The organism is Pseudomonas sp. dw_358 (assembly GCF_018449655.1).
Taxonomy (GTDB): domain Bacteria; phylum Pseudomonadota; class Gammaproteobacteria; order Pseudomonadales; family Pseudomonadaceae; genus Aquipseudomonas.
Window position 1 is genome coordinate 51,160 of the sequence record NZ_JAAVUX010000019.1, and the last position, 54,146, is coordinate 105,305.

Genomic DNA, 54,146 nt, shown 5'->3' on the forward strand with positions numbered 1-54,146 from the left:
CAGGAGGCGGCATGAAGATCATCTATCGTATCAATCGAATGCTGCGCATCCCAGGCCTCCCGATCGCGCGCATCAGGACGGGCAACGAGACCTGCACCCTGCGCAACGATGGCTGGGTCATTGTCTCCGACGGCAGAAGTACCGACGCTTTGCCGATCACCTTCTGCTCTCAAAGCCTAATCGACAAATTCGAAGCCGAACTGGCTTAACCCCCTTCCACTTTCAGCCTGCCGGCGACCGGCGGGCGAGGATTACGCATGCCTGAAATTAAGCACACGCCCGGTCCTTGGGTCGTAGAGGTAGATACGTGGGGCACAACCTCGGTGAAGTCTGCCAATGAAGAGGACCTTCAAGAATGGCCTATCGAGTACTTTCTGGCGGAGAAGATTGGCGGCCATATCTACGGCGAGGATTTCGGGGACTTCAGTGAAGTTCAGGCCAACGCCAAGCTTATCGCCGCTGCGCCAGACCTGCTGGCTGCTTTGAAGCAAGCTCACATGGCCCTGATTGGCTACCTCCCCCAACACCGCAACGAGATTACCAGCGCTGCGATCCGATCTGCCGTTACTGCGATCGATAAAGCCACCGAATAACCCCATCTGCCGCCACAGGGCGGCACGCGAGCATGCCAATGGCAAACGCAACAGCAGCCAAGGCTTCCCCGATCCAGCCTCGATTCATCCGCGCTTGCCATGCGCCCCAGTACCTGGGCATGGACCGGTCCGAATTCACGAAGACGGTTCGGCCGTTCGTGCGGGAATTTCCCATCGGTGAGCGCGGTATCGCGTTTGACCGACTCGAGCTGGATGAATGGGCCACGGCCTACGTGGAAGCCAAAGCGATTGATAAAACTGGCGCTACAGGGCAACAATCGCCCCGCAGCGAGCGCCATGAGGGAGAAACACAATGGCGCGGAAAACGATCACGGGGCTCTCCCAAAGGAACGGCCTCTGGCATATCGACAAGAAGGTCAACGGAGAACGACTTTACGAAAGCACTGGAACTGGTGACCGGGCGGAAGCGGAGCGATACCTGATCCACCGGCTCGAAATGCTTCGGCAACAAAAGGTGTATGGGGTCCGCCACGTGCGGACCTTTCAAGAGGCGGCTACACGATTCATCCTCGAGCACAAGGACCAGCCTTCGATCAAGCTGACGGCGCTCTGCCTTCAGCAGCTTGACCCATACCTGGGGCACCTGCCACTGACACATATCGATGATGCGGCCCTGGCCGACTTCATCAGGGACCGCCAGACGGCACAGAAGCTGCCCAGCGGCAAGACAAAGAAAGGCGTGAGCAACCGGACGATCAACATCGCGATTGAACGGGTAATTCGGGTTTTGTCGTTGTGTGCCAGGAAGTGGCGAGATGATGAGCGTAGGCCGTGGCTGGACAGCGTGCCGATGCTCAAGAAGCTGGAAGAGAAGAAGTCGAGCAGGAAGCCCTACCCCATGTCGTGGCAGGAGCAGACGATACTCTTCAAGGAATTGCCGGAACACCTGGTCAAGATGGCCCTGTTCAAGGTGAATACGGGCTGTCGAGAGCAGGAGGTCTGCAAGTTGAGGTGGGATTGGGAGATTACGGTGCCGGAGATCGCCGCGAGCGTGTTCCTGATCCCCGCGGACTTCGGTGGCCGGCACAAGAACTCGGGCGTGAAGAACGGGGATGAAAGGCTGGTGGTGCTGAACAGCGTGGCCAAGCAGATCATCGACAAGCAGCGCGGCATCAGCAAGGAATGGGTCTTCCCCTACGCTGATTCACCGCTGCACAGGATGAACGACACGGCCTGGAAGAAAGCGCGGGTGAGAGCGGCGAAACTCTGGCAGGAGGAAAACCTTCGCCCAGCTCACCCAGGGTACGCATCGATCAGGGTGCATGACCTCAAGCATACCTTCGGTCGTCGCCTTCGAGCCGCAGGGGTCACGGAGGAAGATCGGAAGGCATTGCTTGGTCACAAGAACGGCAGCGTCACCAGTCATTACTCGGGCGCAGAGCTCGGGCATCTGATTGAGGCTGCAAATATGGTATCAGCAACTGACTCGCGCGGGCCGGTGCTGACTATTTTGAAGAGGAGGCAGGCATGAAAAAGCGAGAAGTCACGCAAATGTCACGCACATGAAAAAGGCCACCCCTCGCGGAAATGGCCTAAGTCATTGAAAATAATGGTCGGGACGGAGTGATTCGAACACTCGACCCCTTGCACCCCATGCAAGTGCGCTACCGGGCTGCGCTACGCCCCGACTAAGGCGAATCTACCACTTCACAAGCCTCCGGACTTCCAGACTTGTCGTTTCCAAGCCTCTGAAAACGTTGAAAAATATACCCTAGCTTGACGCGTTAAGGAAGTATTTTTTTCAGCTTTATTTCTTTAGCACGCCCAGCACATCTTCCAGCTCGGAGATCATCTGCCGAATCAGCTGTTTGTACTGGGTAGTGTCGTCTTTCGCCTCGTCACCGGACAGCCGCAAGCGTGCGCCGCCGATGGTGAAGCCCTGCTCATAGAGCAGTGCGCGGATCTGGCGGATCATCAGCACGTCCTGGCGCTGATAATACCGACGGTTACCACGGCGCTTGACCGGATTGAGCTGGGTGAACTCCTGCTCCCAGTAGCGCAGCACATGGGGCTTGACCGCGCACAGGTCGCTGACTTCACCGATGGTGAAGTAGCGTTTGCCTGGGATGGGCGGGAGTTCGTCGTTATGACTTGGTTCCAGCATAGGCCTCAACTCGGGCCTTCAACTTCTGCCCTGGACGAAAGGTGACCACACGGCGAGCCGTGATCGGGATTTCTTCACCCGTTTTCGGGTTGCGGCCAGGCCGCTGGCGTTTGTCCCGAAGGTCGAAATTGCCGAACCCGGACAATTTGACCTGCTCGTTGTCTTCAAGAGCGTGCCTGATCTCTTCGAAAAACAGTTCGACCAATTCCTTGGCCTCCCGTTTATTCAGGCCCAGCTCTTCATAAAGACGTTCCGCCATTTCAGCTTTCGTCAGAGCCCCCATGCGCTACTTCCTTAACGTGGCGTTCAACCTTTGTTCGAGCGAGGTGAGGATGGCTTGTGTCGTTGAGTTCACCTCATCGTCGTTAAGAGTGCGCGATGGATGCTGCCAGGTCAAGCCGACTGCAAGGCTTTTTCTATGCGGATCAATGCCTTTACCCTGGTAGACGTCAAATAGCCTGAGGTCGGTGAGCCATTCGCCAGCATTCTCGCGGATTACATCGAGCACGGCGGCGGATGCGACCTCGCGATCCGCGATCAGGGCGAGGTCGCGACGCACTTCGGGGAAGCGCGACAGTTCACTGAATTTTGGCAGCTTGCCACTGGCCACTTCTGCCAGGACCAGTTCGAAAACGAATACCGGGCGATCCAGACCCAGGGTTTTAACCAGCTCCGGGTGCAGGGCGCCGAGGTAGCCGACTTCGCGGCCATCGCGTTCGATTTTCGCGGTCTGGCCAGGGTGCAGCGCCGGGTGCTTGCCAGGAACGAAAGTGAACTCGCCCTGAGCGCCAGCGAAACCGAGCACCGCTTCGACGTCAGCTTTGACGTCGAAAAAGTCGACAGCGTCCTTACCCTGAGCCCAGCCTTCCGGCAGGCGGCTGCCGCAGACCACGCCGGAGAGCATGGCCTCCTGCTTCAGCCCGTCGAGCTGACCGATGAAACGCAGACCGCTTTCGAACAGGCGCACGCGGTCTTGCTGGCGGTTGAGGTTGTGCTGCAAGGCTTTGACCAGGCCTGGCCACAGCGACGAGCGCATGGCGGCCATGTCGGCAGAGATCGGATTCGCCAGCAGCAGCGGTGCGACGCCGGGGTTGAACAGCTCGAACCATTTCGGATCGATGAAGCTGTAGGTCACGGCTTCCTGATAACCACGAGCAACCAGCAGACGGCGCAGGGCCGGAAGTTCGCTGCGAGCTTCACCGCGAGCCTGCGGAGCCAGGCGCGCTTGCGGGTAACGGACCGGAAGGCGGTTGTAGCCATACAGGCGCGCAAGCTCTTCGATCAAGTCGACTTCCAGACTGATATCGAAACGGTGGCTTGGTACTTCAATCAACCACTGACCTGCAGCTTGCGGTTTTACGCCGAGACCGAGGCCAACCAGCAAGCCTTCGATTTCAGCCGGGTCCATCTGCAGGCCTAGCATATGGGTCACACGCTCGGCACGCAGGGTGATCGGCGCGATGTTCGGCAGATACTGCTCGCTGACGCTTTCGATGATCGGGCCGGGCTCGCCGCCAGTGATATCCAGCAGCAGGCCGGTGGCACGCTCCATGGCTTCACGGGCCAGGCGCCAGTCGACGCCGCGTTCGTAGCGATGCGAGGCATCGGTGTGCAGGCCGTAGGAACGGGCTTTGCCGGCGACTGCGATCTGATCGAAGAAGGCGCTTTCGAGGAAGACGTCACGGGTCTTGCCGGTCACGCCGCTGTGCTCGCCACCCATCACGCCGGCGATGGCCAGAGCACGGGAGTGGTCGGCGATGACCAGGGTGTCGCTGCGCAGGGTAATTTCCTGGCCATCGAGCAGGACCAGTTTCTCGCCGTCCTCGGCCATGCGCACGCGAATGCCGCCGTTGATTTGGGCGAGGTCGAAGGCGTGCAACGGTTGCCCCAGTTCGAGCATCACATAGTTGGTGATGTCGACTGCGGCATCGATGCTGCGCACGTCGGCGCGACGCAGGCGCTCGACCATCCACAGCGGGGTCGGGCGCGAGAGGTCGACATTGCGGATCACCCGGCCCAGGTAACGCGGGCAGGCCTGCGGGGCGACGACGTCAACCGGGCGCACTTCGTCGTTGACCGGCGCAATGCTGGCCACTACCGGGCGGGTGACCGGGACGGCGTAGAGCGCGCCTACTTCACGGGCCAGACCCGCCAACGACAGGCAGTCACCGCGGTTGGGGGTGAGGTCGACCTCGATGCTGGCATCATCCAGTTGCAGGTAAATACGAATGTCTTCGCCCACCGGCGCATCAGCCGGCAGCTCCATCAAGCCGTCGTTGCCCTCGCCCACTTGCAACTCGGACTGCGAGCACAACATGCCGTTGGACTCGACACCGCGCAGCTTGGCCTTCTTGATCTTGAAGTCGCCCGGCAGTTCGGCGCCGATCTTGGCGAACGGGATCTTCAGGCCGGGGCGCACGTTGGGCGCGCCGCACACCACCTGAAAGGTGTCCTTGCCGTCGCTGACCTGGCAAACGCGCAGTTTGTCGGCATCCGGGTGCTGTTCGGTGGACAGTACTTCGCCGACCACGACGCCGGTGAATTCACCGGCCGCCAGGGTCACGCTGTCGACTTCCAGGCCGGCCATGGACAGCCGGGCCACCAGTTCGTCGCGGGAGACTTGCGGGCTGACCCAGCCGCGCAGCCATTGTTCACTGAATTTCATGCTGTTCTCCTGGAGTAATTAGCGAAATTGCGCAAGAAACCGCAAGTCGTTTTCGAAGAACAGCCGTAAGTCGTTGACGCCGTAACGCAGCATGGCAAAACGCTCTACGCCCATACCGAAGGCGAAGCCTTGAAACTCTTCCGGGTCGATACCCGACATGCGCAGCACGTTGGGGTGAACCATGCCGCAGCCCATCACTTCAAGCCAGCCGGTCTGTTTGCAGACGCGGCAGCCGTTGCCGTTGCAGATCACACACTGCATGTCGACTTCAGCGGATGGTTCGGTGAACGGGAAGTAAGACGGACGGAAGCGCACCGCCAATTCCTTCTCGAAGAACACCCGCAGGAATTCCTCGATGGTGCCTTTGAGGTCGGCGAAATTGATGTCGCGATCCACCAGCAGGCCTTCGACCTGATGGAACATCGGCGAGTGGGTGATATCCGAGTCGCTGCGGTACACGCGGCCCGGGCAGACCACACGGATCGGCGGCTGCTGCGATTCCATGGTCCGTACCTGCACCGGCGAGGTGTGGGTACGCAGTAGCATGTTTGCGTTGAAATAGAAGGTGTCGTGCATCGACCGGGCCGGGTGATGGCCTGGGATGTTGAGTGCTTCGAAGTTGTGGTAGTCGTCTTCGACCTCTGGGCCTTCGGCAATGCCGTAGCCGATGTGGGTGAAGAACTGCTCGATGCGTTCCAGGGTACGTGTGACGGGGTGCAGACCGCCCGTGGTCTGGCCACGGCCCGGCAGGGTCACGTCGATCTGTTCGGCAGCGAGTTTTGCGCTCAGCTCGGCTTCTTCGAAGCTGCTTTTGCGCGAATTCAGGACCTCTGTAACACGCTCCTTGGCTTCGTTGATCAGCGCTCCCACTTTGGGACGCTCATCGGCCGGCAGGTTGCCCAGGGTCTTCATCACCTGAGTCAGTTCGCCTTTCTTGCCAAGGTACTGAACCCGGATCTGCTCCAGGGCATTGATGTCTTCAGCTTGTTGCACGGCCTCCAGAGCTTGAGAGACCAGCGCATCCAGGTTTTCCATGTACAGACTCCAGATACGAAATAGGGGAAGAGCTTTAGAAGGCTCTTCCCCTATTTACTGACGTTTAACACCGTGGGAGACCAGCGGCCACCCAAGGTGATTGTCGTGGGTACTTAAGCCAGCGAGGCTTTAGCTTTCTCGACAATCGCAGCAAACGCCGCTTTTTCGTTCACAGCCAGATCAGCCAGAACCTTGCGGTCGATCTCGATCGACGCTTTTTTCAGGCCAGAGATCAGACGGCTGTAAGACAGACCGTTGACACGAGCACCAGCGTTGATACGAGCGATCCACAGAGCGCGGAACTGACGTTTTTTCTGACGACGGTCGCGGTAGGCGTATTGACCTGCCTTGATGACCGCTTGCTTGGCAACACGGAACACACGCGAACGCGCGCCGTAGTAGCCTTTTGCAAGTTTCAGAATTTTCTTGTGACGCTTACGGGCAATGACGCCACGCTTAACACGAGCCATGAGTTAGTCCTCTATCTTTGACCGAAATTAACGAAGGCGCAGCATGCGCTCGACTTTTGCCACGTCAGACGGATGCAGCAAGCTGCTACCGCGCAGTTGACGCTTACGCTTGGTCGACATTTTGGTCAGGATGTGGCTCTTGAAAGCGTGCTTGTGCTTGATGCCATTAGCCGTTTTGAGGAACCGCTTGGCTGCACCGCTTTTGGTTTTCATCTTTGGCATGTTCGGGTACTCCGCATTCAGTTGATAAACATAACCGCAAGGCCTGCCGTGCCCTGGTGGTTATTTCTTTTTCTTGGGGGCGATGACCATAATCAGCTGGCGTCCTTCCATCTTAGGATGCTGTTCGACCGAGCCATACTCGAGCAGGTCTTGTTCGACCCGCTTGAGAAGCTCCATCCCCAGCTCCTGATGCGCCATCTCACGGCCGCGAAATCTCAACGAGATCTTGGCCCTGTCCCCATCACTAAGGAAACGTACCAGGTTGCGAAGTTTTACCTGGTAATCCCCTTCCTCCGTCCCTGGACGAAACTTGATTTCTTTGACCTGAATCTGCTTCTGGTTCTTCTTCGCGGCAGCGACCTGCTTCTTCTTTTCGAAGATCGACTTGCCATAATCCATCACCCGGCAAACAGGTGGGATGGCGTCGGCAGAAATCTCTACCAGATCCAGCTTGGCTTCTTCAGCAATACGAAGCGCTTCATCAATCGAGACGATGCCAATCTGCTCGCCGTCAGCGCCAATTAACCGAACCTCGCGTGCCGAGATATTCTCGTTGATCGGGGCCTTCGGTGCAGCTCGTTTATCTTGTCTCATTTCACGCTTAATAGTAATTACTCCGAATCATGGCGACCACGCCGGGAAACCGCTTGTGCGAGGAACTCGGTGAACTGAGCGACGGGCATGGAGCCCAGGTCTGCACCTTCACGGGTACGCACAGCGACAGTTTGCGTTTCAACCTCCCGATCTCCGATCACGAGGAGATAAGGAACCTTGAGCAAAGTATGCTCGCGGATTTTAAAGCCGATTTTCTCATTTCTCAAGTCGGACTTGGCACGAAACCCGCTTTGGAGCAGATTTTTTTCCACATCGAGGGCAAAATCAGCTTGTTTATCAGTGATATTCATGATCACTGCCTGGGTTGGCGCCAGCCAGGCCGGGAATGCACCTTCATAGTGCTCGATCAAAATCCCGATGAAGCGCTCGAAGGAACCGAGAATGGCCCGGTGCAGCATCACTGGGTGCTGGCGGTCATTATTCTCGGAAACGTACTCGGCGTCGAGACGGATCGGCAGGTTGAAGTCCAGCTGTAGCGTACCGCACTGCCAGACGCGACCCAGGCAGTCCTTGAGCGAAAACTCGATCTTCGGCCCGTAGAAGGCACCCTCGCCTGGCTGCAGGTCATACGGCAGACCGGCATTGTCCAGCGCGGTGGCCAAAGCGCTTTCGGCACGGTCCCACAGCTCGTCGGAACCCACGCGCTTCTCGGGGCGAGTCGAGAGCTTGAGCTGGATGTCCTTGAAGCCGAAGTCGGCGTAGACGTTCATGGTCAGCTTGATGAACGCGGCCGATTCGGACTGCATCTGCTCTTCGGTGCAGAAAATGTGCGCATCGTCCTGCACGAAGCCACGCACGCGCATGATGCCATGCAGCGCACCCGACGGCTCGTTGCGGTGGCAGGCGCCGAACTCGGCCAGGCGCAGTGGCAGCTCGCGGTAGCTTTTCAGGCCTTGGTTGAAGATCTGCACGTGGCACGGGCAGTTCATCGGCTTGATGGCGTAGTCGCGGTTTTCAGACTGAGTGGTGAACATGTTCTCGGCATAGTTGGCCCAGTGCCCGGACTTTTCCCACAGGCCGCGATCCACGACCTGAGGCGTCTTGACCTCGAGGTAGCCGTTCTCGCGCTGAACCTTGCGCATGTATTGCTCGAGCACCTGATAGATGGTCCAGCCAGCCGGGTGCCAGAACACCATGCCCGGCGCTTCTTCCTGGAGGTGGAAGAGGTTCAGGCGCTTGCCGATCTTGCGGTGATCGCGCTTCTCGGCTTCCTCGATACGCTGGATATAGGCGGCCAGCTGCTTCTTGTCAGCCCAGGCAGTGCCGTACACGCGTTGCAGTTGTTCGTTCTTGGCGTCGCCACGCCAGTAGGCACCCGACAGCTTGGTCAATTTGAACGACTTGAGGAAGCGCGTGTTCGGCACGTGGGGGCCGCGGCACATGTCGACGTATTCTTCGTGGTAGTACAGGCCCATGGACTGCTCGTCCGGCATGTCCTCGACCAGGCGCAACTTGTACTCTTCACCGCGCGCCTTGAAGACTTCGATGACTTCGGCTCGAGGGGTGACCTTTTTGATCACGTCGTAGTCGGTGTCGATCAGCTGCTGCATGCGCTGTTCGATGGCCGCCAAGTCTTCGGGCGTGAAAGGACGTTCGTAGGCAATGTCATAATAGAAGCCGTCCTCGATGACCGGGCCGATGACCATGCGCGCGGTCGGGTACAGCTGCTTGACCGCGTGCCCAACAAGGTGGGCGCAGGAGTGGCGGATGATCTCGACGCCTTCCTGGTCCTTGGGGGTGATGATCTGCAGGGTTGCATCGCGTTCGATCAGATCGCTGGCATCGACCAGCTGACCGTCGACCTTGCCGGCTACGGTTGCCTTGGCCAGGCCCGCGCCAATGGATGCGGCCACTTCGGCTACGGATACTGCATGATCGAACGAACGCTGACTGCCGTCGGGAAGAGTAATAGTTGGCATGGCGCCTCCTCTCCTAGTGGTGACCCCTACCAAAGGTCACGTGGGTTGGGATGAGCCAGTACGCGATTCGATCCAGGCCGTGTAACTTGCCTGCCTTACATTGGCAGGAGCCCTGAGGCCAGCCGCAGATCGAACCAGAGTGACTGGTTTTGAATGTACTCGGTAATCCGCACCTTGCACGGTTGCGGCGCAGCATCCTATCACAGATATCGGGCGGCATTGGCCTGGCCATGGATTTTGTCCAATGGGCTGAACTCAAACCGGTCAGGCCGGCTCAAATGGCCGAGACGATGCCGCACCCGCTGTCCTGTAAAGTGCCGCGTCAACCATCCCGCTAACAGGAGTACCCACCATGCGCTTTTATCAAGTGGCAACACTGACCCTGGCCCTGGCCGCCTCTGTACCTGCTTTTGCCGGGAAATGGCCGGACGGCGCCAAGGAACGCTTCACCCAGGACTGTGTCAACAGTGCCAGCCAACATGTCGACCCGGCCATGGCCAAGCAGCTGTGCGATTGCAGCACCGCACAGGCCACCAAGGATTTCAGCGACAAGGAACTGGCCATGCTCAATACGCCTCCGAGCAACGCCAATGAAGAGGTGCGCGCGCGACTGATGAAAGACACGCAAGTGTGCCGAACCAAGAGCTGATTTTCGCAGCGACAGACCCCTCCCAAGCGCTTCACGGGGCAATTTGCCGCACGAAAACGCGATGCAGCGCTCTTTTTGAGGATATTTCGCATTCGCGCGATGGGCATTTAGCCCAATGAAATCAGGGGTTTGGCAAATGTCACGAAAAAAAAACACGATAATCACAGGAAACGGCACATCTAAAAGGCTTACAGCCCGCGCATTTAGACTATGATAGCTCCCGTGTGCCCAGTTGGCCTGAGCAGCACAGCACTACTGAATATTATGTTTCTTGGAGATACACCATGTCTAATCGCCAAACCGGCACCGTAAAATGGTTCAACGATGAGAAAGGCTTCGGCTTCATCACTCCTCAAGGTGGCGGTGACGACCTGTTCGTACACTTCAAAGCTATCGAATCCGACGGTTTCAAAAGCTTGAAAGAAGGCCAAACGGTTTCTTTCGTAGCTGAGAAAGGCCAAAAGGGCATGCAAGCTGCTCAAGTTCGCCCAGAATAATATTCTGACTGAACAAAAAAAACCCGCCGTCTAGGCGGGTTTTTTTTGCCTGCGATTCAGCCAGTCAGCCGCAGTTGGCTCGTACTATCACCCCATTGGCATCCGTGTTCAGGTTAAGGCGCTCGGAACGATAGTCCAGCGTCACCATGTCATCGGGCTTGAGCGCGCGGACAACCTGAGCGCCAGATTGGGCCTTGGCCTGTTCCATCAAGGCAGGCGTGACTGTTTTGCCAAGGGTGTATTGGGCTTGCTCGGCATGGCAGCGACCGTCCTGGACTGTAACGCTGGCCGCGGCGGGCGCTTCGCTTCTGGCTGACTCATGGTTGACGCACCCACCCAGAACCAGCATGGCCAATATCGTCAGCGGAATGACACGCTTGCAAGGCATGGAGCCTCCTTGAAAAAAAACAGGAACACCTCCGACCTTTTAAGGGTCGATTGGTTGCAGCCGGGCCAGTATGCCCCAGCCGGAAAGCGCCGGCATCCGCGAAACGCGGCGGTTATCTTTCAAGGTATTTCGCGGCGGCCTGCCCAGCCGACAGGGATGCCAAAAGGTCACACGGCATGCTTTACTAGCGCAATCAGGGGCGAAGTTGCCCGCGTTATTGCGAGATCATCATGGCCAACGTTTCCGTAGATGCCGACATCAAGGTCAAATGGCCCCAAGGCCAATCCTCCTACAGCCCCGGCAATCCAGAAGAGCTGGCCATCATTGCCGTGGACCTGCTGGTCAAGGAACTCGGCACTCAGGCCGCGCGCCTGTTCATCGGCCAGGTGTTCGAACGCTATGGCGACGAGCACCTGACCGGGGTTGCGCACCCCGCCATCGGGCCGCTGCTCGCCGCACGCCCCATCGGCTAGGCCAATCGCGCGAGGCGCTCGCTCAACAGATCGAAGAACCCTTGAGCATCGCCGTCCTGCAGCCACAGGACCCGGCTCGGCAACCCGGTCTTGCCATACCAGTCGGCGATGGTCTGGCCAAAGGTCGGCCCTTCGCGGGTGTCAATGGACAGGTGCACTTCACGCCCGCTGAACAATCGAGGCCGCAACAGCCAGGCGATGACGCTGGCATCATGCACCGGACCACCCGGCAACCCGTAGTGCAGCATGTCCGCCTTGACGTACTCATCGAGAATTCCGTGCACCAACTGCCCGGCGCGGTTGCCGAGCGCCGCGATCTGCGCCAACCGCGCTTCACTGGTGAGGACCTTGTGTGTCACGTCCAACGGCACGTAGACCAGCCGCACGCCGCTGTCGAGCACTACCTGCGCCGCATGGGGGTCGGCAAACAGGTTGAATTCCGCCACAGGGGTAATGTTGCCACCGTTGAAGTGAGCCCCCCCCATGACCACCACCTGGTTGATGCCGTGCACAATCTCGGGCGCCTTGATCAACGCCAGGGCCAGGTTGGTCTGCGGCCCGAGCATGGCGATGGTGATGCTCTGCGGTTCGGCGCTGCCAAGGGTTTCGACCAGGTAGTCGACGGCATTGCCGGCAGCAAGCGGCGCTGCCGGCTCATACACCGGCACGCCGGGCAAACCCTCGGCACCATGGACATTCTCGGCGTAGATCGGCGTGCGCACCAACGGACGCGGCGCACCTGCGTACACCGGCACCTCTTGGCGGCCGCCCCACTCCCGAGCCAGGCGTGCATTGCGCGAGGTCTTGTCCAGCCGCACGTTGCCGGCCACGGTGGTGATGGCCCGCAGCTTGAGTTCATCGCGGGAGGCCATGGCCATCAGCAGCGCAACCACGTCATCTGCCCCAGGGTCAGTGTCGATGATCAGGTCAACGGGTTGGAAATCAGCAGCATTTGCCAAGGAGCGGTCCTCGCCATCAAAAATCAGAAGAATACCCCTGAAACCAGGGCAATGTTGCAGTACGGCTGGCATTCACCAGTGCGCACGATGGCACGCGCCTGGCGGCTCAGTTGCTTGAAGTCGGCATGACTGAGCAGACGCCGAGTGCCCAGAGCCCCCTCGCCCTCCAGTTGGTCCAACCAGGCCAGCGGCCCAGGTCGGGCTTCGAGGATTTCCTGCGCCAGCACATGGCTTTCGACCTGCATCTCGCTGAGCACCACCCGCAGGGTGCTGCTGAAGTCGGGAATGCCGGGAGTCAGCGCCAGGTCGATCAACTCGACACCGGACGGCACGGGCAACCCGGCATCGGCCAGCAAGAGGATATCGCCATGTCCAAGCGATGCGATCACGCGGGACAGGGCAATGTTCAGCACCGGCGTCTTCTTCATGAACCCGTAAACTCCCGAACGTCGGACACGTGTGGAATGGAAGGTTGCGCGCCGGCACGGGTCACCGAGAGCGCCGCCGCCGCCTGACCGAAGCCGATCGCCTCGCGCAGCGGCTTGCCATTGGCGAGGCTGGCGGCAAAGGCGCCGACGAAGGTGTCACCTGCCGCGGTGGTGTCCACTGCCTTTACCTTGGGCGCGGTGAAGTGCTCGCTGCCTTGAGCATCCATGTACAGCACCCCCTCCCCGCCCAGGGTGATCATGATCCGGGGCGCGCCCAGCTTCAGCAACTGCGCTGCCGCCAGGCGAGCAGTGTCGAGGGAGAAGACCGCAATGCCGGTCAAAGCCTGGGCCTCGCTCTCGTTGGGAATCAGATAATCGATATGGGCATACCAGTCCAGTGGCAGCGGGCCAGTGGCGGGCGCTGGATTGAGAATAACGGTCTTGCCCAGTTCACGGGCGCGCTTGAGGGTGAAACCAACGGTGTCGGCGGGCACCTCCAACTGGGCAATCACCACCGCGGCCGCCTGGAGCAGCGGCTCCACGGCCTGCACGCTGGCCGGAACGAGCAGCCCGTTGCCGCCCGCGATAATGATGATCGCGTTCTGGCTGTTGGCATCGACCACGATCATTGCCAGTCCACTGCTGGCCCCGGGGGCCGTGGTGACGCCCTGACAATCGATGCCCTCGGTGAGCAGCGCCTCGCGCAGTTGCACGCCATAGGCATCGCTGCCGACGCAACCGACCATGGCCACCGCAGCGCCCAGCCGTGCAGCGGCCACGGCCTGATTGGCGCCCTTGCCGCCCGGCACCGTGGCAAAGGACTCCCCCGCCAGGGTTTCACCCGGACGTGGCAAACGCTCGGCACGTGCCACCAGGTCCATGTTCAAACTGCCTACTACCACCACATTTGCTTGCATGTCGCGAGACTCTTTCAGTAATTCAGCGATATTCGTTGAAAAGCGCGTGAGGCGCAGCCGTGGACTCGCGTCGAACGATCGCCGGCGCTATCAGACGCTGCTCGGCAGGGCCGACCAGGGTCTTGCGCACCCGCTGCAGCAAGCGCTCGGCTGCCGTTTCACCCAGCAACCGAATCGACTGGCCGACCGTGGTCAGCGCCGGATAGACGAAGCGGCAAATCTGGATGTCATCGAAACCGATCACTGAGAGCTGCTCCGGCACCCGCACATTGCGCTCGGCCGCCGCCCGCAACACGCCCATCCCCATCAAGTCGTTGCAGGCAAAAATCGCCGTCGGCGCGGTGTCCGCGAGCAACCCGGCGGCCACCTCATAGCCACCGGAGCTGCTGAAGTCACCCTCGATGACCCGCGCCGGATTCTCGGCCAGCCCGGCTTCAGCCAGCGCCCGCTGAAAACCGGCCAGACGCTGCTGGCCGGCGCTGGTGTGCAGCGGGCCGGTGATACAGGCGATGTCGCGATGGCCCAGCTCCAGCAAGTGCCGGGTCGCCAGGTAGCCGCCGTGTGCGTTGTCGATACAGACCAGATCGGCTTCCACGCCTGGCAATACGCGATCGAGGATCACCAAGGGCGTGCGGGTGGTGGCCAAGGACTGCGCCAAGGTGTTTTCCCCGCCCACCGAGGACACGATCAGCCCATCCACACGCTTTTCCAGGAGCACTCGGATGTAGCTGCGCTGCTTGTGCGAGTCGTCATCGGAGTTGCACAGGATCACGCAATACCCCTTGCGCTCGCAGTAATCCTCGATGCCCCGGGCCAGCTCGGCAAAGTACGGGTTGACGCTGTTGGGCACCAGCAAGCCAATGGTGGCCGTGCTGCGCGCCTTGAGCGAGCGTGCCACGGCACTGGGCACGTAGTCGAGCTGGGCGATGGCCGCCTCGACCTTGAGCCTGACCGGGTCACTGACCGGCCGTGACTTGTTCACCACGTGGGAAACCGTGGTGTAGGAAATACCCGCCAGGGCCGCTACGTCCTTGATCGTTGCCATGCTTAGCCTCGTCGGGCGGCGCGGTGGCTGCGGTAGGTATCCAGCACCACCGCCACCACAATCACCGCGCCGGTGATGATACGTTTGGTCGGTTCACTCGCACCGATCTGGGCCAGCCCGGCTGCCAGCACCGAAATGATCAAGACCCCGAAGAAGGTGCTGATCACCGAGCCCCTGCCCCCCATCAGGCTCGTCCCGCCGATCACCACGGCTGCGATCACCTGCAACTCCAGGCCGGAACCGGCATTGGGATCGGCCGCCTCCAGGCGCGAGACCTGGAACAGCGCCGCCAGCCCCGCCAGCAGGCCCATCAGGGTAAAGACCAGAATCTTGTAGGGCTTGGGATTGATGCCCGCCAGCCGCACGGCTTCTTCGTTGGTGCCAATGCCGATCAAATAGCGGCCGAACACCGTGCGCGTCAACACAAACTGTGCAACGACAATGACCAACAGGGCGATCACGAACGAAGGCGAAATCCCCAATGCGAAAGGATCGGATAACCAGGAGAACGCATCACCGATGTAGGCCGTGCGCGAGTTGGTCATCTGATACGCCACGCCCCGGGCCATTTCCAACACCCCCAGCGAGACAATAAAGGAAGGAATGCGCCAGGCCACCGTGATGGAACCGGTGATGGTCCCGGCCAGGGCTGCGCACGCCATGCCCAGCAGCGACGCCGGAAGCACACCCCACCCCCAGCCCAGAATCGCCACGCTGACCGCCGACCCGGCCAAGGCCAGCACCGAACCCACCGACAGGTCGATGCCGCCGATGATGAGCACGAAGGTCATGCCTACCGCCAGCACCATCAGGTCGGGAATCTGATTGGCCAGGGTGCTGAATGTCGCGTAGGAGAGAAAGTGATCGCTAAGCAACGAGAACAGCACCACCATTGCCAGCAGGGCACCGGCCAGGCCCAGATAAGTGCCCAGCCCTATCCACAGGCCATTGCGCCGGGCCGCCAGCGGCGTTTGCGGTATAACCGAGGTTTGCGTCTTCATGCTTGATTCCTGGGCGCCGGTGCATCCACCAGCGCGTCGCGTCGCGTATAGCCGGCGAAGGCCGCCGCCAACAATTCATCCTGAGTCCAGCTGTCACGCTGAAAGGTTTCGACCAGGCGCCCGGCCGACAACACGCCGATTCGGTCGCAGATCAGCATCAATTCACGCAGGTCACTGGACACCACCACCAAGGCCTTGCCTTGACGGGTCAACTCGCCGAGCAAGGCATAGATGTCGAATTTGGCGCCGACATCGATACCCCGAGTCGGCTCATCGAAGAGCATCACCTGACAATCGCGCTCCAGCCAGCGACCAATCACCACTTTCTGCTGGTTGCCGCCCGACAACTCACCCACCCGCTGCTCGGTACTGGAACTACGAATGCGCATGGCCGCGACCTGACGCCTGGCCAGCGCATGCTCGGCCTTGCCGTCCACCAGACCACCTCGGGAAATGGCCGGCATGTTGCCCAGCGCCAGGTTGCCGGCAATCGACTGCGACAACAGTAGGCCTTCGCCCTTGCGATCTTCGGTGATCAGCGCAATGCCGTGGCGCACCGCGTCGGCCGGTGACTGGATACGCACAGGCTGCGGCGGCAATCCCACCGCGACCGTGCCGCTGTCGGCGCGGTCGGCACCGTAGATCAACCGCAACAGCTCAGTGCGCCCGGCCCCGATCAGGCCGGAGATGCCGTAGATTTCCCCGGCGCGCACTTCGAAGGATACATCCTCGACCTTGCCGGCCCGGCACAGCCGATCAACCTTGAGCAACGGCGCACCCATGCGCCGCTCGCCCAGATCGATCTGCTCGCCCAGCTCCCGGCCGACCATCAGCGTAACCAGTTGCGCACTGTCGTAGCGCGCCATCGGCTCCACGGCCACCAGTTGTCCGTCCCGCAGTACCGCGATACGCTGGGCGACGCGGGCCAGTTCTTCCAGGCGATGGGAGATATAGACGATTGCCACGCCCCGAGCCCGCAAGCGGGTGATCTGCTCGAAGAGCATTTCCACTTCTCGCGAGGTCAGCATGGCAGTGGGTTCATCGAGGATCAGCACGTGGCAGTCGCCGATCAGGTTGCGGGCGATTTCCACCATTTGCTGATGGCCGATGCCCAGCTCGCTCACCAGGGTGTCCGGGTCGATGGCCTGCAGGCCGACCTGCTCCATGGCCTGGATGGCAGCCTCCCGCAGCTTGCGGCGATCGATCCAGCCACCGCGACTGGGCAGGTTATGCAGAAACAGGTTCTCCGCCACCGAAAGGGTCGGCAACAGATTGAGTTCCTGCATCACCATGCGCACGCCCAAGGCCTCGGCGGCCTTGCGGCTGACGGGCGCATAGGGTTGCCCTTGGTAGTGCATCTGCCCGGTGGTGGGCACTTCCAGGCCACCGATGATCTTCGACAGCGTACTCTTGCCAGCGCCGTTTTCACCCGTCAGGGCCAGTACTTCCCCGCGCACCAGATGCAGGTCGACACCCGCCAGCACGGGCTGAGCGTAAGTCTTGCCGACCCCGCTGACCGACAGCACGATATTTTCAGCATTGCCTGACATCACAGTTCTCCCGAGCGCCCGCTGAACCTCGCGGGCGCGCGCAACAGGTTACGGCTGGGTGACCAGTTCCACCGGAGTCTGGATGACATTGTTGGCGTCCACATCGACCTTCTCATGCTTGATCAGTTTGAGCGCAGCCTGGATACCGAACACTGCCTGCTTGGCGGCGAACTGATCGGCCGTGGCCAGCACGCGGCCGTCCTTGAGCATCGGCTTGATTGCGTTGATGTTGTCGTAGCCGACCACCTGGACCTTGCCCGCCTTGCCTGCGGCACGCACCGCCGACACCGCGCCCAGCGCCATGCTGTCGTTGCCGGCCAGCAGCGCCTTGAGGTTGGGGTATTCGTTGAGCATGGCCGAAGCAACCGCATTGCCCTTGTCGATCTCCCAGTTGCCGGATTGCACCGAAACGATCTTCATGTGCGCAGCGTCCATCGCATCCTTGAAGCCAGCCGTGCGCATCTGCGCGTTGGTGGTGGTAGACACCCCTTCGATGATGCCCACTTCATCACCCGACTGCAGCTTGCCGGCCAGGTAGTCGCCTACCAGGCGCGCGCCCTTGCGGTTATCCGGGCCCACGAAAGGCACGTTGAGGTTCTTGCTCTTGAGCACGTCGGGGTCGAGCTGATTGTCGATGTTGATCACGGTGATCCCGGCGTCCATGGCTTTCTTGATCACTGGCACCAAGGCCTTGGAGTCGGCCGGCGCAATCACCAGCGCATTGACCTTGGAGACGATCATCTGCTCGACGATACGGATCTGGTTGGCGGTATCGGACTCGTCCTTGATGCCGTTGGAGATCAGTTCGAAGTCGGCACTGTGGTCTTTCTGATAGGCCTTGGCGCCATCTTCCATGGTCAGGAAGAATTCGTTGGCGAGGGATTTCATCACCAGCGCAACCTTGGGCTTGTCGGCGCCATCGGCCATGGCCGAGGTCAGAGGGGCAAGAGCAAAGGAGGCAACGAGCAGGGATGCGGCAAGCAGACGGCCAGTCAATGGCAGTTTCATGGGGACACTCCGATCTTATGATTGTTGTTGTTTTTCAGGCAGAACATTCAGCGCGTTGACTATAGACCAGGCTGATGCGCAAACGTTTGCATGAACAGGACTATGAGAACACTCGCACTTTTTGTCAATTGCCGATGGGCGGGAATCTTTACGGTGCTTGCCAAGACCCGCAGACTTAAATACTGTATACTCGTACAGCACAAATAAGGACTTTCGTCGTGGCAACCTCCTCCGCAGCCGTCAAACCGCCCAGCAGCTATGAACTGATGGGCATACGTATCCAGAAGATCATCAACTCGCCCACCGCGCAAAAAGCCCGCTCGGCGCTGATCTACCAACTGCCCGGCGAATCAGCGGATGACTGGGCGCAGTTGCTGGAGGAAATCGCCGAGAACGACAACGTGACCCTCGCCTGGCGGGACGATGGCGGTATCCAGATCTTCTGGGTTGTGCCTGTGGAAGATTGAGCATGCATACAGCCTTTCTCGTTTTCGGTTTGCTGCTGGTCAGCGTACCGATCTGGGCCCAGGCGCCGAAAACTTTCAACGAGGCCAAACGTATTGCCCGGCAGCTCTATGCGCCCCAGTCCATCGAGTTCTATTGTGGCTGTCGCTATCAGGGCAATCGCGTGAATCTGGCGGCCTGCAGCTATGTCCCGCGCAAGAATCCAGCGCGCGCGGCGCGCATTGAATGGGAGCACATCGTGCCCGCCTGGCAGATCGGCCATCAACGCCAGTGCTGGCAGAGTGGCGGGCGCAAGAACTGCGCGCGCATCGATCGGGCCTATCAGCGCGCCGAAGCCAACCTGCACAATCTGGTGCCGAGCATCGGCGAGATCAATGCCGATCGCGGCCACCTGAGCTTCGGCTGGCTACCGCCGCAGCCGCCACAATACGGGTCATGCCCGATCCAGATCGATTTTGCGGCGAAGAAAGTCATGCCGCGCCCGGCCATCCGAGGGATGATCGCACGCACCTACCTGTACATGAGCAAGCGCTATCGCCTGCGGCTGTCACGCCAGGACCGCCAGCTGTATGAGGCCTGGCACCGCGCCTATCCCGCTCAAGACTGGGAACGCCAACGCAACCAGCGGGTAGCGTGCGTGATGGGTCACGGCAACGATTACGTCGCCCCGGTCGATCTCAAGGCGTGCAATTGATCACGGTGCGGTGTCGAACGGCAGCACCAGTGAATCGATGCCCTTGGAGGCCATCAAGGCGGTGCGCTTCTGCTCGGCTTCTTCCTTGCTGCTGAAAGGTCCGAGGTAGACCTGGGTGACGCCGTCCTTCTTGGCGAAGTTGGCCATGAAGCCACCTTCCACCAGACGCGAGGCCATGTCGGTGATGTTGCCCATGTTGTCGCCGCCGGCAATGCGCACTTCCCATTGGCCGCTGCTCGAATGGGCAGCCGCGCCGCTCGCCTGGGCCAACGCCTGATCTTGAGCACTGGTGCAGGCCGCACGAACGGTGGCGTTGTTGCCGTCCTGATCGATCACCGCTTCATAGTCACCGCCGTGGCGCAGGGCGACATAGGCCATGTAGCCGCCGTAGTTGCCGTTGGCGTCCTTGACCTTGACCTGACCGCAGACATTGCCTTCAGGGGTCGAGCGCACATTGTTGAAGCGCGCCGTCTTGGGGTTGTCCACTTTCGCCAGTACCGCTTTGCCGGCATTTTCCACCGCACTGCCGCAGCCGGCCAATGCCAGGAACAGGGCCGTGATCATCAAGTTGCGCACCGCATTTCCTCCACAGGGTCAGCCGGCGATTTTATCACCTCCGACGCCACCGCGCAGAGCCTCGCTTGCCTGGCTGTGGCATCATGGGCGACCGAACCTCAGGCCGCGATGGCCTTGCCAGACGAGACACCTCATGATCGCCAAAGAGCTTCGCCAACAAACCGCCTTTGACCAATTTTTGGCCACCAACCCGGACCTGCAGGCGCAAATCAGCGGCTTGAGCGCCAAGGAACAGGCTCAACAGGTCGAATGGGAGTTTGAGGCCCATGCCGAAGAGCAGGGCCTGGAGGTATGGGAACTGGTGCTGGAGACCATCGCCACCAGCCCCGAAGAGCTCAAGACCATGCGCCTTGAAGTGCATCAGGAAGTTGCAGAAGCCCTGGGGATGGACTGGGAGGACTACCGTCAGCTCAATGAGCTCGACGACCACGAGTTCGATCATGGCCCGGGCGTCGACGAAGCCCCCCTCAACGATCTGGACGATGGCGAGTCCGGGCTTGACCCGCAGATTCTCGACGATGATCAGATCGAAGACGGTTCGCTGGGCCTGGGCTGAACCGACAGCGCTTTTACAGCGAGTCCACGGCCACCAGCACAATTCCCAACTCTGCGGCCTGCTGGGCGATCTCGTCAGGCCCGGCATCGGCCGTTGGCATGATCAGGCTGTTCTCGCCATCGCCGAAATGCAACTGCAGCAGGTGCATCAGCGCCTGCTCGGCCGACAGGTCCGGCACGGGCAGCTCGAACACATGGTGGCGCGGCGCGGCATTGAATGCATAGTGGACTTCGAAACGGTTCATTACGGCCATCGTGCAGTTTCCTCGACTGAATAAAGGGTCAACCCAAAAAGGTTGACCCACTAGTCAAGAAAAACGTTCAGTCGTCGCGATCAGAGAGTGACCGTCGATTGCTTGAGTGCCGCCAGCGAATGGGGCAACTGCGCCGCCGGCACCGGACGACCGAGCAGATAGCCTTGCAGGCTGTTGCAGCCCAGACGCGTCAGCAACGCTTGCTGTTCCGGGGTCTCCACGCCTTCGGCGACGATCTTCAGGCCCAGCGTCTGCCCCAGCGCGACAATGGCCGAGACGATGGCCGCATCGTCATTGCCCTGAGCCAGTTCGGCGACGAAGCCGCGGTCGATCTTCAACTCGTTAGCCGGTAGCCGCTTGAGGTAAAGCAAGCTGGAATAGCCGGTCCCGAAGTCATCAATTGAGATGCCCACTCCCAGCTTGGACAACTGTTCGAGGATGATCAGGCTGGCTTCGGCATCGCGCATGGCCGTGGACTCGGTCACTTCCAGGACCAGATGACGGGCTTCAAGCCGATGACGCTGCAAAGCGCCACTGACCACTTCGACCAGGCCGGTGTGCCCCAACTGCACCGTTGAAATGTTGACCGCAATGGTCCAGTCCAGGTGGCCCTGGTCTTGCCAGGCACGCATCTGCCGGCAGGCTTCGTCAATGACCCAGTTACCGATCGGCACGATCAACCCCGTGCGCTCGGCCATGGGCAGAAAGCGGTCAGGCGGTACCAGACCATGCTCGGGGCTCTGCCAGCGCAGCAGCGCCTCGACACCGATCATCGGGCCGTCGGGGGCCACGACCTTGGGTTGGTAGTGCAACAGAAATTCGTGGTTTTCGAGGGCCTTGCGCACATCCTGCTGCAGCTTGGCCTGCTGGTGGGCGTTGGTGTTCATCGCCTTTTCAAAGAAGCAGTAGCTGTTGCGACCCGATTCCTTGGCATGATACATCGCCGCGTCGGCGTTGATCATCAGCTCATGGGCAGTCGCCCCGTCCAGCGGGTACACGGCGATGCCGACACTGGCCGTGACATGCATGACGTTGCGGGAAATGTTGTAAGGCTGGCCAATGATCTCCACCAGACGCTGGGCCAGGGCGGAGGCATCTTCCGGCTCGCCTGGATCGATCAGCAGCACGAACTCGTCGCCACCCAGCCGCGCCACGGTGTCTTCGCCACGCTTGGTTTCCGAGATGCGCCGGGCCACTTCCACCAGGAGCAGGTCGCCCGCATGATGGCCATAGATGTCATTGACGGCCTTGAAGCCGTCCAGATCCATGAACAGCACGGCAAAGTGTTTCTTGCCACGATTGGTTTTCTGAATGGCCTGTTCGAGACGATCACCCAGCAACACACGGTTCGGCAGCCGCGTCAGGGTGTCATGCAGGGCCAGCTTGACCAGCTCGCTGTTGGCCTCGTCCAGCGACGACGCCAGGAGATTGGTCCGTGCATCGAGCATGGAAACGATCAGGGCGATGGCGAACACGGCCAGACTGACCACGATCACCAGCACGGCCAGCCACTGGTTGGCGATGCCATTGCTGGCGGCACCGCAGTAGCTGCCCAACGGGAACTCGGCCGCCGCCATGCCGGTAAAGTGCATCCCGACAATGGCACAGCCCATCAGCAACGAGGCGCCGATCCGCGCGTAGACCACACGGCCCCCTTCGCGGCGCAGGCGAAAGGCAATCCACAACGCCGCCCCTGAGGCCACAATAGCGATCAGCACCGACACGGCGAACAACACCGGATTGTAGACGATGCCTGGCTCCATCAACATGGCGTGCATGCCGGTGTAGTGCATGGCGGCGATGCCCATGCCCATCAGCACGGCGCCGAGCATCAAGCGCATGACCGGCAGCTCTTTCTGGCACACCAGCCACAGCGCAAAGGCCGAAGAGGCAATGGCAATGAGCAGAGACAACGCGGTCAGGTCGAGGTCATAGCTGATGGAAATGGGCAGGCTGAACGCCAGCATCCCGACAAAGTGCATCGACCAGATGCCAAAACCCATGGCAAAGGAGCCGCCCAACAGCCAGAGCGCCGAAGCCTTGCCTCGAGCACTGGACACCCGCCCGGCCATATTCAGCGCCGTGTAGGACGCCAGAATGGCCACGATCAAAGAGAAAGCGACCAGTGTGCTGCTATAGCTGGTAGGAAGCATCAGTACTCCGTTTATCAAGCGCGACAGTATCTTGCGTCAGTCAAAGACTGAGCGGACAACTATATCGTGCGGCAGCCCGTAGCAGTATGTCGGCAAGGACACATCGGGACTTGAAGAAGTTATTTGTTAATGGAGGCTAGCAAATTTCGAACAAAAAAAGGGTGACCCCTTGGGGTCACCCTTTTATTCACCGCCCAGCAGAGCGGATTTTGTTTGGTAGGCGCGATTGGACTCGAACCAACGACCCCCACCATGTCAAGGTGGTGCTCTAACCAACTGAGCTACGTGCCTGCTGTGAGGCGGCATTTTACGTAATCCTGAGCCTCTGTCAACCGCTTTTTTATCGCTAAGCCCCTGAATAGCTGAATTTTTTTATCTGGCTTGCGACGCACGCCCTGCCGCAAAGCTGGCAGCCATTTTTTTTCTCAGGTAGGATCTGCCCACTCGTAAAGAATATTAAACAGAGACAGCCGCCATGGCGAACACAGCCTACCCCCAGTCGTACTACGCCGCCTCAGCCAATGCCGCCCCCTCACGCCCTGCCCTGCAGGAAGAGCTGCAGACAGATGTGTGCGTCATCGGCGCCGGTTATACCGGGCTGTCCAGTGCGCTGTTTCTGCTGGAACACGGCTTTTCGGTCACGGTGCTGGAAGCCGCCCGCGTCGGCTTTGGGGCTTCCGGGCGCAATGGCGGTCAGATCGTCAACAGCTACAGCCGCGACATCGACGTCATAGAGCGTACCGTCGGCCCGGAGCCTGCGCGGCTGATGGGCGCCATGGCCTTCGAAGGCGCGCGGATCATCCGTGAACGGGTGGCAAAATATCAGATCCAGTGCGACCTGAAGGACGGCGGCGTATTCGCCGCCCTCACCCCCAAACAGATGGGTCATCTTGAAGGGCAGCAGCGCCTGTGGGAACGCTACGGTCACAGCCAGCTGGAATTGCTCGACCAGCGCCGCATCCGCGAAGTGGTGGAGTGCGACAGCTACATCGGCGGCCTGCTCGACATGAGCGGCGGCCACATTCACCCCCTCAATCTTGCCCTGGGCGAAGCCGCCGCCGTGGAATCCCAGGGTGGCAAGATCTTCGAACAGTCTGCCGCGCTGCGCATCGAGCGCGGTCCCAACCCTGTGGTGCACACCGCCCAGGGCAAGGTGCGGGCAAAGTTCGTGATCGTCGCCGGCAACGCTTACCTCGGCAACCTGGTGCCGGAACTGGCGGCCAAATCGATGCCCTGCGGCACCCAGGTGATCGCCACCGAACCGCTGGACGAGGCGCTGGCACGCCAGCTGTTGCCCCAGGACTACTGCGTCGAAGACTGCAACTACCTGCTCGACTACTATCGCTTCAGCGCGGACAAGCGCCTGATCTTCGGCGGCGGAGTGGTGTATGGGGCTCGCGACCCGCGTAACATCGAAGCGATCATTCGTCCGAAGATGCTCAAGGCGTTCCCGCAATTGAAGAACGTCAAGATCGACTACGCCTGGACCGGCAACTTTTTGCTGACCTTGTCACGGCTGCCTCAAGTCGGCCGTCTGGGCGACAACATCTATTACTCCCAAGGCTGCAGCGGCCATGGCGTGACCTACACCCATCTGGCGGGCAAGGTGCTGGCCGAGGCCCTGCGCGGCCAGGCCGAACGCTTTGATGCCTTCGCCGGCCTGCCCCACTACCCGTTCCCGGGAGGCCAGCTGCTGCGTACGCCACTGACTGCACTCGGCGCCTGGTACTACAGCCTGCGCGATCGCTACGGCTTTTGAGCCAAGGTCTTGACCGCCACGGCAGCGGCGTCTTCTTGCCCAGCCTGGGCCAGCGCGTTGGCCGATTGCAGCCAGCGCTGGTGATCGACCTGGGCCGGCAGCTGGTTGGGCTGTTGCACCAGCACTGCCCAGCTGCCAGCGCTCTTCCAGGCTGACGCAAACGTGCTGAAGCCCAACATCTGGCGCCGTTCCTCACCCGAACGCAGCAGCACCTGCTGCTTGTAGCGGTCGTAGCCGACCAGCAGCGCGTAACGTGGCGAACCCCAGAAATGACCCGCCTCATAGCGCAACAATACCGGGTTGCCGGCGGCCACTTGGGTCAACAGCGAATTGAGGGTCGGCTCCAGCGGGTACACCACCAGGCCGAATTCCCGCGCGGCATTCGGCACGTTGATCGGCAAGCCGTCGATGTCTTTGGGCAAGTGCATCGTCGGTTCCAGCAACCCCGGACTGATGCGTACCCCTTGCGCCCTCAGCAAGCTGGCCAGGGCCATGGAGCTGCCTTGAAACTCGGTCCCGCGAAAGAACGGTACGCTGGTCAGCTCGACCCGATCCGGCAGGCCCGGCAGCGGCGGTCCACTGCTATGGCTGGCGCAACCGGCCAACAGACTGAAACCCAGACAGGCGACGATCAAATTCTTTAACAGCGCTGATGACAGTGGCGACATTTCACTCTCAAGCTACGACGACCGGAAGCTCGATCATAACGCAAAGGCGCAGCGGCGCTACCTTTGGTCAATAGCCTGAAACATGCCAAGGGCTAAACTGTCATTGACACAGAAGAATCCATTTCCCGGGAGGCACTATGGAGCTGACCCTGACCATCCTGATGTTGGTCGGCGCCTGGCTGTTGGTGGCAGCGGCCATGTTGTGGGGGGTTTTGCGGGTGGCGCGCCGGCGGCAGCGTGCCGGACTTCGAGACACCCGGCGCATTCACTCGCACACGCCTGAATTTTCTGACGAGCCTTTATAGATAGTGACCTAACAGTCTACTATTGGCCTTGCGTGCCCCTCGTTCATCCAACACGCGGATGAACACTCACAGGATGCTCAATTGAAGGCCTCGTCGGTTAGTCCATCGTTTCTGAAACTGGTGATCATCTGCGGCGTGTTGACCGCTTTTCCTTCGATGTCCATCGACTTGGGTTTGCCCGGTTTTGCCGAGGTGGCCGAATCGATGGGGGTCAGCATGGAGCAAGTGGCGCAGACCCTGAGTTTCTTCTTCCTCGGGTTTTCCATTTCGCCGCTGATCTGCGGCCCCCTCTCGGACCGCATCGGCCGACGGCCGGTTCTGCTGAGCGCTTGCGCCGTGTATGCGGTGGCCAGCCTGTTGGCCACTTGCGCGACGGCCTTCAACATGTTGCTGCTCTGGCGCCTGCTGCAGGGCACCGGGGCCGGCATTGCAGCGGTGTTGGCGATCACTGTGATCCGTGACTACCACGAGGGGTCGGATGCTCGCCGCCTGCTCTCTTACGCCGCGGTGGTACGCATCATTGGGCCGACCACCGCGCCATCCATTGGTAACCTGTTGCTGCTGCTGGGCAGCTGGCGCTGGATCTACGGTTTCATGACAGTGGGCGGCGTGCTGATGCTGTGGATGGTGGCCTTCGCCCTGCCGGAGTCCTCGCGCACCCGCCTCGAGGCCGCCACAGCCGGCCTCAGCGAACCCCGTGCGCCACGCCGCTCGGTGCTCAAGGACTACGCCGCCTTTCTGTCCGATCGTTTGAGCCTGTCATACACCCTGGTCATGGCGCTGACCTTTGCCAGCCATTTTTCCTACGTCACCGGCTCGCTCTATGTGTTCATCAACGTGCTGCACATCTCCACCGTGGCCTATGGCGCGGTGTTTGCCATCACCGCCCTGTGCCTGATGCTGGGTTCGTTCCTCAGCGGTCAACTGGCGCGCCATGACCTGTCCGGCAAGGCGATCGTGGCCGTGGCGCTGGCAGTGTCGCTGGTGTCGTCATTGGCCACCCTGACCCTGGCGGCGACGCACCATCTGGACGAAATCACCCTGACCGCCCTGCTGTGCGTCAACACCCTGTGCCTGGGCCTGCTCACGCCTTGTGCCCAGCAAGGCGCCATGGAGCGAGCCGGCGCCTTCGCCGGCACCGCCTCGGCGCTGATGAATGCCATGACCACCGGCATGGGCGCCATCGCCAGCTACGTCGAAGGTGCGCTGCTGGAGAAGTTCCAGGCACCGGCCGTGGTCATGAGCGGGCAGATGGCGTTTTGCCTAGCGTTGGCCATGGTGATTTTCGTGACCGTGGTGCGGCGCAAGGGGGCGGTGACCGACCCCGTCGCCGCGCCGCTGCCAGAAATGGACAGGGCGCACTGATCAAGTCGCGCAAGGCCTGATCGCGGGCTTCGCACGTTCCTGGGGAGGGCGGTCACATCGTCAAATAAGCCGACCGCACCGCCTCGTTCGCCGCCAACTGGGCCATGCTTCCTTCATAGCGAATCAAGCCCTTTTCCAGCACATAGGCCCGGTCCGAGACCAGCCCGGCAAAGTGCAAGTTCTGCTCTGACAGCAGAATACTTGCCCCTTTGGCCTTGAGCGCGAGGATCATGTGGGCCATCTGCTCGACGATCACCGGCGCCACCCCTTCGGACGGTTCGTCCAGCAGGATCAGAAACGGGTTGCCCATCAGCGTGCGGGCCACGGTCAGCATCTGCTGCTCGCCGCCGCTCATCTGTCCACCCGGGCGGTTCTGCATTGCCCCAAGGTTGGGGAAGAATTCAAACAGCTGCGCCGGCGTCCAGTTCAGCGCTTCGCTGCCATCGGGCCAACGGCGGTCGGGCTGACGACCGACCTCCAGGTTCTCCGTCACTGTCAGGTGAGTGAACACCCGTCGGTCTTCCGGGACAAAACCCAGGCCCAGCCGTGCCAACTGGTACGGCGCCAGGGTGCTGACCTCGCGCCCCATGAACTGCACGTCGCCGCGCCGCCGGGCAAGCATGCCCATCAAGGCCTTGAGGGTGGTGGACTTGCCCGCGCCGTTGCGGCCCATCAAGGCCACGACTTCACCACGGCGCACGTTGAGGTTGACGTCATACAAGACCTGCGCCGCGCCGTACCAGGCACTGAGACCGGCCACGTCCAACAACGATTCGCTGCTCGCCGACGGGTTGCTCATCACTGCGTTCATAGCGTCACCCGCGCCTGTGGCATCTCGTTTTCAAAGGTCTTGCCAGAGCCGAAATACACTTCCTGCACCTGGGGATGATTGCGGATATAGGGCCCGTCGCCCTCGGCGATCAAGCGACCGCGGGCCAGCACGATCATGCGGTCGGCGTAGGCGAAGACCACGTCCATGCTGTGCTCGGTGAACAACACCGCCATCTTGCGCTCCACCACCAGGCGCTTGGTCAAGGCCATCAAGTCATTGCGTTCCTCGGGGCCCATGCCGGCGGTGGGTTCGTCCATCAACAGCAGCTTGGGGTCGTTCGCCAGGGCCATGGCCAGTTCCACGCGCTTGACATCGCCATAGGCCAGTTCGCTGCACGGCCGCTCGGCGTGAGCCTCCATGCCCACCTGCGCCAGCAGCGCCAGCGCCTCGTCCCGGTACGCGCGGCGCGCCGAGCGAAACAGCGAGAAGGCCTTGTTGTAATGGGAGAGCAACGCCATCTGCACGTTCTCCACCACGCTCAGCGAAGCGAAGGTTTCGGCAATCTGGAAGGTGCGCCCCACCTGCATTCGGCAGATATCCCGAGGCTTGCGCCCCACCAATTCATGGCCCAACAACCGGATCGAGCCGCCAGAGGCCTTCAGTTGGCCGCCGACCATGTTGAAGGTGGTGGATTTGCCCGCGCCGTTGGGACCGATGAGGGCAAGCAGTTCGCCTTCATGCAGGTCGAAGTTGATGCCGTCCACAGCGCGCACGCCGCCGAATGACTTGTACAGATCACGTACTTGCAACAGTGTCATGCCTGCTTCTCCAGAATGCGTGGCGCCTTGAGCGGCGCGCCGGAACGAGACGTGCGCCACCACTGGCCCACCTGCTGGAAGAACCCGGCGATGCCCTGCGGAAACACCAGCACCAGCAGCAGAATCACGCCACCGAACACCGCGCGCCAGTAATCGGTGGCGCGCATGATGTAATCCTGCAGCACGCTGAACACACTGGCGCCGACCACCGGACCCAGCAGGTTCTGGATGCCGCCCAGCAGCACCATGACCAGACCGTCGACCGACTTGCCCACCGCCATCGCGTCCGGCGAGATGCTGCCCTTGGAGAAGATGTACAGCGTCCCGGCCAGCCCGGCGAACAGCCCGGCAACCACAAACGCCAGCCATTGCACGCGCTTGACGTCGATGCCGATGGCGTCGGCGCGCAAGGCCGAATCCCTGGCCGCGCGCAAGCTGTAGCCGAAGGGCGCAAACAGGATGCGCCGCACCAGGAGCACGCTGGCCGCCACCAGCACCAGGGTCAGGTAGTAATAGCTTTTGCCGTCCAGCCAGCCGGGCGGCCAGATGCCGATGATGCCGTTGGAGCCACCGGTGACGTCCTCCCATTGAAACACCACCGACCAGACGATCTGCGAAAACGCCAGGGTCAACATGGCCAGGTAGACCCCCGACAGCCGCACGCAGAACCAGCCGAACACCAAGGCGCCCAACCCCGCCACCAGCGGCGCCAAGGCGAACGCCAGCGGCATCGGCATCGTCAGCACCTTGAACAACACGGCCGCGCCATAAGCCCCCAGGCCGAAATAGGCCGCATGGCCAAACGAGTGCATGCCGCCAGGCCCCATGATGAAATGCAGGCTGACTGCGAACAGCACCGTGATCAACACGTCTTGGGCGAGCACGCTGGCGTAGGGCAACCAGGTGGACAACAGCGGCAACACCGCCAGCATTAGCAACAGCACCGCGATCAGCCCTTTGAACAGTGTAGAGCCGGGACGCAACGGCGCTTCCACCGGCGCCGAATTGCGGCTGGTGGCTTGCGGTCGACCCATCAGCCCCCACGGCCGCACCACCAACACCACCGCCATGACCAGGAACTCGATCACCAGCGTCAGCTTGGAGAACGACACCGTGATGCCGAACAAGGTCGCCGAACTCAGGCCGATGCACAACGCCTTGATCTCGGCAATCAATAGCGCCGCCACGTAGGCGCCCGGCAAAGAACCCATGCCGCCCACTACGACGATGACGAAAGCCTCGCCAATGGTGCGCAGGTCCAGCGCCAGGCTGGCCGGCTCGCGGGGCAACTGAACTGCCCCGCCGAGGCCGGCGAGCATGGCGCCCAAGGCAAACACACTGGTGAACAGCCAGGCCTGGTTGACCCCCAAGGCCCCGAGCATTTCCCGGTCCTGGGTCGCCGCACGCACCAACACGCCCCAGCGGGTGCGCACCAGCAGCAGCCACACCAGGCCCAAGACGATCGGGCCGATGGCAATCAGGAAGAAGTTATACGTGGGAAATTGCCGACCGAAGATCTTCACCGCCCCGGTCAACCCCGGCGCACGACGCCCGAGCAATTCCTCGGCGCCCCAATACCAGGACACCGCATCGTTGATCACCAGCACCAAGGCAAAGGTCGCCAGCAACTGAAACAGCTCCGGCGCCTTGTAGATCCGCCGCAGCAAGATGATTTCGACCAGCGCGCCGAACAGGCCCACGGTGATCGCTGCCAACGCCAGCCCCAGCCAGAAACCGCTGGCGCCCATCGCCCCCATCAAGTGCTCTACCAGCGAATAGGCGATGTACAGCCCCAGCATGTAGAACGAACCATGGGCGAAGTTGACGATGCGGGTAACGCCAAAGATCAACGACAGGCCGGACGCCACCAGAAACAGTGACGACGCTTCGGCCAGACCATTGAGCAACTGGGCACAGAAAGCTGAAAAATCCATGACATCCTCAATGCAGCAGAGCTACCACCGGCCGGTCCGCTTGCCAACCAAGCGGGCCGGTCGGCCGAAAAACCGTTATTCAGCAGGCCGCAGCTTGCGCACTTCATCATCCGAAGGCAGCAGCGTGTTGCCGGGCTTGAAGGTGTAGTCCTCCATCACCCCGCCACCGTCCTTGACCGCCAGCTTGCCCACATACAGGCCCCAGGTGGCTTGGTGGTCGATCTTGCGAAATTCCATCGGGCCGTCGGGGGTGGTGACCTTGAGGCCGGCGAAGGCATCGACCATGGCTTCGGAGTCGGTCTTGCCCCCGGACGCCTTGATCCCTGCCGCGATGGACTGGATCGCCGAATAGCCGATGTCCGAACCAAAGCGCAGGTTCTCCTTGCCGTACTTGGCCTGGTAGGCAGCGACGAAGGCTTTGTGGGCCGGGGTGTCGATGCTGTACCAAGGGTAGCCAGTGACGGTCCAGTTCGGCGGCACCTCATCCTTGAGCGGTTCCAGGTATTCAGGCTGGCCGGTGATGATGCTGAGCACTGGCAACTGATCGCCGAAAAAGCTGCGGGTGGTCCCCTCGCGAATGAATTTGGCCAGATCGGCGCCGAACAAGGCGTTGAACACCGCGTCAGGTTTGGCATCGACCAGCGCCTGGACAACGCTGCCGGCATCGACCTTGCCGAACGGCGGCGCCTGCTCGGTGACGAACTCCACGTCCGGCTGGCGCGCCTTGAGCAGCGACTTGAAGGCGCTGGCGGCGGCGGTACCGAACTCGTAGTTGGGGTAGACCAGTGCCCAGCGCTTCTTGTGCAGGCGCACCGCTTCGTCCACCAGGGCCGAGGTCAGCATGTAAGTGGAGGCATCCAGGCGGTAGGTGTAGCGGTTGCCGGCGCTCCAGACAATGTTGTCGCTGAGGGCTTCGGTGATCAGCACAAAGCGTTTTTTCTGCTTGGCGTAATCCGACAGCGCGGTGCCGATCTGCGCATAGAACGCGCCCATCAACACGTCGACGTGTTCGCTGTTGATCAGGTCTTCGGCCTGACGAATCGCATCCCCGGGGTTGGCGTTGTCGTCGCGGGTGATCAGCTCCAGTTTCTTGCCGTCGACACCGCCTGCGGCGTTGATCTGCTCGACCGCCAGTTCCATGCCCTTCTTGTAGCCGTCGGTGAACACCGGCTGGGATTTGTAGCTATTGATATCGCCAATCTTGATCGTGTCGGCCGACCACGCGGCACCAGTGACCAGCAAGGCAACCGCGCCAGCCAACAGGCTCGACGCGGGGAAACGTACACGCTTATCCATGGGGTTCTCCTAGCTGATCAATTCAAGGGCTTGCACAGCTTCAGGGCGTTCGTGGCTCGGATGGCCACTCATGAAGTGAACACTTCATGAGTGAGCAACTCGTGTGCCACTCAGGGCCGTCTTTGATGAAACGGGTGACTCAGGCCGACATCTGCTGCGCCAGGGGGAAGCGCTGCCCGCACTTTCGCGCGTCGTACTCATAGACCCAGTTGGCTTGAATCCCCACCGCGTTGGGATTGAGCCACTGCCGCCAGCGGTAAGTCATGTCGCGCTTGAGCTGTGACCAGGCTGACGGCAGGTGGTAGGTGCGGCCGCGCTCGCGGGCTTCGAGCTGAACCCGGCTGGTGCGCTGCACGCGCTCCAGCTCGTAGGCCTGCAGGGCAAGCGCCAGTTGATGCTTGCCATGAAAGGCCAGCGAGCGCGCCAGCACGTAGCCGTCCTCGATGGCCATGGCTGCGCCTTGGGAGAGGAACGGCAACATGGGGTGACCCGCATCGCCGAGCAAGGTGGCGTTGCCCTTGGACCAGGCCTTCATCGGGTCGCGGTCGAACAGACCCCATTTGTAGATGGCGTCAGGGTCGGCACGTCGGAACAATTCGATCAGGTCCGGGTGCCAGCCCTTGAAGCCGTCGAGCAGCGCCTGCTGCGTGCTCTTGGCATTCCACGACTCTTCGACCCAGGCGGGGCTTTCGTTGACGGCGACGATGTTGACCATGGCGCCGCCCTTCACGTAGTAAGTCACCACGTGGCCCTTGGGGCCCATCCAGAAATTCGAATCGGGGCTGACAAACGGCAGCGGGTGCTGATCGACTTTCACCAGCGCGCGCCAGCACATGTGCCCGGTGTAGTGAGCGGCCTCCTCGCCCCAAAGCTGTTCGCGGATCACCGAACGTACGCCGTCGGCGCCCACAATAAGGTCAGCCTCGAACTCTGAGCCATCGGCAAACAGCGCCACGGCACTGTTTGCCTGTTGGCGCAGCCCCACACACTGGGCGCCAAAGGTGACCTGGCCGGGCTGGATATCACTGGCCAGTACGGCGTGGAGGTCGGCCCGGTGCACGTGATGGAAGTCGGCGCCGTACAGCTCGGGGCAGGAAGCCTTGAGCGGTGTGCGGAACAACTCCCGGGCAGTCTTCCAGTTGCGCCCGACCATGGCGTTGGGCAGAAAGCCGATCTTGTCCAGTTGTTCGTCAAGGCCGAGGGCGCCAAGGACCTTGACCGCGTTGGGGGTCATCTGCACCCCGGCCCCCACCTCGCCGAACGCGGCGGCTCGCTCGAACACATGGGCCTCGATGCCCTGTTGTGCGAGGGCCCGGGCCAAGGTCACGCCGCCGATGCCTGCACCGATGATGCCGACTCGCAATGTGCTGTCCATCCTAGATAACCCCATAGCGGATGCCCTTGTTGCGCAGCCAGCTGCGATAGCGCTGGCCCATCAGGTCGGTACGGTGATGCAACTCATAACGCAGGTCGGCAGGAATACGCTGCGGCCGCTGGCTCTCGACGATGCCGCGGTCCTGGCCGTACACCACGTCGGCGCGCGAGCTCACCAGCGCAGGATCCGGCCGCGGGCTGACGTTCATCGCCGCGCAGATGCGCACGATGCAGTTCACCGCGTCCACCGGCTGCACGGTAAACAAAGTGGTGAAGGTGTCGGAGTGGTCGTTGACCACCTGGCCTTGGGCGTCGGCGTCCTGAGTGCGCTTGGAGAAGTAGCCCACCAGCGGCCGGAACGTGTGGTAGGTGTAAAACGCCACCAGCGGCATGCCGCGCGCATCGCCCCAAGGCTGGAAGACCCGCACTTCCGAGGAGCGCAGCCCGGTGTCCACCTCCTCCACCGTGTAGGGCTCCAACCGGTCGGGCTTGTCCATTACGCCATTGAGGCCGGCGTGGACGAAGGGAAAGTGCGAGGCATCGATGAAGTTTTCCACCGCCCGAAAGCCGTTGGCGGCATAGACATAGGGGCCGCTGTGGACCTTCATGAAGGCCTCGTCTACCCACTCCGGGAACACCGGGATGTCGGTTTCCGGTTGCCCCAGGCATGTCCAGACGAATCCATAGCGCTCAACCGCCCCGTAGGGAAAGGCCTTGGCTTTTTTCATCGGCGGTTCATCGGGGGCGGCCGGCATCAGGGTGCAGGCGCCACTGCTGTCGTAGTTCCAGCCATGATAGGGACACACCACCGCGTCATTGCTGATCCAGCCCTTGGACAGACGTGCGCCGCGATGGATGCACAGGTCTTCCCAGACATGCACTTGTCCATCGGCGCTGCGCCAGACGATCAGTTCGCGCTCCAGCAGTCGCACCGGGTAGACGGTGCCGGCGACGAAGTCGGTGCTGTAGCCCACGACATGCCAGTCGTTGAGCAGGACAGGGTCCTGGCAGCCGTCCTCGGCGGTGACGGGTTGATGAGAAGACACAGCGATCAGGTTCATCTCCACTCCTCGGCTCCCTCGGGAACCACAATTAATTAATCAACCTTTTAATTATTGCAAAGCAGGAGGTATGCCACATTTGCCGTGGCAGTAGAGAGCGCTGATTATCAATGGGTTGGCCGTGCCGGCCTACTGTCACGGGCGTCGGCGGCGCACCAGTTTGGTGAAAGCCTGGCCAAACTGGTGCTCGCAAGTGCGGCTCTAGGCGGACAGGCCACCGACGACGAAACGGGTGACCTGGTCGATCAGCGATTGCCAGTCACCGGGGTCGTATTGCCCGGCAGGCATGCGCTCTTCCATGCGGTGGGTGTCGGAAAACGCGTAGAGGTAGGTCCCCACCATCAAGGTGATGCGCCAGTTGGCATCCAGGTCGCTCAGGCCCGGCACGGCGGCTTTGAGGGCATCCACGTAGCGCTGGGTGGAAGTGCCGTAAGCCTTGTCTCGCAGCACATAGGAAATGTTCGGCGGCTCGGTGTGCAGGCGCGCCTGCAAACGCAGGAAGTGTCGGCCCTGCACGGTGGCGCGCAGCACCACAGTGGGCAACAGAAAGGCTTCGACGATCTGCTGCACGCTGGGAGTGCCGGCATCTTGCAAAGTTTGCAGGTTCTTCAGGCGCTCGTCGGAAATCGCGCTGCCTCGACGCAGAAACACCTCTTCGAACAAACCATACTTGGAGCCGAAGTAATAGCTGATCAACGCCTGGGTGACCCTGGCCTGCTGCGACACCTCACGCAGGGTGGTGCCGGCATAGCCCAGGTTGGCGAACATCTCTTCGGCACCGTCGAGGATGTCGTCGCGCACGTTGCTGGCCCCCTCCGGGCGGCCGGGGCCTTTGCGCTTGGCCGTGGGTTTGTCTACGTCAGGCGCCGTGCTGCCACGGCGTCCGGTCACTGTTTGCGTCACTGTCGGTATACCTTGATGGCCAGGGCGGTGGGTGCGGGTAAATTAATTGAATGTGCGTTTAATTTCCAGGGTATTCACACCCTGCAGGACCAAGCAAGCTCGGTCCTGCAGATCAGAGGGCGTATACACCCGTAAAAAACACTTGCCAGTCCACCCTTGCCAAGCCTATAAATTGTACATGACTAGACAGGTTCGATTCGACAAGAAAACCCAAGTGATCAATGAGCTCGTCCGCCGCATCAAGACGGGCCAGATGAACACCGGAGAGCTGTTGCCAGGGGAAAATATCCTCGCTCAGGAGTTCAACGTCAGCCGCGGCACCTTGCGTGAAGCGCTGCTGGAACTCAAACGGCGCAATTTCATTGCGACGCAGACGGGCGTGGGATCCATCGTCACCTACGACGGCATCTCCCTGGACCAGCGTGCCGGTTGGGCCCAGGCCCTGGCCGACACCGGGGCCAGCGTGCACACGCAGATCCTGCGCCTGGCGCCGGTGGAGCGCGCCGACCTGGCCCCGCGCTTGGGCACTGCCGACTTCATCGCCCTGGACCGCCGTCGCGTCGCTGCCGACGGTCGCGTGGTGTCGTTGGAACGGGCGCTGATTCCGACAGTGGATGGCCTGGAACGGCTGCCGCAAGACGGCCTCATCGACGACTCGCTGACCGTGACCCTCGCGGCCCACGGCTTCGTCGGCGACAAGGGCGACCAGTGGATCGGCGCCGAGCCGCTGAGCGCCGAAGACGCCGAGCTGATGTCCCACCCGGTGGGCAGCGTGTTTCTCAAGGCGGTACGGACCACCTTCGACCGCCGCGAACGCTTCATGGAGCACGTGGAAAGTTTGCTGGACCCCGTGCATTTTCGTCTGCACCTTGCCTTTGGATCTTCTACATGACCGTTTCTGATCAAGATCGAGCCCTGGGCGCCTTCTACGGCCTGGCCTTGGGCGACGCCCTGGGCATGCCGACGCAATCGCTGAGCGGCGAGCAGATTCGCCAGCGCTTCGGCCGCATCAGCGGCTTCGTCGATGCCGGACCTGACCAGCCCATCGCACCGAACATGCCGGCCGGTTCCATCACCGACGACACCGAACAAGCCATTCTGGTAGCCGAACTGCTGGTAGCCGGCCATGGACACATCAAACCCTCGGAGCTGGCGCACAGCCTGATCGAATGGGAAGCGTCGATGCAGGCCAAGGGCTCCCAGGACCTGCTGGGCCCTTCCACCAAGCGCGCCATCACGATGATCCTCGCCGGCCACAGCCCCGAAGAGGCCGGTCGTTTCGGCACCACCAACGGCGCGGCCATGCGCATCACCCCGGTAGGGATCGCCGCCGATGTGCGCAACGAGCAACGCTTCCTGGAGCAGGTGGTGCAGGCCTGCCAGGTGACTCACAACACCCATCTCGGTATTTCCAGCGCCGCTGCGGTGGCCGCGGTGGTCTCGGCGGGTATCAATGGCGCCAGCCTCGCCGAGGCCCTGGAGACGGGCGCGCGCCTGGCCGTGGTGGCGGAACGACACGGTCACTGGATTGCCGGGGGCCGCATCGGCCCGCGCATTCAATGGGCCAAGGCGCTGTGCAGCGATTGCAGCGATGCACAACTGGTGGAACGCATCTGCGACGTGATCGGCACCTCGGTGGCGTCCCAGGAATCGGTGGTGGCCGCCTTTACCTTGGCCCACCACGTGGCCACGGCGGCGTCCAGCAGTTACGACGCGGTGTGCATGGCCGCCAGCCTGGGCGGTGACACCGACACCATTGCCGCCATTCTGGGCGCCATGCTCGGGGCCTGCGGCGGCCTGCACGTCTGGCCCGAGGCGCAGGTCGAACAACTTGACCGGGTCAACCGCATCGACTTGCGCCCCCTGGTCGAGCAGCTGCTGCTATTGCGTGCTGGCTGACAACCTGCCCGGCCGCCCATCAGAACAAGACAACCGTTGCCCTCCCGGGAGTGGCGACAGGGCCTTTCCATGGCTGGAAAGGCCCTACTGACATGGATTTCGTTGGCAAGTCCGCACTGCCCAAAATCAGAATAAACGGCATCAGGAGCAACGTTCATGGCCTCATCCAATACTTCATCGGGTAACCCGCAAGGCGCCGGCCAGCTGGAAACCCGGGGCATCGAGCCGGTCCCGGAAAGCGAATGCAACGGGCATCCGTTGCAGCTGTTCTGGGTCTGGTTCGCCGCCAACATCAGCATCCTCGGCCTGCCGTTGGGTGCCACCCTGGTGGCCTTCCGCGGGCTGTCTATCTGGCAGGCAGTCATCGTTGCCATCCTCGGCGCTGCCGGCTCCTTCGCGGTGGTGGGGGTCATCTCCATTGCCGGGCGGCGCGGCCATGCACCGAGCCTCACGCTTTCGCGCGCGATCTTCGGTGTGCGCGGCAATATCGGCCCGACGCTGGTGTCGTTGATGTCACGGCTGGGCTGGGAAACGGTCAACACCACCACCGCCGCCTTCGTGCTGCTGTCGCTGTGCGCGATCTTGTTCGGCACGCCGGTGGAAGCCAAAAGCGCACCGGCCCTGACCTTGGTATTCATCGCTATTTTCGTGCTATTGACCCTGTGCGTTTCTGGCCTGGGCCATGCGACCCTGCTGGTCATCCAGAAGTGGTCGACCTACGTCTTCGGCGCGCTGAACGTGATCGTCGGCGGCTTCCTGATTGCTCATATCGACTGGACAGCCGTCTGGAACGCCACCCCGGCGCCCATGAGCGCGATGATCATCGGCGTCGGCACCATGGCCGCCGGCACCGGCATCGGCTGGGCCAACGCCGGGGCAGACATGTCCCGCTACCAGCACGCCGGCGTCAAGGCGACCCGTCTGGTGGCCTCGGCGGCCTTCGGGGCTGGTATCCCGCTGGTGTTGCTGATCGTGCTGGGCGGCCTGTTGTCGGTGGGCAATGACCATCTGGCTTCGGCCACCGACCCCATCGTGGCCATTCGCGAAATGCTGCCCACCTGGATGGCGGTGCCCTACCTGATCACCGCCTTCGGCGGCCTGCTGCTGTCCAACAACCTCTCGGTATACTCGGCCGGCCTGACCACCCTGACCCTGGGCTTGAAGATCAAGCGCGTGCATGCAGTGATCGTCGACATCGTGGCGATCTTCGCCGGGTCGATCTACTTCATGCTGATCGCCGACAGCTTCTACGGCCCCTTCATCACCTTCATTTCACTGCTGGCCGTGCCCATCACCGCCTGGGTGGGCATCTTCATCGTCGACATGCTGCACCGACACTTTTATTCGCCCAAGGACCTGATGGACCTGTCACCGCGCAGCGCTTATTGGTACGTGGGCGGCATCGAGTGGCGAGCGCTGGGTGCCTGGGCGCTGGCGATTGTGCTGGGTTTCAGTTTCACTACCGTGTCGACCACCCCTGAACATGTGCTGTTCAAAGGCTTTCTCTCCGACTCCTGGTTTGGCCATAACGGCCTGGGCTGGATCGTGACCTTCATCGTTGCCGGCGGCTTGTATGCGCTGCTCGGCGGCGCCCGTGACCGCCGCGCCAGCCCCCGTGAGGCCGCCCATGCCCGCTAGACTGCTCTACACCGGCCAGGTGGTGGTCGACCTGGTCATGGCGCTGGATGCCCTGCCCCGTTCCGGCGGCGATGTGCTGGCAAGCATGGCCCGGTTTGAAACCGGCGGCGGCTTCAACGTCATGGCTGCCGCCAAACGCAATGGCCTGTCCACGGTGTATCTGGGTCGCCATGGCCGTGGCCAGTTCGGCGACCTGGCTCGCGCCGCGATGCAGGGCGAAGGCATCGACATGGCCACGACCCTGTGCGAAACACAGGACACCGGCTTGTCAGTGGCGCTGGTGGAGCCGTCTGCCGAGCGTTCGTTCATTTCCTATGTGGGCGCCGAGGGGGGCATATCGGCCGTCGATCTGGACGGGGTTTGCGTCAGCACCGAGGACTATGTGTTTGTCAGCGGCTACAGCCTGTTGCATCCCGGCAAGGTCGCGGCGCTGCTGGCCTGGCTGGCGCGCCTGCCGGCCGCCACCGCCGTCGCCTTCGATCCAGGGCCGCTGGTGAGTTCGCCGGACAGCGCCGAGATGCAGGCCGTGTTGCCACGGATCAACCTGTGGACCAGCAACCACGAAGAAGCCCTGCGCTTCACCGGCAGCACGGATATCGCCGATGGCCTGGTCAAACTGGCAGCGATGCTCAACCCCCAGGCGTTGATCGTGGTGCGTGACGGGCCGCGCGGCTGCTGGCTGGTGGAACGCGGCGAGACCCGGCATGTGCCTGGTTTTCCAGTGACGCCCGTAGACACCAACGGCGCAGGCGACGCCCACGCCGGGGTATTGCTGGCCAACCTGGCAGCCGGATGCGACAGCGAGCAGGCCGCCCGCCGGGCCAATGCCGCCGCCGCCATCGCCGTGACGCGCTGGGGGCCGGCGACAGCGCCCGGCAGCGCCGAGGTCGATGCCCTGATCCGGTTGATGCGTAGCGCTGATTAAACCAAGCTTCACTTTGTACCGGCGCAGGGCTGGGTCATGCTGGGCGAGCCAGAGTCCAGCCCTTCAGCCAGCCCCTCAAGGTATATATCCCGTGCCAGTCACCCCTTTCTCGCGACGCCTCGCCTGCACTTTGTTACTGTCCATGCCTCTGATGCCTTTGATGGCCAGTGCCGCTACGGCGGACCCGGTTGCCCAGCACTTGAAAAGCGAAGAACAGCAGGTCGGCGTTGCGGCCTTCACCGCGCCCACCTACAAGCCCGGCACCGTCCACCACGTGGTCTTGATGCGCTTTCGCGACGGCGTCAACGCGGCCCAGCAGCAAAAAACCATCGACCAGTTCCTGGCCTTGCAAAAGCAGGCCATGCGCGACGGCAAGCCTTATATCGAGTCCATCGAGACCGGCCCGCAGACCAGCGGCGAAGGCGCCAGCCATGGCTTGCAGCAGGCCTTTATCGTGACTTTCGCCTCCGAAGGCGACCGCAACTACTTCATCGGCACGCCCATTGTCACCGACGCCCAACACTACGACCCGGCCCATGAAGCGTTCAAGAAAGTATTCCTGCCGGTGTTGGTCAAAAGCAGCTTCACCAGCTTTGATTTCCCGGTGACCGCGACGACCAAGTAGCCAAAAGCCAGTACCCTTCCAAGGGCAAAACTGCAAGAATATCCGTCCTTGATCCCGTAGTAGCGGACCTCTTTGCATGAACCTGTATACCTGCGTATTGCCAGCCTGCGGGCTGGCGCAGTGGCTGTGCCCGGCCGCGTGTTGCTGCCGCCCTCCCCTCGAGGAGTGCCGGCGGTGAAAAAATCGATCTTGAGCGACGCGCGCCTTTGGCGTCTGAAACGCACCTTCACGCGCTTGACCCTGGTGCTGATCGTGGTGGCCATCGCCATCTGGTTCGGTTGGCTGGTGGCCGATACCCTGTATGACCTGACCAGCCAGGAGTAGCGCTCACAAGCGATCCCGAGCGAGACTTGCCATGCGTGAAGTGCCCTGCGACACCTCGACAGGTTGTCGTATGATGCCCGGGCACTTTTTGCCACAGGATCCCCATGGCCACTCCCAACTCAGGCGTGCGAACCCAACAAGCCGAAGAAACCCGCGCGCGCATTCTCAAGGCAGCCACCAAGGTGTTCAGCCAGGACGGCTACGCCGGTGGCCGGATCGAAAAGATCTCGCGACTGGCCAAGTCCAACGACCGCATGATCTATTACTACTTCAGCAGCAAGGAGCAACTGTTCCTGCGCGTGCTCGAAGGTATCTACGCCGGCTTCAACGAAGCCGAGAGCCGCCAGCGCTTCGACCTCGGCGACCCGGTGGGGGCGCTGGAACAACTGGTGGGTTTCGTCTGGGACTATTACCGTCGCCACCCCGAGTTCATCAGCATCCTCAACAGCGAAAACCTGCACAAAGGCCAGCACGCGCGCAAATCGCCGCACCTCTCGGGGCTCTCCGGCGCAGCGCTGAACACCTTGGCGCCGATCCTCCAGGCGGGCCAGGCGCAGGGCCTGTTTCGCCTGGACGTGGACGTGACCCACACCTACTTGCTGATCTCCTCGCTGTGCTACTTCTACAACTCCAACCTGCATACGTTGTGTGCGTTCCTGGGCACCGACCTCGACGGCCAGGGCGCCCGCGATGGCTGGCTGGCCTATGCCCGCGACCAGGTGGTGCGGGGGTTGGTGGTGCGCTGACCCCGTCTGCGGGCTTCAATGACCCCCCGGATTGGCCCGCAACCACGCCACCTGCTTCTCCACCGACGGCCAGGCCGCCTTGTCCGCAGCAAAGTTCGAGCGCAGGTACGCCACCAGATCACTCACCTGTGTATCGGACAAACTGTCCTTGAACGCCGGCATGTAGCCCAGGTCCCTGGTGGCCGGGTCGTTGATGCCCTGCAAGATCACCTTGATCAGATTGTCCGGCCGGTCACTGTGCACGTTGGTGTTGACCGCCATGGACGGGCTCACGCCGAACAGTTCCGGACCGCCCTCGGCCGCCGTGTGGCAACCCTGGCACGCACCTTCGAACACGCGCTTGCCGTTGGCCAGGCTGGCCACGCTTGGCGCCACCGCCGCCGGACGTGGCGCCTTGGCGGCGACGGGCTCGCCTTCCAGGGTGCTCAAGTAATGGGCAATGGCGCGCACGTCCTCGTCGGGCAGCGTCGACAGTTCGCTGACCACCGGCCCCATGGGCCCGGCCGCGACGCCATGTTCGGCAGAGAAACCGGTGCGCATGTAGCTGAACAGCTGGTCTTCACTCCACGGCGTCGGCGCCTTGGACAGGCCGGTCAGCGCCGGTGCATCCCAGCCATCGACCATGGCCCCGGAGAGAAACTTCGCGCCGCCCTGCTCGGCGCCCATCAGGTTGCGCGGCGAGTGGCAAGCGGCGCAGTGGCCCAGACCATTGACCAGATAATTGCCGCGGTTCCACTGGGCATTGCGGGCCGGGTCGTCCTGGTATTCGCCCTGCTTGAGAAACAGGCTGTTCCAGCCGGCCATGAGCGGCCGCACGCTGTAGGGAAACTTCATCTCATTGGACGGCGGTGTGCTGGGCACGGCGGGTTGCGACATCAGATAGGCGTACAACGCCTGCATGTCGGCCTCCTTGATCGAGCTGAACGCCGTGTAGGGAAACGCCGGGTACAGGTGCTTGCCGTCACGACTGATGCCTTGGCGCATGGCTCGGTCGAAGGCAGCGAAGGACCAGTTGCCGATGCCGGTCTGGGCGTCCGGGGTGATGTTACTGCTGTACAGGGTGCCAAACGGCGTCTCCATGGCCAGCCCGCCGGCGTTGGTCACGCCCCCGGCCGTGGTATGGCAAACCGCGCAGTCGCCCGCAGCCGCCAGTTGCCGGCCGCGCTCCAGGGTGGCCGCGCTCCAGGTCCCTGCGCCGGGCGGCGCGACCCGAGGGATCTCCAGGCGCCAGGGCAAAGCGCTCAGGCCGAACCCCAGCGCTGCACCGAACAGCCCGGCCAGCCACCATTTGCGCTTGGCGCTCTTGACCGGCGCGGCGTAGGGCAGTCCGACCGGGTCGGTGGGGTCCCGCGGGGCATTGGCCTGCAACGCCGCCAGGACTCGCTCGGCCGTGATCGGCAGCTCGCGAAAGCGAATCCCGGTAGCGTCGAACACCGCGTTGGCAATGGCCGCCGCACTGGGCACCGACGCCGATTCGCCCGCGCCCAGCGGGGGTTCGCCGGGGCGCGGCATCATCATCACGTCGACGTCCGGCACCTCGGGGAAAGTCAGGATCGGGTAGCCGCCCCACTCCTTGGCCGTGAGGCGCGACTCTTCGAAGGTCACCTGCTCTTTCAACACCCGACTGGTGGACTGCACCACGTTGCCATGGATCTGGTGCTGCACCCCTGCCGGGTTGATCATCATCCCGGCGTCGTGGCCCACCACCACCCGAGTCACCGCCACCTCACCGGTGGCCGTGTCGATGGCGACATCGGCAACCCATGCCGCCCAGGCCGCACCGAAGCCGGGGAACTTGCTGTGGATATAGCGCGCATAGGCAAAGCCGCGACCGCGCAGCACGCCATCTTCGGCGGGCGTCTGCCCAGGCTGGGTGCGCGGCTGCCATTGGGCGCGTTCGGCGGTGGCGCGCACCAGTTCGGCAGCGCGCTCGTCGGGCAGATAGCGCAGGCGATACTCCACCGGGTCGACCCCGGCGGTGAACGCCAGCTCGTCAATATAGGACTCATGGGCAAACACATTGGGCAGCGCCGACACACCGCGCAGCCAGGAGGCGCGGACGATGGGCGCCATGTCCTCGATGCTGACCCGCACTTCGGGGTAGCTGTAATGGGGCACCGCCGTGCGGTCGCCCATTTCGTAGGTCACCGGTACCGGCTCGACCCGACCGGTCAGCAGCAGCGCCAAGGTCGGCGAGCCGTTCGACGGATAATGGGTACGGAAGTCGTAGACCGCCAGGTCACCGGCCGCATCGATGCCGCCGTCGACGTCCATCAGCTGCGCCGTGCCCTTGGGCTCCCAAACGTGCTCCTGCTCGCGGGTCAGTTGCACCCGCACCGGTTTGCCGATGGCCCGCGACAGCAGCACGGCGTCGGCGCAGGCATCGTCGGCGCAGTTGCGGCCATAGCACCCGGACGCCTCCATGCGGATGATCTCGATACGCGCTTCGTCGCATTCCAGCAGCCAGCCCAGGTCGGCGCGCAGAGCGTGGGGGTTCTGGGTGCCAGACCAGATCCGGGTGTGCTGCGGATCATAGTCAGCCACCGCGCAGGCCGGGCCGATGGACGCGTGTAATTGATAAGGCCACAGGTAGCGACGGGTCAACCGCGTATCGACACTGGCCAGGGCCGCATCCACGCCGCCGGTATCGTGCACCACCCGCTCAATGGACGGGTTGGCGCGGATCGCCTGTTCGATGTCGCCCATGTCCGGCAAGTGCTGCTGCCAAGGCTTCCACTGCACCTTGAGTTCGCGGGCAGCCTTGATGGCTTGTTCCTCGCGCTCGGCCACCACGCCGATAAAGTCGCCGATCACCACCACCCCGACCACGCCGGGGATGTGGGCAATGGAGCTTTCGTCGACGCCGATCAGGCTGGTGCCGACGAACACCCCGGTGTCGTAGCCGTCATAGGGCGGCCGAATCACCCGGCCGTGGAGCATGTCGGGCACACGCATGTCGTGGACGAAGGTCAGCTCGCCAGTGGCCTTGGCCGGAATGTCGACCCGTGCCGAGCTGCGTCCCACCAGCTTGTAGTCGACAGCCGCCTTGAGCGGCGCTTCGCCGCTGATGGTCAACTCGATGTGCTGGCCGGCGATCAGCTCGGCGAAGGTCACCTGCTGGCCGTCCGCGCTGTGCACCACCCCGGCTTCGAAGCGCAGGTCACTACTGCCCAGGCGCCCGGCGGCGGCCTGCTGCAACCAGCGGCGCGCTTCGGCGGCGGCGTTGCGCAGCGGTATGGCGGAAATCTGCAAAGTGGCGCTGGCAATGGTCGCGCCCTGATTCGGTGCCCGGGCCGTGTCACCGAGGATCATGCGCAGCTGGTCCATGCGCAAGTCCAACTCTTCGGCGACGATCTGCCCAAGCGACGTCTGAATGCCGGTGCCCAGGTCGACATGACCGTTGAAGGCGTAGTACTCGCCGTCTGCACACAGGGCAATGAACAACCCCTGCTCTTTGGGCTTGAGCACCGGGGTCTTGCCCTTGGGCACCAACCCTGGCGGTGGCTGGATTTCGTTGACTACCAACAACACACCGTTGCGGGCCAGTAGCTCGGCCTGGGTCGGGACAGGCTTGCGCGTTTCATTCATGGGACAGGCTCTCACGATAAAGCCGGGCGGCCAGGCGCACCGCCGCAAGGATTTCCAGGTGGGTGCCGCAACGGCACAGGTTGGCCGACAGGGCGCGGCGGATCTGCTCTTCGCTGGGGTCGGGATTGCGGTCGAGCAAGGCCTTGGTGGTCATGATCATGCCGTTCAGGCAGTAGCCGCACTGGGCCGCCTGGGCCTCGACAAAGGCTTGCTGCACCGGGTGCAGGTGCTCACGGTCACCCAAGCCTTCGAGGGTGGTGATGGTCCGGTTGGCCATTGCGCCGATGGGCAACACGCAGGCGCGTGCGGCCTTGCCATCGACGATCACCGTACAGGCCCCGCATTCGCCCAGGCCGCAGCCGTACTTGGGGCCATTGAGGTGCAAGTCGTTACGTAACACCAGCAGCAACGGCGTGTCGGCCATGGCCGTACAGGTCGCCGGCTCACCGTTGACGGTGCAGGAAATGCGCGTCTGGGCCAGGGTCGAAAGAGGTTTGTTCATGCCTGTCGGCCTTTTTCATGTAGTACTTACTACATCAAAAGGCAAAAAGAATGCCAAGACGCCATCAGCGCCCTGCCGCTGGAAATTATGGCGTCGCGTCCTCGGGGTCGTCGATCATCTTGTGCAGCAGAAACAGCATGGCCACGCGCTCGCCAGGGTTGAGGTTGCTCAGGGTCAACTCGCTGATCTGCCGGGCGCAGGGCACGGTCTGCTCCACGGCCACGCGGCCAGCCTCGGACAGGTGCACGATAACCTTGCGCCGGTCCTGGGCGTCGTGGCCCAGCTCCACCAGGTCACGGGCCTTGAGGCGTTCGACGATGCCGCGAATGGTCGCCTGGTCCACCGCCGTGAGCGCCACCAGCTCGGTCAAGGAGCTGGGGCCGTGGTCCCGCACCGCACACAGGGTGATGAACTGCACGGCGGTGAGCTGGGACTCACCGACGTTCTGCTGGAAGATCGCCATGTGGCGCTGGTAGGCCTTGCGCAGCAAGTGGCCCACCTGTTCGGTGAAGGCATAAGAGGAATCGGTGGAGCTCATGGGCAGAAAAAGTCCGCGACAACAGGAAAGGTGCCTACGATAACGCAAAGCGGCCCCAGGCAGTGCAGCCCGGAGCCTGTGGCGTTTTTCAGCGCGGCTTTTTCAGCGCGCCTTGGAGGCTTCTGGCGCAACCACATCGCCGGCCTGCACCACCAGCTCGTCATCCAGCCAGACGTCGCAATTGCGCAGCGGAATGTCCATGTGGCACGGCGTCTTGCGCTTGCCGCCGACCTCGGTGTTGGGGCCGGTGGAGAACAGGAAGTTGCCATAGAAAGCCCGGGCGTCCATGCACATGCCGTCGTTCTTGTCGTGCAGGCCCATGGCCGTCCACTGCGCCCGTGGCTGCAAACCCCAGCCAATGTGGGAGATACCGTAAACCTCCGGGTCGTTGAAGTACTTCATGTATTCACGCAGGTATTCGGCCTCGAATCCGCCGTGGATACCGGTGATGAAGCCCCTCTCGATCTCCAGGGTGATGCGTTCGCGGCAGTAGGTCTTGAACGGCAGGAGGATGTCGCCGACGTCCAGCACCAGGGTGCCCTCGGCGGTTTCTTCGTTGGGCCAGGTAAACAGGAAGCCGCTGGGCCAATGGTCCCAGCGCCCCGGCAGATCGGCGAAACCGTACTCGGTCACGGATGGATATTGGCCCAGCGCCGCGCGGAAATCACTGCCGGCCTTGGAGCGCACCGTCATCGAGCGCGCCTTCTTCAGGGACTCTTCCGCCGCCAGCACGCGCACCTTGTCGGCCTCGGTGGGCAGCATGCGTGCCAGCACTTCCGGGGGTTCGACGGCCAGCAGGATGCGCGTGCCGGTCTTGAGGATCTGCTCCTGCTCCGGGGAGTGCAGCAGCATCATGGTGTCGATGATCAGGTCGGCCGCTTCCAGGGCGCGTTGTGCCGCAAGGTTGCCGGTCAAGGCAGTGTCACCGCAGTAGGCGGTCATGTCGTTGCCCATGGCCACCGGCGCGTTGAAGGCTGGCAACTCCACGGCATAGACCTTGGCACCGAGGCGCTGGGCCGCTTCCATCGCAGCACGCACCGTGCGCGGGTTGGAATAGTGGGACTTGAGCACAGCGACGCTCTGGGTCGCGTCCACCTTGGACAAGGTAAGCACGTGCTCAAACATTTGCGTCAATTCGCCATCACTGACAGCCATTAGCCTTTCTCCTCTGCAATTCGCCGATTTCGCACCAGCTTGGGTCGGGGTGCATCTTGATGGTGCGAAATTGCAATGTACACGCTATTTATAGTTCAAATCCAAAAGTATTCATCGGCGCCTGCAAAGCACGCGCCAACCTGATTACCAGACCAATTAGTCCGTTTTTATTGGCGATTACCGAAAATATGCGCTTCAATAAAATTTTCATCAAGCCTCTTCACAGCGAAAAAGAATAGTGCATACACTGTAAATGCGTTCCGATCCCGCGCTACTGCGATCGGCCTTCGAGGAGATGACACCCATGGGGTCAGTACAACGAGTCGCCATTGTCGGCGCGGGTCTGGGTGGTGCGGCCGCCGCCGCTTCCCTGCAACAGGCAGGCTTTGAAGTGGACATCTACGAACAGGCGCCACACTTTTCGCGCCTGGGCGCCGGGATTCACATGGGCCCCAACGTGCTGAAGATCTTCCGCCGCCAGGGCATCGAAAAGCAGCTCGAAGCCATGGGCTCGCACCCGGATTTCTGGTTCAGCCGCGATCAGGACGGCGAGTACCTGTCGCGCATCCCGCTGGGCGACTTCGGCCGCAAGGAGTACGGCGCCTCCTACCTGACAGTGCACCGTGGCGACCTGCATGCCCTGCAGATGACCGCCATCGCCCCGGGCTCCGTGCATTTCTCCAAGCAACTGGCCAGCCTCGACGAGAGCGGCAGCGACGTGTTGCTGCGCTTCACCGACGGCACCGAAGCCCGCGCCGACATCGTCATCGGTGCCGACGGCATCAACTCCAAGGTCCGCGAACACTTGCTGGGCGCCGAAGCCCCGACCTACAGCGGTTGGGTCGGTCACCGTGCACTGATCCCCGCGCACAAGCTGGCCAAGTACGACTTCAACTTTGAAGACTGCGTGAAGTGGTGGTCCGCCGATCGCCACCTGATGGTCTACTACACCACCGCCCGGCGCGACGAGTACTACTTCGTCAGCGGCGTGCCGCAAGCGGAATGGGAAGGTGGCAACGCCAGCTTCGTCGATTGCACCCGCGAGGCCATGTTCGATGCGTTCAAGGGCTACCACCCCAGCGTCCAGGCCCTGATCGAGAACGCCGAAGACATCACCAAGTGGCCGCTGCTCAACCGCCAGCCATTACCCGTGTGGAGCAAGGGCCGCATGGTCCTGCTGGGCGACGCCTGTCACCCGATGAAACCACACATGGCCCAGGGCGCGGCCATGGCTATCGAAGACGGCGCCATGCTCGCCCGCTGCCTGACCGAGACCGGCCTGACCGACTACAGCACGGGCTTTCGCCTCTACGAAGCCAACCGCAAGGAACGCGCCTCCCGGGTGCAGGCCGTGTCCAACGCCAACACCTGGCTGCGCACCCAGGAAGACCCGGCCTGGGTGTTCGGCTATGAACTGTTCGACCACCCCCTGACATCGGAGAGTGCCGCATGAGCCGTCTTCTTTACGGAGCCAACGTGCAGGCCAACGGCATTCGCCAGCACTACCTGCGCTACGGCGGCAAGGGCCAGCCGCTGCTGCTGATTCCGGGCATCACCAGCCCGGCGGTGACCTGGGGGTTTGTCGCCGAGCGCCTGAGCGAGCATTTCGACACCTATGTGCTGGACGCCCGCGGTCGCGGCCTGTCCAGCACCGGGCCGGATCTGGACTACGGCACCGACGCCTGTGCCGATGACATCGTCGCCTTTGCCCAGGCCCTGGGACTTGAAGACTGCCTGCTGGTAGGCCACTCCATGGGCGCGCGCTTCATCCTGCGCGCCCACACCCGCCACCCGGACGCGCCGTTCAGCCGCCTGGCCTTGATCGACCCGCCAGTGTCCGGCCCGGGCCGCCGCGACTATCCTGGCAAGCTGCCGTGGTACGTCGATTCGATCCGTCAGTCCATCGGCGGCATGAACGCCGAAGACATGCTTGCCTTCTGCCCCACCTGGACCGAAGAACAGCGAGCCTTGCGCGCCGAATGGCTGCACACCTGCTACGAGCCGGCGATCCTCAAGGCCTACCAGGATTTCCATGAACTGGACATCCATCAGGACTTCCCCCAGAGCCGCCTGCCAACCCTGTTGATGGTTGCCGGCAAGGGCGGCGTGATTGGCGCCGACGACCAAGCCGAGTTGCTGGGCCTGCTGCCGAGCCTGCAGATCGTGCGCGTCGAAAACGCCGGGCACATGATCCCCTGGGACGATTTCGACGGCTTCTTCATAGCCTTCGGCACCTTCCTCGGCCACTCCTTCAGCTAAACGGAAGCCTTTGACATGTCCAAGCTGTACCGCATCGGCCAGATCGTGCCGAGCTCCAACACCACCATGGAAACCGAGATCCCGGCGATGCTCACCGCGCGCCAGTTGATCCGTCCCGAGCGCTTCACCTACCACTCGGCGCGCATGCGCATGAAGCACGTGAAGAAAGAAGAACTGGCGGCCATGGACGCCCAGTCCGACCGCTGCGCCCTGGAGCTGTCCGACGCTCGCGTCGATGTGCTCGGCTACGCTTGCCTGGTGGCGATCATGGCCATGGGTCGTGGTTACCACCGCCAATCCCAGCAGCGTCTGGGCCAGGTGGTGCTGGACAACGACAGCGAAGCCCAGGTGATCACCAGCGCCGGCGCGCTGGTAGACGGCCTGAAAGTGCTGGGGGCCAAACGCATCGCCCTGGTCGCCCCGTATATGAAGCCCCTCACCGAACTGGTGGTGGACTACATCGAACACGAAGGCATCGAGGTCAAGGTCTGGCATGCGCTGGAGATACCCGACAACCTCGAAGTGGCGCGCCATGACCCCTCGCGCCTGCCCGGCATCGTCGCCGGCCTGGACCTTGAAGGGGTGGACGTGATCGTGCTGTCGGCCTGTGTGCAGATGCCGTCCCTCGGCGCCGTCGCCAAGGTCGAGGCACAGACCGGCAAACCGGTGCTGACTGCCGCCATTGCCACCACCTACGCCATGCTCAAGGCCTTGCACCTGGAGCCCATCGTGCCCGGCGCCGGGGCCTTGCTGTCCGGCGCTTACTGAGGATCGACCCGATGAGCATTGATCAAGACACCACAGCTCAAGACAATTACGCAGGCGTATGGGGCAACCGCATCGGCTTCGGCCAGCGCCCGGCACTGCTGATGATCGATTTCATGCAGGGCTATACCACCGAAGGCGCCCCACTGTTCGCCCCCGGCGTGGTCGAAGCCGTGACCCACAGCGTCGATCTGCTGGCCGCCGCGCGCAAGGCTGGCATCCCGGTGATCCACACCAACATCCGCTACCACCCCGGCCACTTCGCCGACGGCGGCATGTGGGTCAAGAAGGCCCCGGTGATGAAGGACATGGTCGAGGGCAACCCGCTGGCCGCGTTCTGCGCCGAGGTGCTGCCGCTGCCTGAGGAAGTGGTGCTGACCAAGCAGTACGCCAGCTCGTTCTTCGGCACCAGCCTGGCGCCGATGCTGCAATCGCTGGGCATCGACACCTTGATCATGGCCGGCTGCTCCACCAGCGGCTGCGTGCGGGCCACGGCGGTGGACGCCGTGCAGTACGGCTTTCGTGGCATCGTCGTGCGCGAGTGCGTGGGCGATCGGCACCTGGCGCCCCATGACGCCAACCTGTTCGACATCGACAGCAAATACGGCGACGTCGTGCTGCGCGCCGAAGCCCTGAGTTACCTGCAAGCCCTGTAAATGCGCCAGGGCCAGCGTTCGTCCAAGAGACGCGGCCCCTTCCCTGTGACTGCCCTTCACGCCATACGAAATGCGACAGCAACAGGAGTTTTACAGATGTCAGTCAGCGATACCGCCAGCATGGACCTCACTCGGGACAAGACGTCCGACACCTACCGCAAGATCATCTGGAAGCTGATTCCGTTCCTGTGCCTGTGCTACCTGGCCGCCTATCTGGACCGTATCAACGTCGGCTTTGCCAAGTTGCAGATGCTCGACACCCTGCACATGAGCGACACCGCCTACGGCCTGGGTGCCGGGCTGTTCTTTGTCGGCTACATCCTTTTCGAAGTGCCCAGCAACCTGGTGCTGGAAAAGGTCGGCGCACGCCTGTGGATCGCCCGCATCCTCATCAGCTGGGGCCTGCTCTCGGGCCTGACCCTGTTTGTCACCAGTACCTGGCAGTTCTATACCCTGCGCTTTCTGCTGGGCGCCGCTGAGGCCGGCTTTCTGCCCGGCGTGCTGTTCTATCTCAGCCAGTGGTTTCCTTCGTATCGTCGCAGCCGGATCATCGCCTTGTTCATGATCGGCCTGCCGCTTTCAAGCCTGCTGGGCAGCCCGCTGTCCGGCTGGATCATGGGCAACTTCAACGGCGTCGGCGGCATGGCCAGCTGGCAATGGCTGTTCCTGCTCGAATCCCTGCCGACCATCATCCTCGGCGTGCTGTGCTTCAAGATGCTGCCCAACAGCATTGCCCAGGCGCAATGGCTAAGCCAGGAAGAAAAACTCGAACTGAGCCGCGCGCTGGACCAGGACGAACTGGAAAACCACGGCGGTCACTCGTTTCGCGATGGCTTCTTCAACCTCAAGGTCTGGATGCTCGGCGGCATCGACTTCTCGATCCTGCTCAGCGCCTACGCCATGGGCTTCTGGCTGCCGACCTTCATCAAGACCGCCGGCGTGGCCAACCCGGCCGACATCGGCCTGCTGGTGGCCATCCCCAGTCTGGCCGGGCTGGTGGGCATGCTCGCCATCGGCGCCAGCTCCGACAAGCACCGTGAGCGCCGCTGGCACATTATCGTGCCGTTCATCATCGGCGCGGCCTCGATGTTCCTCAGCACCTTCTTCACCCACAACGTGGCGGCGACGGTGGCGCTGTTCTCCCTGGCTTCCCTGACCATCATCGGCGCGGTGCCGGTGTTCTTCAGCCTGCCGGCAACCTTTCTCAAAGGCACCGCGGCCGCCACGGGCTTCGCCCTCGCCTGCTCGGTGGCGAACATCGCCGGGCTGGTGAGCAACTCGCTGATGGGCGTGGTGATGGACCACTTCCACAGCCCGCAGATCGCCATGTGGATCTTTGCCGCGTGCCTGTTGCTTAGCTCGTTGCTGGTGGTCGCGTTGCCGGCGAAGACGGTGAATCGGTAAAGGCTTGCGCAGCGCATTTCGGAATTTGCCTACAGACATCTTTCCTTCCTTTCGCTGACCCTCGGACCGGGCACTCGCCCCGGTCCGGCGCCGTCTTGGCCGTCGGTCATCAAGATCGCGAAAGGAACAGGCAATGGCTTATGGATATTTCATCGGCAAAGGTGACAGGACCAGCTGCGGCGGTACGGTGCTGGAGGGGGATGACCGGGTACAGATGTTCGGTCTTCTCCACAGCCGTGAAGGGGATCGCGTCAGCTGCGGCCAGGATGGGCAAACCTACCCGATCATCGGTGGCATTCATTTCATGGACAGCCACGGCAAGCGGGTGGCAGGCACGCTCGACAGCATCAGCAGTTGCCCCTGCCGCGCGAGGCTGATCCCGTCGGCTACCCTGGCGCAATATGAATCGCGCCATGACTCCCCGCCCGGCGCCCGCAGTGCAGCCGCCAGCCCCGTATCGGCGTCTGGGCAAAGCTCCCCACAACCCCCACCCCCCTCAAGCCCCCCTGCCCGCAGCCCTGCGGCCACACTCCACGCCCGCCCTGAACCCCAGGAGCCTGGCTTTTATGTCGTGCCCCGAAGCACCAGCCGCCAGGCCCTGCTCGACACCCTCTTCCCATCGCCACCGCCGGGGGTCCTGCGCAAGTTCATGGCACTCAACCCGGAGCAGCCCAGGGTCAAGGCCGGTACCCTGGTGGTGCTCAGCGACCCGAACAATCATCGCTGCACCCATGAGGAAGCGGTGCTGATGCAGGCGGCTGCGGAGGCTAATGCAGCCATCGCTTCGTTGAGCGAGGACGAAGCGGATTTCATGATGGCGCATCGGGACGAGATCGAGACGTTCATGGCCCATAGCTCGCTGGCAGCGGGTATCGGCGTGGCGATCTATGCCGACAATGTGGCCAACGTACAAAAGACCCTGAAGAAAATCGAAGCCTTGCACACCTCGGCGTTCATGACGGATGGGCATCTACGCTCGCCGGAATTTTTCGCAGAACGGCGCAAACTGATGAATGATTTGAACAGCCAGATGACCCGCCTGACCCGTCGAATGACTGGCTTTCCCGATCATCCCAATCTCAAGCATGCCTTGGGTATCTCCAACAAGAGCCTGGTCCATCATTGGTCGAAGGCCGGCGCACCGGGGCAGATTCCGGGCTATACCACGCATCAACGGGGTGTGGCCAAGGCCGCTTCGATCCTCAAGGCCGGTGGCTGGCTGGCCACTGCCATAGGGGGGGGCGGTTCGGTCATGAAGGTACAGGATGTGTGCAGGGCGGGGATGAGTGAGGCGTGTCGGCGGGTGAAGTTTACGGAGACAGGGAGTTTTACGGGGGCAGTAGCGGGAGGGGCCTTGGCCGGAAATGCATTGGCGGGTATAGGCACCCCTACAATCTGTGCCGGAATTGGGGTTGTGACCGCACCCGCAGGAGGCGTGGGGGGATTTGTCTGCGCCGCAGTGCTGGTGGGCGTTGCCTCTGCAGTGGGAGGGTTAATCGGCAGTCAGGTAGGCGAGCGCATAGGTGAAATCATCCATGAGGTCGCGCAATGAGTGGCTATGACATTTTTGTCCTCGGGGTGGGCGCCGTTGTTTTAGCCATTCACATACCA

At 62.2% G+C, this 54,146-nt stretch carries 56 protein-coding genes, 2 tRNA genes and 1 pseudogene (1 of these 59 running past the window's edge); 26 read left to right on the forward strand and 33 right to left on the reverse strand.

Annotated features, from left to right (window positions below; all coding sequences use genetic code 11):
- The 4 genes from HB675_RS21970 to HB675_RS21985 form a co-directional block, all read left to right on the forward strand.
- Positions 1 to 15 carry the 3' portion of a hypothetical protein gene (locus tag HB675_RS21970; RefSeq protein ID WP_213881253.1) on the forward strand. 141 nt of this gene lie to the left of the window's left edge, so only the last 15 of its 156 coding nucleotides appear in the window; the start codon falls outside the window, past its left edge; it ends in the stop codon at positions 13 to 15.
- Positions 12 to 209, forward strand: coding sequence for a hypothetical protein (locus HB675_RS21975; protein WP_213881254.1), 198 nt, complete (start codon positions 12 to 14; stop codon positions 207 to 209). The genes HB675_RS21970 and HB675_RS21975 overlap by 4 nt, the downstream gene beginning before the upstream one ends.
- Positions 210 to 257: 48 nt before the next feature.
- Entirely contained in the window at positions 258 to 593 is a 336-nt protein-coding gene (locus tag HB675_RS21980) for a hypothetical protein (protein ID WP_213881255.1), read from the forward strand.
- A 313-nt stretch (positions 594 to 906) separates the two neighbouring features.
- The gene (locus tag HB675_RS21985; protein ID WP_213881256.1) at positions 907 to 2,085 is read left to right on the forward strand and encodes a tyrosine-type recombinase/integrase; all 1,179 of its coding nucleotides are present in this window, start codon (positions 907 to 909) and stop codon (positions 2,083 to 2,085) included.
- A gap of 79 nt (positions 2,086 to 2,164) precedes the next feature.
- On the opposite strand, the gene HB675_RS21990 is transcribed toward HB675_RS21985, so the two are convergent.
- The 9 genes from HB675_RS21990 to thrS all read right to left on the reverse strand — a co-directional run bounded on the left by HB675_RS21990 (position 2,165) and on the right by thrS (position 9,644).
- Positions 2,165 to 2,241: transfer RNA gene (locus tag HB675_RS21990), tRNA-Pro, on the reverse strand.
- A 120-nt stretch (positions 2,242 to 2,361) separates the two neighbouring features.
- Positions 2,362 to 2,718, reverse strand: a complete 357-nt coding sequence (locus tag HB675_RS21995) for a MerR family transcriptional regulator (protein ID WP_213881257.1) — start codon at positions 2,716 to 2,718, stop codon at positions 2,362 to 2,364.
- A complete protein-coding gene (ihfA, locus tag HB675_RS22000; protein WP_002553164.1) occupies positions 2,699 to 3,001 on the reverse strand; it encodes an integration host factor subunit alpha in 303 nt (100 codons plus the stop codon). The genes HB675_RS21995 and ihfA overlap by 20 nt, the downstream gene beginning before the upstream one ends.
- 3 nt (positions 3,002 to 3,004) lie before the next feature.
- A complete protein-coding gene (gene pheT, locus HB675_RS22005; RefSeq protein WP_213881258.1) occupies positions 3,005 to 5,383 on the reverse strand; it encodes a phenylalanine--tRNA ligase subunit beta in 2,379 nt (792 codons plus the stop codon).
- 18 nt (positions 5,384 to 5,401) lie between these two features.
- A complete protein-coding gene (pheS, locus tag HB675_RS22010) occupies positions 5,402 to 6,418 on the reverse strand; it encodes a phenylalanine--tRNA ligase subunit alpha (RefSeq protein ID WP_213881259.1) in 1,017 nt (338 codons plus the stop codon).
- Positions 6,419 to 6,531: 113 nt separating this feature from the next.
- Positions 6,532 to 6,888, reverse strand: a complete 357-nt coding sequence (gene rplT, locus HB675_RS22015; protein WP_213881260.1) for a 50S ribosomal protein L20 — start codon at positions 6,886 to 6,888, stop codon at positions 6,532 to 6,534.
- Positions 6,889 to 6,915: 27 nt separating this feature from the next.
- Positions 6,916 to 7,110: a 50S ribosomal protein L35 gene (gene rpmI / locus HB675_RS22020; protein ID WP_002553160.1), complete on the reverse strand. Its 195-nt coding sequence runs from the start codon at positions 7,108 to 7,110 to the stop codon at positions 6,916 to 6,918.
- Positions 7,111 to 7,170: 60 nt separating this feature from the next.
- Positions 7,171 to 7,722 carry a translation initiation factor IF-3 gene (gene infC / locus HB675_RS22025; protein WP_213881306.1) on the reverse strand — a complete coding sequence of 184 codons (552 nt, stop codon included), beginning with the start codon at positions 7,720 to 7,722 and terminating at the stop codon, positions 7,171 to 7,173.
- Complete coding sequence (thrS, locus tag HB675_RS22030; protein WP_213881261.1) at positions 7,722 to 9,644, reverse strand: threonine--tRNA ligase; 1,923 nt, start codon at positions 9,642 to 9,644, stop codon at positions 7,722 to 7,724. The genes infC and thrS overlap by 1 nt, the downstream gene beginning before the upstream one ends.
- Positions 9,645 to 9,996: 352 nt before the next feature.
- Here thrS and HB675_RS22035 point away from each other — a divergent pair, with 352 nt between their 5' ends.
- Both HB675_RS22035 and HB675_RS22040 read left to right on the forward strand, forming a co-directional pair.
- Positions 9,997 to 10,293 (forward strand): hypothetical protein, encoded by a 297-nt coding sequence (locus tag HB675_RS22035; RefSeq protein WP_213881262.1) that lies wholly within the window; start codon positions 9,997 to 9,999, stop codon positions 10,291 to 10,293.
- Between the two features lie 284 nt (positions 10,294 to 10,577).
- Positions 10,578 to 10,790 carry a cold-shock protein gene (locus tag HB675_RS22040; protein ID WP_003179963.1) on the forward strand — a complete coding sequence of 71 codons (213 nt, stop codon included), beginning with the start codon at positions 10,578 to 10,580 and terminating at the stop codon, positions 10,788 to 10,790.
- A gap of 64 nt (positions 10,791 to 10,854) precedes the next feature.
- Here the strand turns inward: HB675_RS22040 and HB675_RS22045 are convergent, their stop codons facing one another.
- Entirely contained in the window at positions 10,855 to 11,178 is a 324-nt protein-coding gene (locus tag HB675_RS22045) for an I78 family peptidase inhibitor (RefSeq protein WP_213881263.1), read from the reverse strand.
- Positions 11,179 to 11,408: 230 nt separating this feature from the next.
- Here HB675_RS22045 and HB675_RS22050 point away from each other — a divergent pair, with 230 nt between their 5' ends.
- Complete coding sequence (locus HB675_RS22050; protein ID WP_213881264.1) at positions 11,409 to 11,651, forward strand: hypothetical protein; 243 nt, start codon at positions 11,409 to 11,411, stop codon at positions 11,649 to 11,651.
- Here HB675_RS22050 and HB675_RS22055 read toward each other — a convergent pair.
- Genes HB675_RS22055 through HB675_RS22085 form a run of 7 tightly spaced genes read right to left on the reverse strand, consistent with a single transcriptional unit; the run spans position 11,648 to position 18,559 of the window.
- Complete coding sequence (locus tag HB675_RS22055; RefSeq protein ID WP_256737645.1) at positions 11,648 to 12,610, reverse strand: nucleoside hydrolase; 963 nt, start codon at positions 12,608 to 12,610, stop codon at positions 11,648 to 11,650. The genes HB675_RS22050 and HB675_RS22055 overlap by 4 nt on opposite strands.
- 23 nt (positions 12,611 to 12,633) lie before the next feature.
- Entirely contained in the window at positions 12,634 to 13,038 is a 405-nt protein-coding gene (gene rbsD / locus HB675_RS22060; protein ID WP_213881266.1) for a D-ribose pyranase, read from the reverse strand.
- Positions 13,035 to 13,955, reverse strand: a complete 921-nt coding sequence (rbsK, locus tag HB675_RS22065) for a ribokinase (protein WP_213881267.1) — start codon at positions 13,953 to 13,955, stop codon at positions 13,035 to 13,037. The genes rbsD and rbsK overlap by 4 nt, the downstream gene beginning before the upstream one ends.
- Before the next feature lie 22 nt (positions 13,956 to 13,977).
- On the reverse strand, positions 13,978 to 15,000 hold the full coding sequence (locus tag HB675_RS22070) for a LacI family DNA-binding transcriptional regulator (protein WP_213881268.1): 1,023 nt from the start codon (positions 14,998 to 15,000) through the stop codon (positions 13,978 to 13,980).
- 2 nt (positions 15,001 to 15,002) lie between these two features.
- Positions 15,003 to 16,001, reverse strand: a complete 999-nt coding sequence (locus tag HB675_RS22075) for an ABC transporter permease (protein WP_213881269.1) — start codon at positions 15,999 to 16,001, stop codon at positions 15,003 to 15,005.
- Positions 15,998 to 17,551: a sugar ABC transporter ATP-binding protein gene (locus tag HB675_RS22080; protein WP_213881270.1), complete on the reverse strand. Its 1,554-nt coding sequence runs from the start codon at positions 17,549 to 17,551 to the stop codon at positions 15,998 to 16,000. The genes HB675_RS22075 and HB675_RS22080 overlap by 4 nt, the downstream gene beginning before the upstream one ends.
- Positions 17,552 to 17,599: 48 nt before the next feature.
- Positions 17,600 to 18,559, reverse strand: a complete 960-nt coding sequence (locus tag HB675_RS22085) for a sugar ABC transporter substrate-binding protein (protein ID WP_213881271.1) — start codon at positions 18,557 to 18,559, stop codon at positions 17,600 to 17,602.
- 218 nt (positions 18,560 to 18,777) lie between these two features.
- Here HB675_RS22085 and HB675_RS22090 point away from each other — a divergent pair, with 218 nt between their 5' ends.
- Both HB675_RS22090 and HB675_RS22095 read left to right on the forward strand, forming a co-directional pair.
- Positions 18,778 to 19,026, forward strand: coding sequence for a DUF1654 domain-containing protein (locus HB675_RS22090; protein WP_345945791.1), 249 nt, complete (start codon positions 18,778 to 18,780; stop codon positions 19,024 to 19,026).
- A gap of 2 nt (positions 19,027 to 19,028) precedes the next feature.
- Entirely contained in the window at positions 19,029 to 19,718 is a 690-nt protein-coding gene (locus tag HB675_RS22095; protein ID WP_213881272.1) for an endonuclease, read from the forward strand.
- Here the strand turns inward: HB675_RS22095 and HB675_RS22100 are convergent, their stop codons facing one another.
- Positions 19,719 to 20,294, reverse strand: coding sequence for an SPOR domain-containing protein (locus HB675_RS22100; RefSeq protein ID WP_213881273.1), 576 nt, complete (start codon positions 20,292 to 20,294; stop codon positions 19,719 to 19,721). It lies immediately after the preceding gene.
- A gap of 133 nt (positions 20,295 to 20,427) precedes the next feature.
- On the opposite strand from HB675_RS22100, the pseudogene HB675_RS22105 reads away from it, so the two are divergent.
- Positions 20,428 to 20,718: pseudogene (locus tag HB675_RS22105) on the forward strand (DUF6388 family protein); the annotation flags it as partial.
- 145 nt (positions 20,719 to 20,863) lie between these two features.
- Here HB675_RS22105 and HB675_RS22110 read toward each other — a convergent pair.
- From HB675_RS22110 to HB675_RS22120, 3 genes are all read right to left on the reverse strand, one after another.
- Positions 20,864 to 21,103, reverse strand: a complete 240-nt coding sequence (locus HB675_RS22110; protein ID WP_345945792.1) for a hypothetical protein — start codon at positions 21,101 to 21,103, stop codon at positions 20,864 to 20,866.
- A gap of 80 nt (positions 21,104 to 21,183) precedes the next feature.
- Positions 21,184 to 23,256, reverse strand: coding sequence for a bifunctional diguanylate cyclase/phosphodiesterase (locus tag HB675_RS22115; RefSeq protein ID WP_213881274.1), 2,073 nt, complete (start codon positions 23,254 to 23,256; stop codon positions 21,184 to 21,186).
- A gap of 214 nt (positions 23,257 to 23,470) precedes the next feature.
- Positions 23,471 to 23,547, reverse strand: a tRNA-Val gene (locus HB675_RS22120).
- A 184-nt stretch (positions 23,548 to 23,731) separates the two neighbouring features.
- Between HB675_RS22120 and HB675_RS22125 the strand changes: the two genes are divergently transcribed.
- A complete protein-coding gene (locus HB675_RS22125; protein WP_213881275.1) occupies positions 23,732 to 25,015 on the forward strand; it encodes an FAD-binding oxidoreductase in 1,284 nt (427 codons plus the stop codon).
- On the opposite strand, the gene HB675_RS22130 is transcribed toward HB675_RS22125, so the two are convergent.
- Positions 25,003 to 25,683, reverse strand: a complete 681-nt coding sequence (locus tag HB675_RS22130) for a peptidase C39 family protein (RefSeq protein WP_213881276.1) — start codon at positions 25,681 to 25,683, stop codon at positions 25,003 to 25,005. The genes HB675_RS22125 and HB675_RS22130 overlap by 13 nt on opposite strands.
- A 137-nt stretch (positions 25,684 to 25,820) precedes the next feature.
- Between HB675_RS22130 and HB675_RS22135 the strand changes: the two genes are divergently transcribed.
- Together HB675_RS22135 and HB675_RS22140 are read left to right on the forward strand one after the other, a co-directional pair.
- On the forward strand, positions 25,821 to 25,988 hold the full coding sequence (locus HB675_RS22135; protein WP_213881309.1) for a hypothetical protein: 168 nt from the start codon (positions 25,821 to 25,823) through the stop codon (positions 25,986 to 25,988).
- Between the two features lie 81 nt (positions 25,989 to 26,069).
- Complete coding sequence (locus tag HB675_RS22140; protein WP_213881277.1) at positions 26,070 to 27,353, forward strand: multidrug effflux MFS transporter; 1,284 nt, start codon at positions 26,070 to 26,072, stop codon at positions 27,351 to 27,353.
- Positions 27,354 to 27,405: 52 nt separating this feature from the next.
- Here the strand turns inward: HB675_RS22140 and HB675_RS22145 are convergent, their stop codons facing one another.
- The 7 genes from HB675_RS22145 to HB675_RS22175 all read right to left on the reverse strand — a co-directional run bounded on the left by HB675_RS22145 (position 27,406) and on the right by HB675_RS22175 (position 35,511).
- Positions 27,406 to 28,164, reverse strand: a complete 759-nt coding sequence (locus HB675_RS22145; RefSeq protein ID WP_213881278.1) for an ABC transporter ATP-binding protein — start codon at positions 28,162 to 28,164, stop codon at positions 27,406 to 27,408.
- A complete protein-coding gene (locus HB675_RS22150) occupies positions 28,161 to 28,943 on the reverse strand; it encodes an ABC transporter ATP-binding protein (RefSeq protein ID WP_213881279.1) in 783 nt (260 codons plus the stop codon). Before HB675_RS22150 ends, HB675_RS22145 begins: the two co-directional genes overlap by 4 nt.
- Positions 28,940 to 30,877: an ABC transporter permease gene (locus HB675_RS22155; RefSeq protein ID WP_213881280.1), complete on the reverse strand. Its 1,938-nt coding sequence runs from the start codon at positions 30,875 to 30,877 to the stop codon at positions 28,940 to 28,942. The genes HB675_RS22150 and HB675_RS22155 overlap by 4 nt, the downstream gene beginning before the upstream one ends.
- A 75-nt stretch (positions 30,878 to 30,952) precedes the next feature.
- Entirely contained in the window at positions 30,953 to 32,173 is a 1,221-nt protein-coding gene (locus HB675_RS22160; protein WP_213881281.1) for an ABC transporter substrate-binding protein, read from the reverse strand.
- Positions 32,174 to 32,312: 139 nt separating this feature from the next.
- Entirely contained in the window at positions 32,313 to 33,548 is a 1,236-nt protein-coding gene (locus HB675_RS22165) for an FAD-dependent monooxygenase (protein WP_213881282.1), read from the reverse strand.
- Position 33,549: 1 nt separating this feature from the next.
- Positions 33,550 to 34,608 carry an aromatic ring-hydroxylating dioxygenase subunit alpha gene (locus tag HB675_RS22170; protein WP_213881283.1) on the reverse strand — a complete coding sequence of 353 codons (1,059 nt, stop codon included), beginning with the start codon at positions 34,606 to 34,608 and terminating at the stop codon, positions 33,550 to 33,552.
- A 201-nt stretch (positions 34,609 to 34,809) separates the two neighbouring features.
- Entirely contained in the window at positions 34,810 to 35,511 is a 702-nt protein-coding gene (locus tag HB675_RS22175) for a TetR/AcrR family transcriptional regulator (protein WP_213881284.1), read from the reverse strand.
- A 178-nt stretch (positions 35,512 to 35,689) separates the two neighbouring features.
- Between HB675_RS22175 and HB675_RS22180 the strand changes: the two genes are divergently transcribed.
- The 7 genes from HB675_RS22180 (at position 35,690) to HB675_RS22210 (ending at position 41,668) form a co-directional block, all read left to right on the forward strand.
- Positions 35,690 to 36,403 (forward strand): GntR family transcriptional regulator, encoded by a 714-nt coding sequence (locus HB675_RS22180; RefSeq protein WP_213881285.1) that lies wholly within the window; start codon positions 35,690 to 35,692, stop codon positions 36,401 to 36,403.
- Positions 36,400 to 37,410 carry an ADP-ribosylglycohydrolase family protein gene (locus HB675_RS22185; RefSeq protein ID WP_213881286.1) on the forward strand — a complete coding sequence of 337 codons (1,011 nt, stop codon included), beginning with the start codon at positions 36,400 to 36,402 and terminating at the stop codon, positions 37,408 to 37,410. Before HB675_RS22180 ends, HB675_RS22185 begins: the two co-directional genes overlap by 4 nt.
- Before the next feature lie 156 nt (positions 37,411 to 37,566).
- On the forward strand, positions 37,567 to 39,048 hold the full coding sequence (locus HB675_RS22190) for a cytosine permease (RefSeq protein WP_213881287.1): 1,482 nt from the start codon (positions 37,567 to 37,569) through the stop codon (positions 39,046 to 39,048).
- Entirely contained in the window at positions 39,038 to 39,973 is a 936-nt protein-coding gene (locus HB675_RS22195) for a PfkB family carbohydrate kinase (protein WP_213881288.1), read from the forward strand. The genes HB675_RS22190 and HB675_RS22195 overlap by 11 nt, the downstream gene beginning before the upstream one ends.
- A gap of 91 nt (positions 39,974 to 40,064) precedes the next feature.
- The gene (locus HB675_RS22200) at positions 40,065 to 40,598 is read left to right on the forward strand and encodes a Dabb family protein (protein WP_213881289.1); all 534 of its coding nucleotides are present in this window, start codon (positions 40,065 to 40,067) and stop codon (positions 40,596 to 40,598) included.
- A 174-nt stretch (positions 40,599 to 40,772) separates the two neighbouring features.
- Entirely contained in the window at positions 40,773 to 40,922 is a 150-nt protein-coding gene (locus tag HB675_RS22205; RefSeq protein ID WP_213881290.1) for a hypothetical protein, read from the forward strand.
- 104 nt (positions 40,923 to 41,026) lie between these two features.
- On the forward strand, positions 41,027 to 41,668 hold the full coding sequence (locus HB675_RS22210) for a TetR/AcrR family transcriptional regulator (protein WP_213881291.1): 642 nt from the start codon (positions 41,027 to 41,029) through the stop codon (positions 41,666 to 41,668).
- A gap of 15 nt (positions 41,669 to 41,683) precedes the next feature.
- Here the strand turns inward: HB675_RS22210 and HB675_RS22215 are convergent, their stop codons facing one another.
- From HB675_RS22215 to HB675_RS22230, 4 genes are all read right to left on the reverse strand, one after another.
- Complete coding sequence (locus HB675_RS22215) at positions 41,684 to 45,256, reverse strand: molybdopterin cofactor-binding domain-containing protein (RefSeq protein ID WP_213881292.1); 3,573 nt, start codon at positions 45,254 to 45,256, stop codon at positions 41,684 to 41,686.
- On the reverse strand, positions 45,249 to 45,758 hold the full coding sequence (locus tag HB675_RS22220; protein ID WP_213881293.1) for a (2Fe-2S)-binding protein: 510 nt from the start codon (positions 45,756 to 45,758) through the stop codon (positions 45,249 to 45,251). Before HB675_RS22220 ends, HB675_RS22215 begins: the two co-directional genes overlap by 8 nt.
- 85 nt (positions 45,759 to 45,843) lie before the next feature.
- A complete protein-coding gene (locus HB675_RS22225) occupies positions 45,844 to 46,296 on the reverse strand; it encodes a MarR family winged helix-turn-helix transcriptional regulator (protein ID WP_213881294.1) in 453 nt (150 codons plus the stop codon).
- Positions 46,297 to 46,398: 102 nt separating this feature from the next.
- Positions 46,399 to 47,451: a 2,5-dihydroxypyridine 5,6-dioxygenase gene (locus HB675_RS22230; protein WP_213881295.1), complete on the reverse strand. Its 1,053-nt coding sequence runs from the start codon at positions 47,449 to 47,451 to the stop codon at positions 46,399 to 46,401.
- A 304-nt stretch (positions 47,452 to 47,755) separates the two neighbouring features.
- Between HB675_RS22230 and HB675_RS22235 the strand changes: the two genes are divergently transcribed.
- From HB675_RS22235 to HB675_RS22260, 6 genes are all read left to right on the forward strand, one after another.
- On the forward strand, positions 47,756 to 48,904 hold the full coding sequence (locus tag HB675_RS22235; protein ID WP_213881296.1) for an FAD-dependent monooxygenase: 1,149 nt from the start codon (positions 47,756 to 47,758) through the stop codon (positions 48,902 to 48,904).
- Positions 48,901 to 49,710 (forward strand): alpha/beta hydrolase, encoded by an 810-nt coding sequence (locus tag HB675_RS22240; RefSeq protein WP_213881297.1) that lies wholly within the window; start codon positions 48,901 to 48,903, stop codon positions 49,708 to 49,710. The genes HB675_RS22235 and HB675_RS22240 overlap by 4 nt, the downstream gene beginning before the upstream one ends.
- A 15-nt stretch (positions 49,711 to 49,725) precedes the next feature.
- The gene (locus tag HB675_RS22245) at positions 49,726 to 50,478 is read left to right on the forward strand and encodes an Asp/Glu racemase (RefSeq protein ID WP_213881298.1); all 753 of its coding nucleotides are present in this window, start codon (positions 49,726 to 49,728) and stop codon (positions 50,476 to 50,478) included.
- Positions 50,479 to 50,489: 11 nt separating this feature from the next.
- Entirely contained in the window at positions 50,490 to 51,131 is a 642-nt protein-coding gene (locus tag HB675_RS22250; RefSeq protein WP_213881299.1) for an N-carbamoylsarcosine amidohydrolase, read from the forward strand.
- 120 nt (positions 51,132 to 51,251) lie between these two features.
- Entirely contained in the window at positions 51,252 to 52,535 is a 1,284-nt protein-coding gene (locus HB675_RS22255) for an MFS transporter (protein WP_256737650.1), read from the forward strand.
- 133 nt (positions 52,536 to 52,668) lie between these two features.
- Entirely contained in the window at positions 52,669 to 54,087 is a 1,419-nt protein-coding gene (locus HB675_RS22260) for a PAAR domain-containing protein (RefSeq protein ID WP_213881301.1), read from the forward strand.
- The last annotated feature ends 59 nt before the right edge of the window (positions 54,088 to 54,146 follow it).

Bases quoted from the DNA above. Each gene is read 5' to 3' on its own strand.
- HB675_RS22050 (WP_213881264.1), top strand. From the start codon at position 11,409: ATGGCCAACGTTTCCGTAGATGCCGACATCAAGGTCAAATGGCCCCAA.
- HB675_RS22180 (WP_213881285.1), top strand. From the start codon at position 35,690: ATGACTAGACAGGTTCGATTCGACAAGAAAACCCAAGTGATCAATGAG.
- HB675_RS22190 (WP_213881287.1), top strand. From the start codon at position 37,567: ATGGCCTCATCCAATACTTCATCGGGTAACCCGCAAGGCGCCGGCCAG.
- HB675_RS22045 (WP_213881263.1), bottom strand. From the start codon at position 11,178: ATGCCTTGCAAGCGTGTCATTCCGCTGACGATATTGGCCATGCTGGTT.
- HB675_RS22130 (WP_213881276.1), bottom strand. From the start codon at position 25,683: ATGTCGCCACTGTCATCAGCGCTGTTAAAGAATTTGATCGTCGCCTGT.
- HB675_RS22145 (WP_213881278.1), bottom strand. From the start codon at position 28,164: ATGAACGCAGTGATGAGCAACCCGTCGGCGAGCAGCGAATCGTTGTTG.
- HB675_RS21995 (WP_213881257.1), bottom strand. From the start codon at position 2,718: ATGCTGGAACCAAGTCATAACGACGAACTCCCGCCCATCCCAGGCAAA.
- HB675_RS22230 (WP_213881295.1), bottom strand. From the start codon at position 47,451: ATGGCTGTCAGTGATGGCGAATTGACGCAAATGTTTGAGCACGTGCTT.
- HB675_RS22150 (WP_213881279.1), bottom strand. From the start codon at position 28,943: ATGACACTGTTGCAAGTACGTGATCTGTACAAGTCATTCGGCGGCGTG.
- HB675_RS22135 (WP_213881309.1), top strand. From the start codon at position 25,821: ATGGAGCTGACCCTGACCATCCTGATGTTGGTCGGCGCCTGGCTGTTG.
- rbsD (WP_213881266.1), bottom strand. From the start codon at position 13,038: ATGAAGAAGACGCCGGTGCTGAACATTGCCCTGTCCCGCGTGATCGCA.
- ihfA (WP_002553164.1), bottom strand. From the start codon at position 3,001: ATGGGGGCTCTGACGAAAGCTGAAATGGCGGAACGTCTTTATGAAGAG.
- HB675_RS22250 (WP_213881299.1), top strand. From the start codon at position 50,490: ATGAGCATTGATCAAGACACCACAGCTCAAGACAATTACGCAGGCGTA.
- HB675_RS22170 (WP_213881283.1), bottom strand. From the start codon at position 34,608: ATGAACCTGATCGCTGTGTCTTCTCATCAACCCGTCACCGCCGAGGAC.
- HB675_RS22240 (WP_213881297.1), top strand. From the start codon at position 48,901: ATGAGCCGTCTTCTTTACGGAGCCAACGTGCAGGCCAACGGCATTCGC.
- HB675_RS22040 (WP_003179963.1), top strand. From the start codon at position 10,578: ATGTCTAATCGCCAAACCGGCACCGTAAAATGGTTCAACGATGAGAAA.
- HB675_RS22195 (WP_213881288.1), top strand. From the start codon at position 39,038: ATGCCCGCTAGACTGCTCTACACCGGCCAGGTGGTGGTCGACCTGGTC.
- HB675_RS22115 (WP_213881274.1), bottom strand. From the start codon at position 23,256: ATGCTTCCTACCAGCTATAGCAGCACACTGGTCGCTTTCTCTTTGATC.
- HB675_RS22220 (WP_213881293.1), bottom strand. From the start codon at position 45,758: ATGAACAAACCTCTTTCGACCCTGGCCCAGACGCGCATTTCCTGCACC.
- HB675_RS22255 (WP_256737650.1), top strand. From the start codon at position 51,252: ATGGACCTCACTCGGGACAAGACGTCCGACACCTACCGCAAGATCATC.
- HB675_RS22085 (WP_213881271.1), bottom strand. From the start codon at position 18,559: ATGAAACTGCCATTGACTGGCCGTCTGCTTGCCGCATCCCTGCTCGTT.
- HB675_RS22235 (WP_213881296.1), top strand. From the start codon at position 47,756: ATGGGGTCAGTACAACGAGTCGCCATTGTCGGCGCGGGTCTGGGTGGT.
- HB675_RS22160 (WP_213881281.1), bottom strand. From the start codon at position 32,173: ATGGATAAGCGTGTACGTTTCCCCGCGTCGAGCCTGTTGGCTGGCGCG.
- HB675_RS22110 (WP_345945792.1), bottom strand. From the start codon at position 21,103: ATGGCCGTAATGAACCGTTTCGAAGTCCACTATGCATTCAATGCCGCG.
- HB675_RS22155 (WP_213881280.1), bottom strand. From the start codon at position 30,877: ATGGATTTTTCAGCTTTCTGTGCCCAGTTGCTCAATGGTCTGGCCGAA.
- HB675_RS22125 (WP_213881275.1), top strand. From the start codon at position 23,732: ATGGCGAACACAGCCTACCCCCAGTCGTACTACGCCGCCTCAGCCAAT.
- HB675_RS21975 (WP_213881254.1), top strand. From the start codon at position 12: ATGAAGATCATCTATCGTATCAATCGAATGCTGCGCATCCCAGGCCTC.
- HB675_RS22035 (WP_213881262.1), top strand. From the start codon at position 9,997: ATGCGCTTTTATCAAGTGGCAACACTGACCCTGGCCCTGGCCGCCTCT.
- HB675_RS22245 (WP_213881298.1), top strand. From the start codon at position 49,726: ATGTCCAAGCTGTACCGCATCGGCCAGATCGTGCCGAGCTCCAACACC.
- HB675_RS22225 (WP_213881294.1), bottom strand. From the start codon at position 46,296: ATGAGCTCCACCGATTCCTCTTATGCCTTCACCGAACAGGTGGGCCAC.
- HB675_RS21985 (WP_213881256.1), top strand. From the start codon at position 907: ATGGCGCGGAAAACGATCACGGGGCTCTCCCAAAGGAACGGCCTCTGG.
- HB675_RS22075 (WP_213881269.1), bottom strand. From the start codon at position 16,001: ATGAAGACGCAAACCTCGGTTATACCGCAAACGCCGCTGGCGGCCCGG.
- pheS (WP_213881259.1), bottom strand. From the start codon at position 6,418: ATGGAAAACCTGGATGCGCTGGTCTCTCAAGCTCTGGAGGCCGTGCAA.
- HB675_RS22080 (WP_213881270.1), bottom strand. From the start codon at position 17,551: ATGTCAGGCAATGCTGAAAATATCGTGCTGTCGGTCAGCGGGGTCGGC.
- HB675_RS22095 (WP_213881272.1), top strand. From the start codon at position 19,029: ATGCATACAGCCTTTCTCGTTTTCGGTTTGCTGCTGGTCAGCGTACCG.
- rbsK (WP_213881267.1), bottom strand. From the start codon at position 13,955: ATGCAAGCAAATGTGGTGGTAGTAGGCAGTTTGAACATGGACCTGGTG.
- HB675_RS22070 (WP_213881268.1), bottom strand. From the start codon at position 15,000: ATGGCAACGATCAAGGACGTAGCGGCCCTGGCGGGTATTTCCTACACC.
- HB675_RS22260 (WP_213881301.1), top strand. From the start codon at position 52,669: ATGGCTTATGGATATTTCATCGGCAAAGGTGACAGGACCAGCTGCGGC.
- HB675_RS22165 (WP_213881282.1), bottom strand. From the start codon at position 33,548: ATGGACAGCACATTGCGAGTCGGCATCATCGGTGCAGGCATCGGCGGC.
- HB675_RS22185 (WP_213881286.1), top strand. From the start codon at position 36,400: ATGACCGTTTCTGATCAAGATCGAGCCCTGGGCGCCTTCTACGGCCTG.
- HB675_RS22215 (WP_213881292.1), bottom strand. From the start codon at position 45,256: ATGAATGAAACGCGCAAGCCTGTCCCGACCCAGGCCGAGCTACTGGCC.
- thrS (WP_213881261.1), bottom strand. From the start codon at position 9,644: ATGCCAACTATTACTCTTCCCGACGGCAGTCAGCGTTCGTTCGATCAT.
- pheT (WP_213881258.1), bottom strand. From the start codon at position 5,383: ATGAAATTCAGTGAACAATGGCTGCGCGGCTGGGTCAGCCCGCAAGTC.
- rpmI (WP_002553160.1), bottom strand. From the start codon at position 7,110: ATGCCAAAGATGAAAACCAAAAGCGGTGCAGCCAAGCGGTTCCTCAAA.
- HB675_RS21980 (WP_213881255.1), top strand. From the start codon at position 258: ATGCCTGAAATTAAGCACACGCCCGGTCCTTGGGTCGTAGAGGTAGAT.
- rplT (WP_213881260.1), bottom strand. From the start codon at position 6,888: ATGGCTCGTGTTAAGCGTGGCGTCATTGCCCGTAAGCGTCACAAGAAA.
- HB675_RS22210 (WP_213881291.1), top strand. From the start codon at position 41,027: ATGGCCACTCCCAACTCAGGCGTGCGAACCCAACAAGCCGAAGAAACC.